Genomic DNA, 57,503 nt, shown 5'->3' with positions numbered 1-57,503 from the left:
AGCCCGCGGGTCAGCGTGGTCTTGCCCGCGCCGAGTTCTCCGCTGAGCATCACCAGGTCGCCCGCGCGCAGCAGCTTGGCCAGCCGGCGGCCCAGCTCCCGCATCTGCTCGGGCGAGGTGATCGTCAGCCGCGTCTCAGCGGCGTCGTGCGGTGCTGCCGGTGCTGCTGGTCGTTCCATAGCCACTTACGGTAGCCCCTGCGGGCACGGCGCCCGCACGGGTGAGCAGGTCGGCGAGGCGGTCGGTGACCACTTCCGGATGCTCCAGCATCACCAGGTGCCCGGCGTCCGGCACGAGCACCAGCTCGGCGTCCGGGAGCAGATCGGCGATGGCCTCGCTGTGCTCGCTGGGCGTGACCAGGTCCCGCACCCCGGCCAGCACGAGCACGGGCATGTCGTGGAAGCGGCCCAGCGCCTCGGTCTTGTCGTGGTCGGTGAAGGCCGGGTAGAACTCGGCGACCACGTCGATCGGCGTGGACTCGATCATCCGCTCCGCGAACCGCTCGACGGCCGGGTCGACGTCCCGCCCCGCGAACGAGTACCGCTTGATGATCCCGGCGAACAGGTCGGCGGTGGCCCTGCGCCCCTTCTCCACCAGCTCCGCCTGCTGCCCGAGCGCCTTCAGCACACCGGGGAGGATGCGGCGCACCGCGTTGACGCCGGCCACCGGGAGCCCGAAGTTGACCTCGCCGAGCCGCCCGGACGAGGTCCCCACGAAGGCGGTGGCCACGACCCGGTCCCGGATCAGCTCCGGGTACTGGGCGGCGAGGGCCATCATGGTCATGCCGCCCATGGAATGACCGACCAGCACCACCGGACCGTCCGGTACGGCGGCGTCCAGGACCGCCTTCAGATCGCGGCCGAGCTGGTCGATGGTGAGGGGCACCCGGTCCCGGGTCTGGGCCACGCCCCGCCCCGACCGCCCGTGGCTGCGCTGGTCCCAGTGCACCGTACGGACGACCCCGCGCAGGGCGGCACGCTGGAAGTGCCAGGAGTCCTGGCTGAGGCAGTAGCCGTGGCAGAAGACGACGGTGACCGGGGCGGGCGCCTTGCGTCCGAAGAGCCGGCGCCGGCGCGGGGAGACGTGCGGGCCCGGATCGGGCTCGGCCTCGTCGACCTCGTAGTACAGCTCGGTGCCGTCGTCGGCGTACGCCTTGCCCGGGGTGCCGCGCAGGGTGCCGTAGGGGCCGGCCGAGTCCAGCGCCAGCCGGGCCTTGCGCCGCATCCCGCGCCCCACCGTCATCCGCTCGATGGCGACGCCGGCCGCCGCGCCCGCGGCGAGCACGCCTATCGCGGCACCGGCGATACCGGTCGCCCGGCGCCAGCTCGCGGCCGCCTCCGCGGCGGAGGCGGCGGCCGCCGAGGCGACGACGTCCGCCACGACCTCCGCGCTGCTCTCGCTCACGTACCGCTCCTCTTCGCCGTACTGCAGTTCGCCTGTGTGGGTGAAAACGGATGATGCCGGAGTCCGCCGGAGCGGTGCTCGGATGCCGCTGTCGTCGAGGTGACGCCGACGCCCTCCGACGGGTTACCCGAGTTCTTCCCCGTTCACATAGACGCGAGGAACCCGGGTTCCGATGCGCGTGACGATCTCGTACGCGATCGTGCCGCAGGCCTGCGCCCAGTCCTCGGCGGTGGGCTCGCCGCGGTCACCGGGCCCGAACAGCACGGCCTCGCTGCCCACCGGGGGCTCGTCCCCGCCCAGGTCGACCACGAACTGGTCCATGGCGACCCGCCCGGCGACCGTGCGCCACTTGCCGTCGACCAGCACCGGGCCGGTCCCGGAGGCGTGCCGCGGAATGCCGTCCGCGTAGCCGACCGGCACCAGGCCGAGGGTGGTGTCGCCCGGGGTGACGTAGTGGTGGCCGTAGCTGACGCCGTGCCCGCCCGGGGTGTGCTTGACCAGGGCCAGCGAGGCGCTCAGCGTCATCACCGGGCGCAGCCCGAAGTCGGCCGGGGTGCCCAGCTCCGGGCTGGGCGAGATGCCGTACATCGCGATGCCCGTGCGGACGAGGTCGAAGTGCGTCTCGGGCAGGGTGAGGGTGGCCGGCGAGTTGGCGATGTGCCGTACCTCGGGGCGCACGCCCTGGCCCTCGGCGTGGGCGAGCATCTCCCGGAACCGGTCGAGCTGGGCGGCGATCGAGGGGTGCCCGGGCTCGTCGGCGCAGGCGAGGTGGGACCACACTCCGGTGATCCGGACCAGCCCGGCGGCCTCGGCCCGCAGGGCCTCGGCGACCAGCTCGGGCCAGTCGGCGGGCTGGCACCCGTTGCGCCCGAGCCCGGTGTCGGCCTTGAGCTGCACCCGCGCGGCCCGGCCGGCCTGCCGGGCGGCGTCGACGACCTCCCGCAGGGCCCACAGCCCGCTCAGGGAGACGTCGAGGTCGGCCTCGACCGCCTGCCGCCAGGGCCCGCCCGGCACCCACAGCCAGCACAGGATGCGCCCCGGCAGTCCGGCCGCGCGCAGCGCGAGGGCCTCCTCGGGCGTGGCCGTGCCGAGCCAGGTCGCCCCCGCCGCGCGGGCCGCGCGGGCGCACGGCACCGCCCCGTGGCCGTATCCGTCGGACTTGACGACGGCCATCAGGGCCGCGCCCGGCGTACGGGCACGCAGCGCCCGCACGTTGGCGCGCAGGGCACCCAGGTCGATCTCGGCGCGGGCGCGCAGGGGGGCGGTCGGCACAGCTGCAGTCTCACTCATGGCGCCCCCAGTCTCTCAGAGGGCCGTGCGGGCCCCGGGTGCCGTGTCAGGTACCCGGCCGCCGCCCCCACACGTAGACGTGGTCGCCCTTCCTGAGCACGCCCCACAGCTTGCGCGCGTCGGCGAGCCTCAGGTTGACGCAGCCGTAGGAGCCGACGGTGGTGAGGATGCTGCCGTGGACGGCGTGGAAGGCCTGGCCCCCGTCGAAGAACTGGGCGTACGGCATGGGCTGGTCGTACAGGGTGGACACGTGGTTCTTGTGCCGCCGGTAGACGGTGTGCCGGCCCATGCGGGTGACCATCCCCTTACGCCCGCTGCGCAGGCGCGGACGGCCTTGCAGTCCTTCGCGGACTGCTTCCCGTCCGCCTTCGGCCTCAGCCACCGCTCCACCTGCCTTTGGTACGGCCCGGCCTGCTTGCTGCACGTCACGTCAGCGACGGCGTCGGCGTCGGCGTCGGCGTCGGCGTCGGCGTCGGCGAGCGGCACGTACTCGACGAGGTCGTACGTCCCCGGCGCCGCGTCCTCGGGCTCGGCGGCGTCCTCCCGCGGGCTCGGCGTGTACACCTTCGGCGGCAGCGCCTGGTCGGGCGTGTCGATCTGCCAGGGCTGCGCGGGTCCGGGGGCCACCCCGGGCACGAGGTCGGAGCCGGGGGCGGGCGGTGCGGGGGGGTCGCCGAGGCGGCGGTCACCCAGGCGGCGGGCGGGGTGGCCGCGGCGGTCCCGGCGGCCGGCAGAGCCGTCGCGGCGGCGAGCAGCGCCGCGGCACCTAGGTACGCGAATCGTCTGCTGATCATGCGATCAGCCAACGCGGGGTCCTGCCGGACCGGCGATGCCGCGCGGCCGCAGTCACCCGAGGGGTGGACCCGGTACCCGGCCGGCCGCCCGAGCGTCGGGGCCGCTCGCGCGGTTCCCGCGCGCCTTTGCAGGGGTGGTGGCGCCGTCGGCGCGGGAGTGCCCCGGCCGACTCAGCCGCTGACGTCCCGCCACGCCTCGGCGATCCGGTCGGCCACGTCATGCGCCCCGACCGGCGCGCCCTGCGCCGCGAACCGCCCGGCGAGCCCGTGCAGATACGCCGCCACGCTCCCCGCGTCCCCCGCCGCCAGCCCCGCCGCCAGCAACGACCCGGCGAGGCCCGACAGCACGTCCCCGCTCCCCGCCGTGGCCAGCCAGGACGTGCCCGTCGCGTTGACCCGCACGGCCCCGCCCCCGAAGTCGGCCACCAGCGTGGTCGAGCCCTTCAGCAGCACGGTCGCCCGGTACACCGCCGCCAGCTCCCGTGCCGCGGCCAGCCGTGCCCCCTCGACCTCCTCCCGGCGCAGCCCCAGCAGCGCGGCGGCCTCCCCGGCGTGAGGGGTCATCAGGGTCGGCGCCGTACGCCCCCGTACCGCGTCCCGCTCGGCCAGCCGCAGCCCGTCCGCGTCGATCAGCACGGGTACCTCCGCCGCCAGCACCTCCGCCACGGTCGCCGCGTCGTCCCCCGCTCCCGGCCCGACCACCCAGGCCTGCACGCGCCCGGCCCTGGAGGGCCCGTCATCGGACACCAGCGTCTCCGGGAAGCGCGCGAGGACCGCCTCCCCGGCGGGCCCGACGTAGCGCACGGCTCCCGCCCCGCCCCGCAGCGCCCCGGAGACGGCGAGCACGGCGGCGCCCGGATACCGCGCCGATCCGGCGGCGATCCCGACGACCCCCCGCCGGTACTTGTCGCTCTCGGTCCCCGGTACCGGCAGCAGCCGCGCCACGTCCGCGTGCTGCAAGGCCTCCAGCTCGGCCGGGGCGGGCAGTTCCAGTCCGATGTCGACGAGCCGCACGACCCCGGCGTACTCCCGCGCGGGATCGACCAGCAACCCGGGCTTGTACGTGCCGAAGGTGACGGTGAGGTCCGCCCGGACCGCGGCGCCGCGCACCTCTCCGGTACCGGCCTCGACCCCGCTGGGCAGATCCACCGCCACCACGGCGGCCCCGGACCGCTCCACCACCGCCAGGAGCCGCTCGGCGGCGGGCCGCAGCCCGCCCTTGCCCCCGATCCCGACGATCCCGTCGACCACGAGGTCGGCCCGCCGGATCAGTTCCTCGGCGGCCTCGTCCGCGGCGACGGAGCCGCCGGCCCGGCGCAGGGCCCCGAGCCCCCCGGCATGGGCCCGCTCGGGCGAGAGCAGTACGGCCGTGACCCCGGCCCCCCGCCGCGCCAGCCGCGCGCCCGCGTACAGCGCGTCCCCGCCGTTGTCCCCGCTGCCGACGAGCAGCACCACCCGGCTGCCGTACACCCGCCCGAGCAACTCCGCGCAGGCGGCGGCCAGCCCGGCGGCCGCCCGCTGCATCAGCGCGCCCTCCGGCAGCCGTGCCATCAGCGCCCGTTCGGCCGCCCTTACCGTCTCCACGCTGTACGCAGTACGCATGGCACCGAGTCTGCCCCGCAACCGCGGTCCCCCACACCCGGGCACTCAGCCTTCGGCGACCACCACGGCCGAGGCCACCCCCGCGTCATGGCTCAAGGACACGTGCCAGGACCGCACTCCCAGCTCCGCCGCCCGCGCGGCGACGGTGCCCTGCACCCGCAACCGGGGCTGTCCGCTGTCCTCGACGTACACCTCGGCGTCGGTCCAGTGCAGCCCCGGCGGCGCCCCCAGGGCCTTCGCCAGCGCCTCCTTGGCGGCGAACCGGACGGCGAGCGAGGCGATCCCCCGCCGCTCCCCGCTGGGCAGCAGCAGCTCCCGCTCCACGAACAACCGGTCCGCCAGCCCTGGCGTCCGCTCCAACGACGCCCGGAACCGATCGATCTCGGCGACGTCGATCCCGACTCCGATGATGCTCATGGACCGCAGCCTACGGTCGCCGGGCGGCGGGGCGGCTCATGCCGCCGTCTACGCTCCGGACATGACATCGAAGGCCTATCTCTCGAACCTGTTCTCGCTGGAGGGCCGCGTCGCCCTCGTGACCGGGGGGAGTTCCGGCATCGGGCGGGCCATCGCCGGTGCGCTGGCGCGAGCCGGGGCGAGCGTGGTGATCGTGGCCCGCAACGAGCGGCAACTGCGGGAGGCGGCCGGGGAACTGACGGCCGACGGGTGCCGGGCGGCCTGGGTGAGCGGGGACCTGAGCACCCGTGAGGGGGTGCGCACGGTGGCCGAGGAGGCGGCCGGTGTGTTCGGGGAGCCCGACATCCTCGTCAACTGCGCCGGGGTCAACCTCAGGCCGCCGATGAGCGAGCTGGGCGAGGACGTGTGGGACGCCACCATGGCGGTGAACCTGCAGGCCCCGTTCCTGCTGGGGCAGCGGTTCGGGCCGGGGATGGCCGAGCGCGGTCACGGCCGGATCATCCACGTCACCTCCCAGCAGGCGCACCGGGCGTTCGTGCAGAGCGGCGCCTACGGCGTCTCCAAGGGGGCGCTCGAGTCGCTGGCCCGCTCCCAGGCCGAGGCGTGGTCGCAGTACGGCGTCACCTGCAACACCCTCGTGCCGGGCTTCGTGATGACACCGCTGAACGCACGCCTGTCGTCCGATCCCGAGCGGGTGGCGGCGCTGGCCGCGCGGACGATGACCAAACGCAACGGGCTCGCCGAGGACTTCGAGGGGGCCGCGGTGTTCCTCGCCGGCCCGGCGTCCGCGTACGTCACCGGCCAGTCGATCTTCGTCGACGGCGGTTTCTCGGTCCACTGAGCCGGCTCGTCCGCCCCGCGGCGCCGATCGCGCCCTGCCGGGAAGAGGATTGCGCGGGGACCGCCGCACCCCCGTTTCCGGGGGGCGGGACGACGGCGGTCCCCGCGTGGGACGCGGGCCGGGTCAGGGCCGGGCTTGCGCGTCCGTGGCGTCCTTGGAGGTCCGGGAGCCGCTCCGGAGGTCCTTGGCGCCGTTCGGCGCCGGCCGGGCGGGGAGCCTCTCCCCGGCGCTTCACGCCTGGGAGGTACTCCAACGCCCTGCCGACACCCACCAATGTGCCGGACCCGTGTTAAGCGGGTGCTGCGCGCACGTGACGCGCTCGTACCACTTCTGCGAACCCCGTCCCACCGCAAGTTCGCCGCGTACACGGGCACTTCACCGGCGGTTGGCTACTTGTTGCCGCCCTTGGCCAGGAACGCCAGCAGGTCCTGACGGCTGACCACACCGGTCGGCTTGCCCTCGACCAGGACGATCGCCGCGTCCGCCGAACCCAGTACCGACATCAGGTCGCCGACCGGCTCACCGGAGCCGACCTGGGGCAGCGGGGCGCACATGTGCTTCTCCAGCGGGTCCTCGAGGGACGCGCGCTTGCTGAACAGGGCGTCCAGCAGCTCCCGTTCCACCACCGAGCCGACGACCTCGGCGGCCATGACGTCCGGGTGACCGGCGCCCGGCTTGACGACGGGCATCTGCGAGACGCCGTACTCGCGCAGCACCTCGATGGCCTCGCCGACGGTCTCGTCCGGGTGCATGTGCACCAGGGACGGGATGGAGCCGGCCACCTTGTCGTTGAGGACGTCGGCGACGCGGGCGCTGGGGCCCTCGTCCTCCAGGAAACCGTAGTCGGCCATCCACTCGTCGTTGAAGATCTTGCTGAGGTAGCCGCGGCCGCTGTCCGGGAGCAGGACGACCACGACGTCGTCGGGCCCGAGCCGCTCGGCGACCCGCAGCGCCGCCACGACGGCCATCCCGCAGGAGCCGCCCACCAGCAGGCCCTCCTCCTTGGCCAGGCGGCGGGTCATCTGGAAGGAGTCCTTGTCGGAGACCGGGACGATCTCGTCGGCGACGGTGCGGTCGTAGGCGGTCGGCCAGAAGTCCTCACCGACGCCCTCGACCAGGTACGGCCGCCCGGATCCGCCGGAGTACACCGAGCCCTCGGGGTCGGCGCCGATGACCTGGACCTTGCCGTCGCTGGCGTCCTTCAGGTAGCGGCCGGTGCCGGAGATGGTGCCGCCGGTGCCGACGCCCGCCACGAAGTGGGTGATCTTACCCTCGGTCTGCTCCCACAGCTCGGGGCCGGTCGAGTGATAGTGCGAGAGCGGGTTGTTGGGGTTGGAGTACTGGTCGGGCTTCCAGGCGCCGGGGGTCTCCCGCACCAGCCGGTCGGAGACGTTGTAGTAGGAGTCCGGGTGCTCGGGGTCGACGGCGGTCGGGCAGACGACGACCTCGGCGCCGTACGCGCGCAGCACGTTGATCTTGTCGGTGCTCACCTTGTCGGGGCACACGAAGATGCACTTGTACCCCTTCTGCTGAGCGACGATGGCCAGACCCACACCGGTGTTCCCACTGGTCGGCTCGACGATCGTGCCGCCCGGCTTCAGTTCCCCGCTCTGCTCGGCGGCCTCGATCATGCGCAGGGCGATGCGGTCCTTCACGGAGCCGCCGGGGTTGAAGTACTCCACCTTGGCCAGGACGGTCGCCTGGATGCCCTTGGTCACGTTGTTGAGCCTCACCAGCGGGGTGTTGCCGACGAGGCTGATCATCGAGTCGTGGAAGTGCACCGTTGTCTCCGGTTGCTTGCAAAAAACAGTGGTCGTAGTGGTTCCGCCAGCCTACGGCCCCCGGGTGACGGGTGACGGTCGTTCACTCCCCGTCGAGATTGGCGAACGGTCTGTACGGGGCAAGGAGTGGATACGGCTACGAGGAGGTGGCGGCGACGCATGACGAGCATGTCGAGGGCGCGAGTGGCCCGGCGCATCGCGGCCGGGGCGGCGTACGGCGGTGGCGGGGTCGGGCTGGTCGGCGCGGCGGCCGTCGGGCTGCTGCTCGCGGAGGTGCGGCTGGCCCGGCGCCATGTGGGCAACGGCAGCGGTGGCCGGGTGCCGGTGGCGGAGGGTCTGTACGGCCACGCGTACGACGTCCCCGGTGAGCCGCCCGTCCGGCTGACCATGCTGGGCGACTCCACGGCGGCGGGGCAGGGCGTGCACCGGGCGGGCCAGACGCCGGGGGCGCTGCTGGCGTCGGGGCTGGCGGCGGTGGCGGAACGCCCGGTGGAGCTGCGCAACGTCGCTCTGCCCGGAGCCCAGTCGGACGATCTGGACCGGCAGGTGGCGCTGGTGCTGTCCGCGCCGGCTCCGGTCCCGGACATCTGCGTGATCATGGTCGGCGCGAACGACGTGACGCACCGGATGCCGCCGACGCGCTCGGTACGGCACCTGTCGGCGGCGGTCCGGCGGCTGCGGACGGCCGGCGCGGAGGTGGTGGTCGGCACGTGTCCCGATCTCGGCACCATCGAGCCGGTGCAGCAGCCGCTGCGCTGGCTGGCGCGACGGGCCTCACGGCAGCTGGCGGCGGCCCAGACCATCGGCGCGGTCGAGCAGGGCGGGCGCACGGTGTCCCTGGGCGATCTGCTGGGCCCCGAGTTCGAGGCGAATCCGCGGGAGCTGTTCGGGCCGGACAACTACCACCCTTCGGCGGAGGGTTACGCGACGGCCGCGATGGCCCTCCTGCCGACGGTGTGCGCGGCGCTGGGGCTGTGGCCGGCGGAGGAGGAGCGGCCGGACGTGTCGCGTCGCGAGGGCTTCCTGCCGGTGGCGCGGGCGGCGGCCGAGGCCGCGTCGGAGGCCGGTACGGAGGTCGCGGCGGCGATGCCGACGGGGCCTCGGGGGCCGTGGGCGCTGCTCAAGCGGAGGCGTCGGCGCCGGGTGTCCGAGGCCGAGCCCGCGCGTCCGTCGGCGTGACGGCGCCGGCGCATCCTAGCCAAGCAAGCGCTTAGTAAATTGCGGTCAGTGTCACACCGCAACACCGGTGACCTGGGCCATACGTACGGGTAACTTCCCAAGCGGTCCTGCCCGAAGAATTCCGTCCACTGGAGCCGTGATGCCCGAAGCCGTCATCGTCTCGACCGCCCGCTCCCCCATCGGCCGCGCCTTCAAGGGCTCCCTCAAGGACCTGCGCCCGGACGACCTGACCGCGACAATCATCCAGGCGGCCCTCGCCAAGGTCCCCGAGCTGGACCCGAGGGACATCGACGACCTGATGCTCGGCTGCGGCCTGCCGGGCGGCGAGCAGGGACACAACCTCGGCCGGATCGTCGCCGTACAGATGGGCATGGACCACCTGCCGGGCTGCACGATCACCCGTTACTGCTCCTCCTCCCTCCAGACCAGCCGCATGGCACTGCACGCCATCAAGGCCGGCGAGGGCGACGTCTTCATCTCGGCCGGTGTCGAGATGGTCTCCCGGTCCGTCAAGGGCAACTCCGACAGCCTCCCGGACACGAAGAACCCCTTCTTCGCCGAGGCCGAGGCCCGCACCGCCGCCGTCGCGGCGCAGGAGGGCACCACCTGGCACGACCCGCGCGAGGACGGCCTGGTCCCCGACGCCTACATCGCCATGGGCCAGACCGCGGAGAACCTGGCCCGCTCCAAGGGCGTCACCCGCCAGGACATGGACGAGTTCGGCGTCCGCTCGCAGAACCTCGCCGAGGAAGCCATCAAGAACGGCTTCTGGGAGCGCGAGATCACGCCGGTTACCCTCCCCGACGGCACGGTCGTCAGCAAGGACGACGGCCCGCGCGCCGGCGTCACCCTGGAGGCCGTCCAGGGCCTCAAGCCGGTCTTCCGCCCGGACGGGCTCGTCACCGCCGGCAACTGCTGCCCGCTCAACGACGGCGCCGCCGCACTCGTCATCATGAGCGACACCAAGGCCCGTGAGCTGGGCCTGACCCCGCTCGCCCGCATCGTGTCCACCGGCGTCTCCGGACTGTCCCCCGAGATCATGGGTCTCGGCCCGGTCGAGGCGAGCAAGCAGGCGCTGCGGCGCGCCGGCCTGACCATCGACGACATCGACCTCGTCGAGATCAACGAGGCCTTCGCCGCCCAGGTGATCCCCTCCTACCGGGACCTCGGCATCGACCTCGACAAGCTGAACGTCAACGGCGGCGCCATCGCCGTCGGCCACCCCTTCGGCATGACGGGCGCCCGCATCACCGGCACGCTCATCAACTCGCTGCAGTGGCACGACAAGCAGTTCGGCCTGGAGACCATGTGCGTCGGCGGCGGCCAGGGCATGGCGATGGTCATCGAGCGCCTCAGCTGACCCACCGTCCGTAGCGGCTTGGGCACGTTGCGTCAGAGTAAGGCCCGGAACCCGGGAAACCACCGGGTACCGGGCCTTTCTGTGATCCAATCTCCCCCAGGATGTGACCTATCTCCCTCGCCAGAGACATCCATGCAGGTCAGTGCCGTTCCGCCCGAAACCCCGCGACCGAAGTCCTGCCCGTTTCGTGACGTTACGCACTGACAGCTGGGTAGTCCGCCCTTCAAGCTGATGTAGGAAGTCGGGGGTCGACTTTGAACCGGGAGTACGTCAGTGAGCGCCATGCCGATCGCCCTGCTGCTCACCACGGCCGCCACCGGCGCCGTGGGCGTCGCCGTCCTGCGCACCGTCCTGAAGCTGCGCCGCCAGATCGCGGAGCTGCACGCGCAGCTCGCCCAGAGCAACGCCGCCGCGACGCACGCGCTGCTGCCGCACGCCCGCGGCGCCGCGGACGCCGAGCAGATACGCGCGGCCGTGGCCGAGGCGCTGGCGGAGGAGCGGGAGCGGGAGCTGGCCGAGGCGCGTGCCTTCTGGGCCGCGCAGGAGGCCCGTGACGCCTCCGACGCACCCTCCCTGCTCGGGCTGCCGGACGCCGAGGTGTTCCTGCCCCGGCAGACCGATTTCGTGGGCCTGGAGCCGGTGTCCGAGCCGACCGCCGACGCCGACGAGTTCTCCGGGGAGTCCCCGGAGCTGGCCGCGGCCCGTCGCCGCCACCCCTCCCACCCGGACTTCGTCCCGGTGCAGTCGCCCGCCGTGCAGGACCACGAGCGCACGGCGACCACGCTGGAGCAGCTGGCCGCCGGACGTGTCGAACTCGCCGACGTCCGTCCGGGCCCGCTCGGCACCCTCGACGTCTACGTCTTCGCCGACGGCACCACCCTGTGCATGACGCCGGGTCACCGCGAGACGGCGGAGCGCCTGGCGGCGGCCCTGGCCGCGGGCGAGGTGCCGTACCTGCTCGGCGGCTCGGGCATCTCCGGCGCCTACACCCTCACCTTCGCGTGCGGCGGGGACACGGTCTACGTCCTGGCCGACCGGGTCATCGCGTCTCTCTGATTCACACCCCCGCGCGCCGCCGCGCCTCCTCCACGTACCGCACCGCCTCGGCGACCTCGTCGTCGCTGCGCAGCACCAGCGCCAAGTCGTGCGCGGCGACGAGGATTTGGTCGGCGGCCGCGAACATCCCCGCGTCCGGCATCTCCCGGGGCTCGGTCCCCGGCTCCTCCACCCGCTGCACCCAGCGGGCGAACTGCCGGGCCAGCGCCAGCGCCTCGGCCGCCGCGCTGCGTTGCAGCCGGCTCTGCGGTGCCGCCCGCAACCGGTCGGCGAAGTGATCCACTGCTCGGGTCAAGGGCGTCGTATCAAGCACGCGCCGAGCGTAACGCGCCGCACTGTTGCCAATACGCGAACGCTCAGGCACGGTGACGTGAAGGACCGGCTTACATCCCCTTTGCGTTCGGAGGCGCCGATGTCCCAAGTCTTCTCCGAGGAGACCCACCGCAATCTGCTCGCCCGCATCCCGCACTGCACCGGTCGTGAAGTCTCCGACTGGCTGCGCACCGTCGAAGAAGGCCCGTCCCTGTTCCGCTTCGAGGAGAAGGTCAGCTGGCTCCGGCACGAGTACGACCTGGCGTACGGCCACGCGAAGGCGCTCGTGCACGAGTACGACCTGAGGAGGGCAGCGCGCAAGCTGCTCTGAACGGCGTAGGGCCCCGGGCGGATCGCCCGGGGCCCTGCCTACGACCGGCGGAGGCGCTAGTCGCTGCTGCTGAAGATCGCCACCAGGCGCAGCATCTCCACGTAGATCCACACCAGGGTCATGGTGAGGCCGAACGCGGCGAGCCAGGACTCGTTGCGCGGGGCGCCGTAGGCGATGCCGTCCTCGATCTGCTTGAAGTCGAGGGTCAGGAAGAAGGCGCCGAGCAGGATCGCGATGATGCCGACGACCGCGCCGAGCGGGCCGAAGCTGCGCAGCCCGCCGTTCTCGGCGACGCCGAAGGCGACCAGCAGCAGGTTCACCGCCATGACCAGCACGAAGGCGATGGCGATGGCCATGCCGATGCGGGCGTAGCGCGCGGTGACGCGGATCCAGCCGGCCTTGTAGATGAGCAGGGTCGCCGCCGAGACCGCCATGGTGCCGAGCACCGCCTGGAACGGCGCGCCGCTCCACCGGCTGTTGTACATCTCGCTGAAGACGCCGAGGAAGACGCCCTCGAAGGCGGCGTACCCGAGGATCAGCGCGGGCGACGGGGTGCGCTTGAAGCTCTGGACCATGGCCAGGACGAACGCGATCAGCGCCGAGCCGACGGCCAGGCCGTAGCTGGTCGTCGAGACCGGCAGCAGCGCCCAGGCGAGGACGGCGCCGACGGCGACCGTGCCGAGCGTGATGGCCGAGCGGACGACGACGTCGTCCATGGTCATCCGGTCGGTGGTGACCGGAGCCTGCGGCGGGGCGCCGTACTGAACGCCCTGCTGGGCGTAAGGGTTCTGCGCGTACGGGTTCTGCGCGTACGGGTTGCCCTGCGCGTACCCGGCCTGCGGTGCGGTGTTGAAGCCGGCGTAGCCGTTGTCGCGGCTGAACCCCCGTCGCGAGAAGACCGGGTTACTGCTCCTCATTTCACTCCTCCATGGCCACCCTGCGTGGCCTTGGCCTCAAGGGTAATGGATTGGCAAAGGATCGTCCGTAATACCTGGGGAGGATCTTTCCCTCGCCGTGCTCCGCAACACGCTACGCGGACTGGTGATTCCCGGCCATGGGTGATCTCGTTCCCTGACGAATCCGCTACCTAGCCGAGAGGAAACCCGGTGTAGGCCTCGGCGAGGTCGGTCTCGGCCGCTCGGGAGGAGGCGATGCGTTCCAGCCGGGCCTGCTGCAGACGGGTGTCGAAGGAGGTGGCGTCCGGGGCGGGGTGCAGCAGGGTCGTCATGTCGTAGGAGAACCGCTCGGCCTGCCAGATCCGGCGCAGGCAGGTCGCGGAGTAGCCGTCGAGCAGCTCCGGGGAGCCGGTCTCCTTCTCGTGAACCAGGGCCCGGGCGAGGGTGACGACGTCTCCGACGGCGAGATTCAGCCCTTTGGCGCCCGTGGGCGGCACGATGTGGGCGGCGTCGCCGGCGAGGAAGAGCCGACCGTGCCGCATCGGCTCGTGCACGAAGGAGCGCATGGGGGTGACCGACTTCTGGGTGACGGGGCCGCGGCGCAGGGTCCAGTCGTCGTCGGTCTCGAAGCGGCGCTCCAACTCGTCCCAGATCTCCCCGTCGCTCCAGTCCCCGGCGTCCGTCCCGGCGGGCACCTGGAGGTAGAGCCGGGAGACGGACGGGGAGCGCATGGAGAGGAGGGCGAAGCCGCGGTCGTGGCGGGCGTAGACCAGCTCGTCGTGGGAGGGTGCCACGTCCGCGAGGACGCCGAGCCAGGCATAGGGGTACGACCGCTCGAACACGCGGGAGAGTTCCGCCGGGAAGGCCCCCCGGGCCACGCCCCAGAAGCCGTCGCAGCCGACGACGTAGTCGCACTCCAGTACCTCTTCACGGCCCTGGTGCCGGAACGGGACGCGCGGCCGGTCGCCCTCGGCGTCCTCGACCGCCAGCGCCTCCGCCTCGAACAGCAGCGGTCCGCCCTCCTCGAGCCGGAGGGCGATGAGGTCCTTGCAGACCTCCGTCTGGGCGTAGACGGTCACGGACCGGCCGCCGGTGAGCGCGGGGAAGTCGACACGGTGCCGGCGCCGGTCGAAGCGCAGCTCGATGCCGTCGTGCCGCAGCCCCTCCCGGTCCATCCGCTCCCCGGCCCCGACGGCTCGCAGCACGTCGGCCGTGCCCTGCTCCAGGATCCCGGCACGCTGGCGCTGTTCGACGTAGGCGCGGTCGCGGCTCTCCAGGACGACCGACTCGATGCCGGCGCGGTGCAGCAACCGTGCGAGCAGCAGCCCGGCGGGCCCCGCTCCGATGATCCCGACGGTGGTGCGCATCGGTCGTTCCCTTCCTCGGACCCGCTTCACGTTCGCCTGGTGAAACTTCCTTCACTTGATTCGGGCACTGAGTCTCGGGCCGCACCCGCATCGCTGTCAACGGTCGGGGGAAGGACGGGAAGGTCGGGAACGGGTCGCTCTCGGGGGTGGCCGGCGGCCCGTGCGACAGGTGTGGGAAGTGCCCGGAGCCGGACTTGAACCGGCACGCCCGCGAAGGGGCAGCGAGGTTTAAGCTCGCCGTGTCTGCATTCCACCATCCGGGCAGGCCATGGGCTCCGCTTCGAGGTTCGAGCCTATCGGGAGGCATCCCCCGAACAGCGGACGGGCGGACCGATGTTGTCTTATTTTATTGACGTCTGAGGGTGCATCAGCCCACGGAACAGGCCATCCGCACTTGCCAGACAGCGTGACGTGACACGGGTGCGGCCGCACTCGGAATGACGGAATTTCACCTACCGAACGAGGGCGCTCCACCTGTTCTCGCCATCGTCGGTGTCAGGGGCGCCCGTCCTCCCCAGGTATGACACGGGCCCGCTCCGTCCGACCGAAGTCGCCCCCGGGAACGGGAACAGCGACTGACTACACGGGCTCCCGCGGCCGGGACGATGAATCAGTCCCCACGAACGCACGTCGTCCCGACAGGAGCACCCTCCCGTGACCACCACACCCACCGCCGGCCGGACCACCGCCGTGGCCGCACGCGCCACGGAGCTGTCGAAGATCTACGGGCAGGGTGAGACCCGGGTGGTCGCCCTGGACCGGGTCTCCGTCGACTTCCGGCAGGCCGAGTTCACCGCCATCATGGGCCCCTCCGGCTCCGGCAAGTCCACGCTGATGCACTGCGTGGCCGGCCTCGACACCTTCTCCTCCGGATCCGTGCGCATCGGCGACACCGAGCTGGGATCGCTGAAGGACAAGCAGCTCACCAGGTTGCGCCGGGACAAGATCGGCTTCATCTTCCAGGCCTTCAACCTGCTGCCGACGCTGACCGCGCTGGAGAACATCACCCTGCCCATGGACATCGCCGGGCGGAAGCCGGACAAGGCATGGCTGGACCAGGTCATCCAGATGGTGGGGCTGTCCGGGCGGCTGAGCCACCGGCCGTCGCAGCTCTCCGGCGGCCAGCAGCAGCGTGTGGCGGTCGCCCGCGCCCTCGCCTCCAGGCCCGAGATCATCTTCGGTGACGAGCCGACCGGGAACCTCGACTCGCGCTCCGGTGCCGAGGTGCTGGGCTTCCTGCGCAACTCGGTGCGCGAGCTGGGCCAGACGGTGGTCATGGTGACCCACGACCCGGTGGCGGCGGCCTACGCCGACCGTGTCGTCTTCCTCGCCGACGGGCGGATCGTGGACGAGATGTACGCCCCGACGGCCGACAACGTCCTCGACCTGATGAAGCAGTTCGACGCGAAGGGCCGTACCAGCTGATGTTCCGCACCGCCCTGCGCAACGTCCTCGCGCACAAGGCCCGCCTTCTGATGACCGTGCTCGCCGTCATGCTCGGCGTGGCCTTCGTCTCCGGGACGCTGGTCTTCACCAACACCATCTCCGACGCCTACCAGAAGAGTTCCGCCAAGGGCTTCGACCAGGTCGACGTCGCCGTACGGCCCGAGTACCAGGACTCGAAGGGCAACAAGGTCGGCCGGACCCCCGAGCTGACCCGGGCGCTGCTCGACAAGGCCGCGAAGGTCCCGGGCGCCGCCTCCGCGACCGGCGTCGTCACCGGCTTCACCGCCGTCGCCGACAAGGACGGCAAGCTGGTCGGCGGCGACTGGCAGTCCGCGGGCGGCAACTACTGGGGCCCCAAGGACGCCCGGTACCCGCTGGTCAGCGGTCACGCCCCGCACGGCAAGGACGAGGTGCTCCTCGACTCCAGGACCGCCGAGCGCGCCGGCTACGAGGTCGGCGACACCGTGCGCATGTCCGTCGACGGCCCGGTCCTCACCCCGACCGTCGCCGGCATCTTCACCACCGACGACGGCAACGTGGCCGCGGGCGGCAGCCTCGCCCTGTTCGACACGCCGACCGCGCAGGCGCTGTTCGGCAAGAAGGGCACGTACGACGAGATCGACGTGCGGGCCGCCGCCGGAACCGGTCAGTCGGCGCTCAAGGCCGAGCTGGACAAGGCCCTGCCGTCCCGCCTGGTGGAGACGACCACCGGCGAGCAGCTCGCCGACGACCAGGCGCAGGCCATCTCCGCCTCGATGAGCGGGCTGCGGCAGACCCTGCTGGTGTTCGCCGGTATCGCCCTGTTCGTCGGCACGTTCATCATCGCCAACACCTTCACCATGCTGGTCGCCCAGCGCACCAGGGAACTGGCCCTGATGCGGGCGGTCGGCGCCTCCCGCCGCCAGGTCACCCGCTCGGTGCTCGTCGAGGCGTTCGCGGTCGGCACGGTCGCCGGCGTGACCGGGCTGGCCGCCGGCATCGGCATCGGCGCGGGCCTGCGCTCCCTGCTGGGCTCCTTCGGCGCGAGCGTGCCCGACGGGCCCCTGGTGATCAGCCCCGGCACCGTGGTGACCGCCCTCGCGGTCGGCATCCTCATCACCATGCTGGCCGCCTGGCTGCCCGGCCGCCGGGCCGCGAAGATCCCGCCGGTGGCGGCGATGAGCAGCGTGCACGCCAAGGCCACCACCAAGTCGCTGGTGCTGCGCAACACGCTCGGCGCGCTGTTCTCGGCGGCCGGTGTCGCGGTGGTCCTCGCGGCCACCACCATGAAGTCCGACGCCCAGGGACCGATGGGGCTGGGTGCCGTCCTGCTGATCATCGGCGTGTTCGTCCTGACCCCGCTGCTGTCCCGCCCGCTGATCGCGGCCGCCGCCCCGGTGCTGCGCGTCTTCGGTGTCTCGGGCAAGCTGGCCCGTCAGAACTCGGTGCGCAACCCGCGCCGTACGGCGGCCACCGCCTCCGCGCTGATGATCGGTCTGACCCTGATCACCGGCATGACGGTGATGGCGGGCAGCCTGCAGACGTCGATCGACAGGATGGCCAGCTCTGCGATCCGCGCGGACTACGTCGTCTCGATGGCCAACCGCGGCCCGCTCTCCCCGGACGTGGCGAGGAAGGTCGCCGCCACCGAGGGCGTCGTCGCCAGCAGCCCGCTGCGCAACGGCGAGTCCCGGATCGACGGCGAGACCGAGTACCTCACGGGCGTCGACGGTGCCGCGATCGGCAAGCTGACGGACCTTAAGGTGCGGGACGGCTCCTTCACGATGGGCGGCACGCGGGCCGTCGTCGACGAGGACCGGGCCGAGGAGTACGGCTGGAAGGCCGGTTCCGAGTTCACCGTGCACTTCGAGGACGGCACGGCGCGCAAGCTGACGGTCGCCGGGGTCTACGAGGGCAACGACATGATCAACGGGATCATGCTCGACGACAAGGTCCTCACCCCCCACCTGACCGACCCGGCCGACATGCAGGTCATGGTCAAGACCGCGGACGGCGCCTCCGGTGCGGCCAAGGACAGGCTGGAGAAGGCCCTCGGTACCAACCCGGCGATCAAGGTCCAGGACAAGCAGGACATCTCCAACGAGATCGCGAAGATGTTCACGCTGATGCTGAACATGGTCTACGGCCTGCTCGGCATGGCGGTGATCGTCGCGGTCCTCGGCGTCATCAACACCCTGGCGATGTCGGTCTTCGAGCGCTCCCAGGAGATCGGCATGCTCCGGGCGATCGGCCTGGACCGCAAGGCGGTCAAGCGGATGGTCCGTCTGGAGTCCCTGGTGATCTCCCTGTTCGGCGGCGTGCTCGGCATCGGCCTCGGCGTGTTCTTCGGCTGGGCGGCCGGTGAGCTGCTGAGCACGAAGATGCCGACGTACGAACTGGTCCTGCCCTGGGGCCGGATGACGGTCTTCCTGCTGCTGGCGGGCACGGTCGGCATGCTGGCCGCCCTCTGGCCGGCCCGGCGCGCGGCCCGGCTGAACATGCTGGCGGCGATCAAGGCCGAGTAGCCGCGAGCCGGTACGGGGACGGGCCCCGCCCTGCGAGAAGCAGGGCGGGGCCCGCTTCGTGTCAGCCCTGCCAGACGCGGGTGCGCGGCGGCAGGCCGGACACGCCGGACTGCTGGGTGCGGATCGCCAGGACCTGGTTGACGCCGATGCGGTTGCGTTCGAAGGCGAGCGCGGAGGCGGCCATGTACAGGCGCCAGACGCGGGCACGGCCGGGGCCGGCGAGCCGGACCGCGCGGCCCCAGTCGGCCTCCAGGTTGGTGACCCACTGGCGCAGGGTGCGGGCGTAGTGCTCGCGGAGGGACTCCACGTCCCGCACCTCGAAGCCGGCCCGCTCCAGCTGGGTGACGGTGGTGCCGATCGGGGCGAGTTCGCCGTCGGGGAAGACGTAGGCGTCGATGAACCGGTCCACCTCGTACGCCGATTCGTCCCGCTGGGGGCGGCGGGCGATCTGGTGGTTGAGCAGCCGCCCGCCGGGCTCGAGGAGGTCGTACAGCTGGTGCGCGTACTCCAGGTAGCGGTCGGCGCCGACGTGTTCGGCCATCCCGATGGAGGAGATCGCGTCGAAGGGGCCGTCCGTGACGTCCCGGTAGTCCTGGACGCGGATCTCCACCTTGTCGGTGAGGCCCTCGTCGGCGACGCGCTTACGGGCGTAGGCGGCCTGTTCCTGGGAGAGGGTGATGCCCAGGACGCTCACGCCGTGCTCGCGGGCCGCGTGGATGGCCATGGAGCCCCAGCCGCAGCCGACGTCCAGCAGCCGCCGGCCGGGCGTCAGGCCCAGCTTGGCGCAGACGAGGCCGAGCTTGTCGCGCTGGGCCGACTCCAGAGTGCCGCCGTCCTCCCAGTAGGCGCAGGAGTACACCATGGAGGGGCCGAGGACGATCTCGTAGAAGTCGTTGCCGACGTCGTAGTGGTGGCTGATGGCCCGCCTGTCGGTGCGCCGGGTGTGCAGGTGCCTGCGGGGTCTGCGGATCTCCTCGCGGGGCGGGGCCGGCGGGAGGAGGGGTCCGGCGAGCCTCAGCAGGTCGCGGGCGGCGGCGCGTACGTCCGGATCGCGTACCGCCTGGACCAGGGTGCGGGCGTCCTCGCCGCGCTCCCACACCAGGCCCGACATCACCTCCAGCGTGGTGTAGAGGTCGCCCTCGACCTCCAGGTCACCGGCCACCCAGGCGCGGGCGAGACCCAGTTCCCCCGGTTTGAACAGCATGCGGCGCAGGGCGCGGCGGTTGCGGATCACGAGCGCCGGAGCGTCCGGCGGTCCGGCCTGGGACCCGTCCCACGCCCGCACCCGCAGGGGCAGCGGCTCTCCCAGCATCTGCTCGGCAAGACTCCTCAGCCGCGACGCGGCGTCGGCCATGGCGCACACCTCCAAGACGACGATCCCGGATGTCCGTTCACCACGTAAACACCGTGCGGCGCTCGGCGCAGTCCCGCAAAGGAGTTACAACTGGGCAAAACAGCTGTAGAGAGCATGCACTTTGGTCCCCGTACAACGCCGAAGGACCTCCCGCACCACGGATGGCAGGAGGTCCTTCGGGTGGTTCACCGGCGGCGGGCCGGTGGCCGCTGTCGAGGCGTCAGGAGGCCTTGGCCTTCTCCTCGGTCTTCGCGGCGGCGACCGGGGCGGGCTTGGCGGCCTCGTAGAACTCCTCGCGCGGGTTCTCCATGGCGCCCAGGGAGACGACCTCGCGCTTGAGGAACATGCCGAGGGTCCAGTCGGCGAAGACGCGGATCTTGCGGTTGAAGGTCGGCATCGCCATGCCGTGGTAGCCACGGTGCATGTACCAGGCGAGACGGCCCTTGAGCTTGATCTTCATCTTGCCCATGACGATCATCGCCACGCCCTTGTGCAGGCCGAGACCGGCCACCGCACCCTTGTTGGCGTGCTCGTAGTCCTTCTGCGGGAAGCCCCGCATACCGGAGATCACGTTGTCGCCGAGGACCTTGGCCTGGCGCAGCGCGTGCTGGGCGTTCGGCGGGCACCAGGCGTTCTCGTTGCCCGCCTTGCGGCCGACGAGGTCCGGGACCTGTGCGTTGTCACCGGCGGCCCAGATGTAGTCCGTGCCCTTGACCTGGAGGGTCGGCTCGCAGTCGACGTGGCCGCGCGGGCCGAGGGGCAGACCGAAGCGGGCGAGAGCCGGGTTCGGCTTGACACCGGCGGTCCACACGATGGTGTTGGAGTCGACCTCGAGGCCGTTCTTCAGCACCACGTGGCCGTCCACACAGGAGTCCATCGAGGTGGAGAGGTAGATCTCCACGCCCCGGCTCTCCAGGTGCTCCTTGCCGTACTGGCCGAGCTTGGGGCCGACCTCGGGAAGGATCTTGTCGGCGGCGTCGACGAGGACGAAGCGCATGTCCTCGCGGGAGACGTTCTTGTAGTACTTGGCCGCGTCGCGGGCCATGTCCTCGACCTCGCCGATGGTCTCCGCGCCCGCGAAGCCGCCGCCGATGAAGACGAAGGTGAGCGCCTTGCGGCGGATCTCCTCGTCGGTCGTGGAGTCGGCCTTGTCGAGCTGCTCCAGGACGTGGTTGCGCAGGCCGATGGACTCCTCGATGCCCTTCATGCCGATGCCCTGCTCGGCGAGGCCGGGGATCGGGAAGGTGCGGGAGACCGCGCCCATCGCGATGACCAGGTAGTCGAAGGGCAGCTCGTACGCCTCGCCCACCAGCGGGGCGATCGTGGCGACCTTGCGGTCCTGGTCGATGGTGGTGACCCGGCCGGTGAGGACCTCCGCCTTCGGCAGCACGCGTCGCAGCGGGACGACGACGTGCCGAGGGGAGATGCTGCCGGCGGCGGCTTCGGGGAGGAAGGGCTGGTAGGTCATGTACGACCGGGGGTCGACGACCGTGACGGTCGCCTCTCCGTAGCGCATCTTCTTGAGGATGCGCCGAGCTGCGTACAGGCCTACGTACCCACCGCCTACTACGAGGATCCTGGGACGCTCCGTGGTGCTCATGCCATCGAGTATCCACCCGCCTCGGGGGGGCTGCTCGTGCGCCCCTTCACAAGCTCCGACAGGGCCTGTGTTAAACTCCGCGGCTCGCGTGACGCAGGTCATGTCACGCAAGAGGAACCACGGGGCGGTTCGACCCGTTGTCAAGGGCGCGTGAGCTGCCTCTCTCTTCGGAGAGGGCCACCGTGAGGGCCTCGAAACACCCCCGGAAATCGCCTCCGCCGATCCCCCTTCCGCCTGCCGTCTGAACATGTTCAAACGGCCTGCGCTCCCCCGGAAGGGCCACTCGGCCCCGTTTCTGGGTTCTGTCGGGCGGAATTCCTTGTGAAGAACTTCACGAAGTTTTCCGACCGGCCGTCACCGAGGGGCCCCCGAGGGCCCCACGGGGTCGCTCAGACGTTATCCGACCTGCTCAGCCGACGACTACCGACGGGTAACAAAAGAGAGCTATGCCACCGACCACGCGATGCCGTCGAGGATGTCGTGCTCGCTCACCACGACCTCCTCGGCGCCGATCCGCTCCATGATCGCGAGGAGGACGAGGGCGCCCGCGCCGATGACGTCGACCCGGCCCGGGTGCATGGACGGCACCGCGGCGCGCTCGGCGTGCGTGGAGCGCAGCAGCCACTCGGTGATCTCGCGGACCCGGTCGTGGGAGATGCGGGAGTGGTGGATGCGCGCGGAGTCGTACTCGGGCAGGTCCTGGGCGATCGCGGACACGGTGGTGACCGAGCCCGCCAGGCCCACCAGGGTGCGCGCCTCGCGCAGCGGGACCGTCCGCTCGGCGAGGTCGAGGGCGGCCTCGATGTCGGCCCTCATGGCGGCGATCCGCTCCCCGGCGGGCGGGTCGCTCACCTCGCCGCCGTGCACCAGGTGCCGTTCCGTCATCCGCACACAGCCGACGTCCACCGAGCGCGCGGCCCGTACGTGGTCCTCGCCGACGACGAACTCGGTGGAGCCGCCGCCGATGTCCACGACCAGGTAGGGCTTGGTGAGGTCGTCGCGGCCCGTGAGTTCCCTGGTCGCCCCCGTGAAGGAGAACTCCGCCTCCTGGTCACCGGTGATGACCTCCGGCTCGACCCCGAGGATCTCGAGCACGCCCCGCACGAAGTCGTCCCGGTTCTCGGCGTCGCGGGAGGCGGAGGTGGCGACGAAGCGGAGCTTCTCGGCGCCGTGCTCCTTGATGATCCCGGCGTACTCACGGCAGGCGGCGAAGGTCCGCTCCAGCGCCTCGGGGGCGAGCCGGCCGGTGCGGTCCACACCCTGGCCGAGCCGGACGATCGTCATCCGCCGGTCCAGCTCGACGAGTTCACCCGTCTCCGGGTCCGCGTCCGCGACCAGCAGACGGATGGAGTTCGTACCGCAGTCGATGGCGGCGACACGCGTCACTTCTCGTCCTCCTCGATGGGCCCGGCGGCGAAGTGACCGGTGCCGTCCTCCGTCGTCTCCACCTGCCACCGCTCTCCGGCCGGAGGCTGAGCCGGTGTCACACACGGCCCCTTGGCCCACCACTGCGGCAGCATCGCGATCGCCTCGTCGCCGAGCGGGTTCACACCCGGCCCCGCGGCCAGCGAGTGGGCCACCAGGACGTGCAGGCACTTCACCCGGTCCGGCATGCCGCCCGCGCTCGGGAAGCCCGCCAGGACCTCGATCTCGTCGCGGCGCCGGATGTAGTCCTCGTGTGCGGCCCGGTAGGCGGCGGCCAGCTCCGGGTCGGTCCCCAGCCGCTCCGTCATCTCCTTCATGACGCCGTTCGCCTCCAGCGTGCCGATCGCCGAGGCGGCGCGCGGGCACGTCAGGTAGTACGTCGTCGGGAAGGGCGTGCCGTCGGGCAGCCGGGGGGCCGTCTCCACGACGTCCGGCTGGCCGCACGGGCAGCGGTGCGCGATGGCCCTCAGGCCCCGCGGCGGGCGGCCGAGCTGCTGCTTGAAGGCCTCGACGTCCGCGTCGGTGGGCTCGGTGTGCGGAGTGGGCGGCGGAGGCGTTTCCATGACTGCTTTCCGGGTGGCTTTCTGTCGGTCACCGGCCGGAGGCCGGCTTACTGGTCGGAGGCGTCGGACTTGTCGACCCCGTCCCAGACGTTCGCGTACCAGGGCCGGTGGGCGGCCCTGAGGTCGGCGCGGGACTGCTTGGCGGCGCCCGGGTCGATGACGACGTATCCGGTCTCACCGGGCATCACGTAGTGCAGCCGGCGCCGGATCTGCTGTTCGGCGTAGGCGTCGTCCCGCCAGCGCGCCTTGAGGTCGCGCAGTTGCTCGACGCGTTGGCGGGCCTGCTGCTGCTGCCGCTGGAGGTCGGCGATCTCGGCACGCTGGGAGACGTACTGCCGCATGGGGTACGCCAACGCGACGATCATCGTGCACAGCACCAGCGCGAGGAGCGCCGCACGGCCGGTGAGCCGGGAGCGGCGGGCCTGCCGTTTGGTCTGGGAGCGGTAGACCCGGGCCGCCGTCTGCTCGCCGAGCAGCCGCAGCCTGGTCGCGGTGGAGAACCGGTCACGGTCCTTCACGGCCATCTTCCCCGCCTCCCGTTCACACACGCGCGTACGTCCCCGGACACGGTACGGGACCGGGTACGGGGACGTACGTACGACTGGCTAGGGCTTAGCCCGGGATGGCTCAGCCCTTGAAGCGCGGGAAGGCGCTGCGGCCGGCGTACACCGCGGCGTCGTCGAGGATCTCCTCGATGCGCAGCAGCTGGTTGTACTTGGCGACGCGCTCGGAGCGGGCCGGGGCGCCGGTCTTGATCTGACCGCAGTTGGTGGCGACGGCCAGGTCGGCGATGGTGACGTCCTCGGTCTCGCCGGAGCGGTGGGACATCATGCACTTGAAGCCGTTGCGCTGGGCCAGCTCGACGGCGTCCAGGGTCTCGGTCAGCGAGCCGATCTGGTTGACCTTGACCAGCAGGGCGTTGGCGGTGCCCTCCTCGATGCCGCGGGCGAGGCGCTCGGGGTTGGTGACGAACAGGTCGTCGCCGACCAGCTGGACCTTGTCGCCGAGACGGTCGGTGATGACCTTCCAGCCGGCCCAGTCGTCCTCGAACAGCGGGTCCTCGATGGAGACGAGGGGGTAGGCCGCGACCAGCTCCTCGTAGTACTCCGTCATCTCGGCGGCGGAGCGCTCCTTGCCCTCGAAGAGGTACTTGCCGTCCTTGTAGAACTCGGAGGCGGCGACGTCGAGCGCGAGGGCGATCTGCTCGCCGGGCGCGTAGCCGGCTTCCTTGATCGCTTCGAGGATGAGGTCGAGGGCCTCGCGGTTGGAGCCGAGGTTCGGGGCGAAGCCGCCCTCGTCACCGAGGCCGGTGGACAGGCCCTTGCTCTTCAGGACCTTCTTCAGCGTGTGGTAGACCTCGGTGCCCCAGCGCAGCGCCTCGGAGAAGGACTCCGCGCCGATCGGGGCGATCATGAACTCCTGGATGTCCACGTTGGAGTCGGCGTGCGAGCCGCCGTTCAGGATGTTCATCATCGGCACCGGCAGCAGGTGCGCGTTCGGGCCGCCCAGGTAGCGGAAGAGCGGCAGGTCGGACGCCTCGGAGGCGGCGTGCGCGACGGCCAGGGAGACGCCGAGGATGGCGTTGGCGCCGAGGGAGCCCTTGTTGTCGGTGGCGTCCAGGTCGAACATCGCCTGGTCGATCAGGCGCTGCTCGGTGGCGTCGTAGCCGACCAGCTCCGGGCCGATCTGCTCGATGACGGCGAGGACGGCCTTCTCGACGCCCTTGCCCTGGTAGCGGTTGGGGTCACCGTCGCGCAGCTCGATGGCCTCGAAGGCGCCGGTGGAGGCGCCGGACGGGACGGCGGCACGACCCGTGCTGCCGTCGTCGAGGCCGACCTCGACCTCGACCGTGGGGTTGCCTCGGGAGTCCAGGATTTCCCGGGCTACGACGACGTCGATGGACGGCACGAGCATCTCCTTCTTGGATGTGACGCTGGAAGTGCGGGGCGGCTGCCTTACGGCTGTGCCTTGCGACTAGAGCCTAACCGTCCCCGGAGCATCGGCCACCGACCGACCGACCCGTGGACGGTGACGGACACGCAGACGGTACCCATTGTTCATGCCCGGAACAAAGGGGGGTGGGGATGAGGCCCAGCTGAAGAGCGGGAAAACAAAGAACCCCGCCCCGGTGCGTACGGGGGAACACGCACCGGGGCGGGGAGCCCGTGGGGACGGGGGCCGGCCCTCACGCGGCCTTCGGCGGAAGGGCCGGGGAGGTGAGGGCGCGGTGGTTCGAACGGGGGCCGGGCGTCACTTCAGGTGCAGCTGCTGACCCGGGTAGATGAGGTCGGCGTCCTCGACGACGTCCTTGTTCAGCTCGAACAGCTTCTCCCAGCCGCCCTTGACGCCCTGCTTCTCGGCGATGGAGCTGAGGGTGTCGCCCGTGACGACCTTGTACTCGCCGTCGCCCTTCTTGACCTTCTTGCCGGTCGGGGTGGTGACGGTCTTGCTCGCGGACTTGCTCGCGGACGGGGCCGGACGCTCGGCGGAGCGGGAGGCGGCCTGCCCGTCGGTGGAGCGGGTGGTGGTGCTGCCGCTCGACGAGGTGGTCGTCGGGGCGGAGCCGTTGTAGGGGGTGCTCGACAGGCCCGTGCCGCAGACCGGCCAGGCGCCCTTGCCCTGGGCGGCGAGGACCTTCTCGGCGACGGTGATCTGCTGCGCCTTGGTGGCCTGGTTGGCCTGCGCGGCGTACTGCGTGCCGCCGTACGCGGCCCAGGTGGAGGCGGAGAACTGCAGACCGCCGTAGTAGCCGTTGCCGGTGTTGATGGACCAGTTGCCGCCGGACTCGCACTGGGCGACCTTGTCCCACTCGGAGGCGGTGGCGGCGGAGGCGTTGCCGGCCGCCATCAGCGGGGCGGCGACGGCGGCGGAGGCGACACCGGCCAGCGCGACGGCGCGGACGGCCTTGGACGGACGACGGTGCTTGCCCTTGCCGGAAAACAGCATGGATCGATCCCCTCACCGACGCCTGCGAGGTGAGCTGTCGGGTTCGGGCCGGTTGAGTTGCCCGGCCGCACTCCCGCTTGCGCGAAGTGCGGCTCCACCCCTAGCCGGTGCCAGCTCAACTGCTGGTTCCGGCACTTACCTTGGGTCCCCCGCTCCTGCCTGCGGCGCTTGACGCGACGACTGTTCCCGGGCAACCGCTGGCAGGATTCGGCGTTGCGACTGCCGGGGCTCGTGGTGACGAGCGGTCCTGACCGTAGGCAGGCGATCGACGGAATTTCAAAGACGATCAGGGCTTCTGAGACTCATCCCACACTTTCGCCAAAACGGACATCAGCCGCGAATCAGGGCGCCAACTACCGCTACTTTTCGCCCGTTTCGGTAGCGACTTCCAGGGCCTGACCGGCGGAGATGTGGTTCGGGTCGGAGCCGATGGCCTCCTTGTTCTCGGCGTAGAGCGCGCGCCATCCGCCGTCGACCTCAAGGGAGTCGGCGATGGAGGCGAGCGAGTCGCCCTCGCGGACGGTGTAGGCACCCGGTTCACGGGAGGCGTGACGGCCGGACACCGTGTCGCTCTGACCGTTTGTCACGGTTTCGTCCGCACTCTCGCCCCGATGGCGTCCGCCACTGGTGAGGGCACCGGTGTCGACGAGGCTCCAGGAGGCGGCACTCTGCTGGGAATTGTCCGAGTTGGGGACAGTGGGAGTGCCGGTGGGCGCACTGTCGCTTCCCTGCGGGTTTCCGGTGTCGGGAGCGACGGACTTGTCGGACTTGGGAGTGTTGGTACCACTGGAGCCGGAGTCCGCGCCGGAGTCCGCATCGGGGTCGGCGGCCTCGTCCTCGCCCTGGCCGTGGTTCGGCGTGCCGGCCGAACCGTCGGAGGAGTCGGAGCCGGCGTGGGAGTCGGAGGGGGAGCCGGGGTCGGCGGACGACGAGGAATCCGGCGAACCAGACGAGTGGGAATTGTCGGTCGATCCGGACGAGTCGCCCGAACCGTCGGTGTCACCGGAGCCGTCGACTCCCGTGTCGACGTCCACGGAGCCGGAGTTCGACGTCAGGCCGGACAGCAGGGCGCAGGTGGCCCAGGGGGTGGTGCCCCGGTCGGCGAGGATCTTCTCGGCGACCGCGATCTGCTGCGAACGGCTCGCCTGGTCGGCGCTCTCGGCGTACTGGCCGCCGCCGTAGGTGTCCCAGTCGTCCTGCGAGATCTGCAGGCCGCCGTAGTACCCGTTGCCGGGGTTCGCGCTCCAGGAGCCGCCGCTCTCGCATTCGGCCACCTTGTCCCACGTGGTGCCGTCGGCCGCGTTGGCGCTCGCGGCGCCGAACAGCGGGATGGCGATGGCGGAGCCGGTCACTCCGGCCGCGACGAGGAGAGCCGGAGCCTGACGGGGGCGACGGTGACGACCGTTCCCGGAGAGCATGCGGGAGCCTTTCGTGCGACAGCAGTACCGGCACGGCGGATGAAGCCTGTCGCCGCGCTGATGGGTGAACGTATCGGCAGACGATCACTTGTCACAAGTTAATGCCGCGCAGATCACGTGAAGATCACAGAGTTGAACGCCTGTCATGTTTACTGTTCACGGTCCGTCGGGTACGGGAGTGAACTCCACGGGCAGAGTGCGCAGGCCGCGCATGATGAGTCCGCCGCGCCAGCGCAGCTCCGCCGGATCCGCGCCGAGCCGCAGGTCGGGCAGGCGGGTGAGCAGGGTGGCGAGCGCGGCCTGCCCCTCCAGCCGGGCGAGCGGCGCGCCGAGGCAGTAGTGGATGCCGTGGCCGTAGCCGAGGTGCTGATTGTCACGGCGGGCGAGGTCCAGCACGTCCGGGTCGGCGAACCGCTCCGGGTCCCGGTCGGCGGCGGCGAGCACGACGAGCACCGGGTCGCCCGCCGCGATGTCCTGCCCGCCGATGGTGAGCGGCCGGGTGGCGAACCGCCAGGTCGCCAGCTCCACCGGCCCGTCGAACCGGAGCAGTTCCTCCACGCCGGTCTCCAGCAGGTCCCGCTCCCCCTTCGCCAGGGACTCCTGCAGCCGGTGGCGCTGCTCGGGGTGGGTGAGCAGGGCGTAGGTGCCGTTGCCGATGAGGTTGACGGTCGTCTCGAAGCCGGCGAACAGGAGGATGAAGGCCATGGCGGCGGCCTCGTTCTCGGTGAGGTGCTCGCCGTGGTCGGAGGCGCGGATGAGGGCGGAGATGAGGTCCTCGCCGGGCGCGGGTTCGGCGGGCAGCGCCTCGCGCTTCTTGTGGATCAGCTCGGCCAGGTAGCCGCGCATCTTCTTCACCGACCGGGCGACCCCGCCCCGGGGCCCTCCGCCGTGCCGGATCATCATGCCCGCCCAGTCCCGGAAGTCGTCCTGGTCCTCGCGGGGGACGCCGAGCATGTCGCAGATCGCGTAGATGGGCAGCGGGAAGGCGAACTCGTGGATGAGGTCGGCGGAACCCCGTTGCGCGAACTGGTCGATGAGGTGGTCGGTCAGCTCCTGCACGCGGGGCGCGAACTCGGCGACGCGACGGGGGGTGAACGCCTTGCTGACGAGTCTGCGCAGCCGGGTGTGGTCCGGCGGATCGATGTTGAGCAGATGCGTCATCAGCTCGGCCTTGCGCTCGCCCGGGATGCCGGTCTTGCCCCTGGCGTGCGCGGGCTCGTCGTGATGCGCCGGGTTCTTGCTCAGCCGCTGGTCGGCCAGGGCTTGCTTGGCATCGGCGTACCGGGTGACCAGCCAGGCCTCCACCCCGCTGGGCAACCGTGTCCGGCGCACGGGCGCGTGCTCGCGCAGCCAGGCGTAGGCGGGGTAGGGGTCGGCCGCGAACTCCCAGGTGAAGAGGTCGGGCGCGGAGTCCGGAACGGTCGAACGACGGGGCTGCTCGGTCACCCCCCGACGGTATCCGGCGCCACCCTGTGCGGCTTTGGCGGGCACGGCCGGAACCGGGGCCGGGGCGTGGGCCGGTGCCTGGGCCGGCCGGGCCGGGCGGGCGCGGCCGACGGCCGGGGCGGGCGGTGGGCGGGCGGGGCGGGCACGGGCGCGGTCGGCGGCCGGAGCCTCCGAGGGCGGGGGCTGCCGGGCGCGGTCGGCGGGCGGAGCCTCCGAGGGCGGGGGCTGCCGGGCGGAGCCTCCGAGGGCGGGGGCTGCCGGGCGCGGTCGGCGGCCTGGGCTTCCGGGAGCGGGGGGCGGGCGGGTTATGCCTCGTTCTGTTCCGGTGTCGTCCCCTCTGTCGTCCGTATGGCGTCCCGGTATACGCGTGCCGCTGCCCGCAGTGCCGCTTCCGGGTCGACGCCGGCCGCCTCGGCGCGGACGGCCAGGGCGAGCAGTTCGTAGCCGACGCCCTCCCCCTGCGGGAGCGGCACGTCCAGGCCGGCCGTGCGGGCACGGGAGGCGAGCTTGGCGGCGAGGGCGAGGCCGGGCTGGCCGAGGGGGACGCCCTGCGTGACCGAGGTGCGCCGCTTCTCCTCGGCCTTGGTGCGCAGCCAGTGCGCCTTGACGTCCTCCGGGGTCTCGGCCTTCTCGTCGCCGAACACGTGCGGGTGGCGGTGGATGAGCTTGGCGACGATGCCGCCGGCCACGTCGTCGATGGAGAACGGCGTGTCCGGGTCCTCCTCGGCGATGCGGGAGTGGAAGACGACCTGGAGGAGGACGTCGCCCAGCTCCTCGCGCAGTTCCTCGCGGTCACCGGCCTCGATCGCCTCGACCAGTTCGTACGCCTCCTCGATGCCGTACTTGGCCAGGCCCTGGTGGGTCTGCCGGGAGGACCACGGGCATTCGGCGCGGATGCGGTCCATGACCTGGACGAGGTCCAGGAGGCGGGCGCCAGGCAGGTCGTAGGAGGCGGGCAGCAGCTCCAGCTCCGGCATGGCGACCCGCCCGGAACCGGCCAGCCGGGCCAGGCCGTCGGTGAGGGCGGGCTCGCCCTCACCCGTCGCCACGACCACCACCGTCCGGCCGCCGGCGCAGGCGTCGACCAGTTCCTGCGCGGTGGGGGACGCCTCCTCGACCGCTGTCCCGGCCTCCCGCAGATACGGCAGCTGCGGGTGCGCGCCGTCCGCGCACAGCACGGCGTCGGCGGTGCGCAGGGCCTGCCAGGCGGGCCAGGACAGCAGGCCGGGGGCGACGCGGTGGCTGGTGGTGAGCAGGACGATGCGGCCGGGGGCGGCGGCTTCGGGACTGGATGCGTTCACGGTCCGAACGTAACCCACGCCGTGAGCGAGCGGATTCCTTTGTCCACAGGGCCGAGGGGTTCGTGTGATCGTATGGCCGGGCTAGGTCGTCACCGGCTGGTCGCCCGCTGTCGTGACCTCCCGCACCCACGGCGTCCTGGCGTCCACCCGGCTGCTCTTCTGCACGTCCCAGGAGCCGTAGCGCGGGTTGAGGTCCACGTCGAGTTCCTCGGAGGCCTTGGACAGGGCCTTCCAGAAGGCGGGCTGGGTGGTGTCGGTGCCGAGCTTGGCCGCGAGCTTCTGCGCCTCCAGCTGGAGGCGGAGGTTGTCGTCGAGGCGTGCCGGGGCGATGCCGTACTTCTGCAGCCAGGCCGTCTCCAGCCCTTTGGCGCCGCCGGCCTGCTGCTCCAGCTCCCCGCGCATCCCCTGGATCTCCTTGCGGGTCACCGAGATGCCCTCGTCCTGCGCGGCACGGTGCAGCACCCGGTCGAGGACCATGTTGTGCAGGGTGTCCCGCGTGAGGCTGCCGGTGGAGGCGACCACCTGCTGGTACTGGGACTCGTCCGGCACCGCGGCCCGCTGGGCCTTGCGGACCTCGTTGACCCGGCTCTCCAGCTGGGAGACGGTGATCCGCTGCCCTCCGACGACGGCCGCCGCGCCCGGATGCGCATCGTTTCCGCAGGCGGTGAGGACGGGTGCCGCGGCGGCGATCGCGGCGGTGAGGACGAGCGCGGTGCGACGGCGGCGGTGCAAGGAAACCTCCCGAGGAGATTGTGCGACGGTGCACAAAGTCTTGCGATGATCGATGGTAGGCAGTGGGCAGGCTGCGGCCAACCCATTCGACCAACGATTCGCGCGCGCTTCGGGCACCGCCGCGCCCCGCCGGAGGGCGATCCGGGTCAGCCGGTGATGGCCACCGGGGCGTCCCAGGCGTCACGGTCGACGGTGAGCGTGACGCCGCCGTGCGTCTCCTTGCTGTTGACCATGTACTGGTGAGCGCGGCTGTGGCCGGTGAACTGGGTGGAGCCCCACGGCCAGTCCGCGGTGGTGGTGTTCTGCTTGTCCCACAGCGCGTACCAGAGGTTGCCCGGCAGGTCCGTCTTGTCCTTGGCGGTGGCGACGGCCTTGGCGCTGGAGCTGCTGAAGCCGTAGTAGCCGGCCCGGTACGTCTTGGCGCGCAGTCCCTTGTCGAAGGCGCGTACATACGTCAGCACGGCGTCGTTGCACGCCTTGTTCGTGATGTCGTACGCCTCCATGTCCAGGTAGATCGGGCTGCCCGCCTTCATCCCCAGCGCGGACGCCTTGGCGACGGCGTCGGCGGCGTCCTTCGCCCCCAGGGAGGCGGCGGTGGAGGCGGTCAGCTTCTCCGGGCTGGAGCCGGACTGGCAGGGCGGCTGGGCGCCGACGTAGATCGGTACGAGCTTCCAGCCCAGGGAGCTGACCGACTTGACCCAGGAGGCGGTGAGGTTGGGCTGGGCGCAGCCGCGGTTCTTGCCGCCCACGTAGACGGCGGCCGCGCCGTAGAAGCCCGTGTGCCAGGCCTTCATCGCTGCCAGGGAGGGCGCGGTGCAGGTGTCGAACGCGCGGCCCGTGAACGTCTTCTGGGCGGGCCAGGTGGTGGCGGCCATGGAGGTCTGCGCGGCGATGCCGGCCCCGGCGAGGACGGACGCACCGGCCACCGCCCACGTGATGTATCTGCGCTTCTTCGACTGCCGATGCCCGGCCATGACCCCACCCCTGTTCGTGCACGGCGATCCACGCGCGTGCGTACCCGGCGAAACGAAGCGCAAGGTATCCGGCTCCGGTTCCGCCCTCGGAAAACGTAAGCCCCCGCAGTTCTCAAGAGTCTGCCGGGGAGCAGCAAAATCTAGCCGCGCACCTGCCCGAGCCACTGCAGGGTGCGGCGGATCTCCACGGCCATCGGGTGGCCTGGACCGTGCACCCGCTCCACGTCCATCACCAGCCGGGCCAGCGTGTCGTGCGCGGCCGACCGGTCGCCGAGGGCGAGCAGCAGGTGGCCGATGCGCCGGCGGACCTCGTGGGCGAGCTGCGGGTCGCCGGAGACGTACTGGTTCTCGTAGTACGGCAGCAGCGTGCGGTACTCGGCGAGCGCCGCCGCCGGCTCGCCGAGCTGCTCCAGGCACTGCGCGGCCTCGTAGCGGAAGCGCAGGGACTGCGGGTCGGCCTGGCCGGCCTCGGCGGCGCGTTCGTCGGCGAGGCGGCGCAGCTCGGGCAGTGCGCGCCGGTACTGGCCGTCGTCCATGAGCGTGGCGGCGTACTGCTTGCGCAGAGTGCGCACCACCGGGGAGTGCTCGCCGTGCTGTTCGGCTGCGGCGGGCAGGATCGTGCCGAGGATGTCGACGGCCTGGGTGATGCGGCCCTCCCCCAGCAGGCGCTTGACCTCGTCCACGGCCGCGGCGACATCGGGTCTGTCGGCGACCGGCGGCGCGGGCGCGACGGGGGCGGGCTGGGGCGCGGGAGTCCGGGCGCGGTCCGGCCAGGGGGCGTGGGGGCGCAGGAAGGGGCGCGTGGGGTCCAGGGGAGCCCCTGTGGGCATCCCGCGGGCGGGCAGGAGCAGTGCCAGGTCCTCGTAGACCTCCTGCGCGGACGCCGGCCGGTGCTGCGGGTCCTTGGCGAGCAGCCTCAGCACGAGGGTCTCGAGCGCCTCGGGGACCTCGGGACGGATACGGCGCACGGGCAGCGGCGGCTCGTACAGGTGCCGGTGCAGCACCCCGAGCGCCGTGGAACCCGCGAAGGGCACGTCCCCGCTGAGCAGTTCGTGCAGCAGCACGCCCAGCGCGTACAGGTCGGTGTACGGGCCGACCGCGCCGCCCATCGCCTGCTCGGGCGCCATGTAGGCGGGAGAGCCGATCGGTGAGCCGGTGTGGGTGAGGCGGGTGGTGTCGGTGTCGATGACCGAGGCCACGCCCAGGTCGAGGACGGTGACCGTGCCGTCCTGCTTCACCATCACGTTCCGCGGCTTGAGGTCGCGGTGGACGATCGGCACCGCGTGCACGGCGCTCAGCACCGCGCACAGCTGCGCGGCCACCGCGACCGCCCATTGCCACGGGTACGGGGTGTGTTCGGCGAGGTGGTCGGAGAGGTCGGCGCCGTCCACGTACTGCATGACGAGGAACAGCTCCTCGCCCTCGCTGCCCGCGTCGTGCACCGTGACCAGCCCCGGGTGGTCGACCTGCGCGGTCACCCGGCACTCGCGCACGAACCGGCGGCGCAGCTCGTCCGCCTCCTGGCCCGCCACCTTGTCGGGGCGCAGCAGCTTCACCGCCACACGCCGGTCCAGCCGCTGGTCGTAGGCCGTCCAGACCTGGCCCATGCCGCCCTGCCCGATGAGCGTGGACAGTTCGTACCGGTCGGCGACGACACGCCCTGTCGCCACGGTCACCTGCCGTCCTCGTGGTTGCCGTCCTGCCGGCGCAGGTAGTCGCTCAGCTCGTCGAGTTCGGCGCGGACCTGGTCGATGCGGGCGGGCGCGGGGCGCTGCGACGGCGGGGCCGGTACGGGGCTCTGCGGCGGACGTGCCTGAGGCACCGGTGTCTGGTGCATCGGCGGCTGAGGCACCGGTGTCTGGTGCAATGGCGGCTGCGGCACCGGCGTCTGGTGCATGGGCGGCTGGGGCAGGTACGGCTGGGGCGCGGGCTGGGTGACCGCGTACGGGGACGCCGCATGCGGATGGCCGTACGCGGTACCCGGCACGGTCTGCGCTCCGGGCGCGTGACCGGCGTACCGCTGCCGCTGGTCGACCAGCCGTATGTCCATGACCAGGAAGTACACACTGGCCACGGCACCCAGCAGCAGCACCACGGCGAGGGCGATGTCGCCCCGGTGGTCGCTCTCCTTCACGGAGCCGACCACCGCGAAGCACGTGATGGACAGCGGCAGGCTCACCCAGGCCGCCGTCCAGTCGAACCACCGGCCGCGCAGGAAGGCCACCCGGAACAGCGGCGCGCACGCGAGCAGTCCGCACGAGAGGAAGCCGACGGCGGCGAACAGCACGCGCAGGGTGATGACGGTACTCGCGCTGCGGGTGGGCGACGGCGCGCCGTTGCCGTACATGACTGCTCCTGGACCGGTGATGCCGATGGGGACGGACGTGCGAGCGATGGGTTCGGTGTCGGAGTTCGAGCGTATAGGCCGACACGGACAAGCGGTCACGGGTTGCACCGAACCGTTGTCGTACTGATCACTTCGCACGCCCGCCGGTCCGCCCTCAGTCCGGCGCCACCGTCCCGTCGGTGAGGCCGTCGTACATCCCGCGCACGAGCTGGTCCCCGAGCCGGCTCGCGTGGCGCAGCGCCCGCTCGAACTCGTCCAGTGCACGGAAGCGGGCGCCGTAGCGCCGCTGTTCCTCCAGCGGGAGCCGGGGCAGCTGCAGCCGGCGCACGTCCAGGCGGGTCGCGGTGGAGGCGTAGCTGCTGGCCTGGCGGTTGTTGGCGGTGCCGCGCAGGAACCCGGCGAGGAACCAGGGGTCGAGCGCCGTGCGATCGGTGCGCAGCAGCACCAGGTTGCGGCCCAGGGCGGCACCCCCCGTCGCGTCGTCGATCACCCGCGCCATCGAGCCACCGCCGAGCACCGGTACGACGACATCGCCCGGCTCGGTCAGTACGGCCTCCTCCCCGCTCTCGGGAAGCGTGCCGGAGGGTGCCGTGCCGGCGAGGACGTCGTGGTCGGTGAGAACGGGCACGCGCGCGTGGCCGCCGTTTCCGCCGGTGCGCATCACCAGCGCGCCCCCGCGCGCGAGTTCGCCGATGGTGGTGAGCGGCCAGCGAGCGGGCGGCGCCGGGTCGGCGGGGGGCGGCGTGAGGTCGGCGGTCAGGCGCAGGGTGGCGCCGAGGCGCTCGCGCACCGCCGTGAGCTGCTCCGCGCCGTCGGCCACCGCCGGCGGCAGATGGCGGGCGGGGGCCAGGTCCACGTCGTCGTCGAGGAGTTCGATGACGGGCACGGAACGGGCGAGCCCCGGCCGCTCCTCCAGCCGCCCCTCGCGCGCGAAGGCGCGCCAGGCGTCCAGGACGGCGTCCCGTACCGCCGCCCAGTCCGGGCCGCCGCGCCCCTCCCCGGCGAACCTCCCGGTGTCCACGAGCAGCACCTCGGGCGACGCCGGCGTCCGGTCGGGCCGGCGCAGCACCCACACGTGCAGCGGGATGTTGTACGGCGGTGCCGCCCCGACCGGCAGCGCGACCACGGCCCGGAGCGCGCCCCGGCGCAGCAGGTCGGCGCGGATACGGCGCCCGGAACGGCGGGAGGCCGCGGCCGGCGGCATGAGCAGCACGGCGGTGCCGCCGTCGGTCAGCCGGGCCAGCGCGTGCTGCACCCAGGCCAGCTCGGACTCGGTGCGCGCCGGGAAGCCGTACTCCCAGCGGGGGTCGTAGGCCAGTTCGTCATGGCCCCAGTTGCGCTCGTTGAACGGCGGGTGGCACAGGACCGCGTCCGCGCGCAGCTCCGGGTGGGCGTCGGCGCGCAGGGTGTCGCCCGCGGCGGCGCGCACGGCGGCCCGGGAGTGCAGCGCCAGCCGCAGTGCGGCGAGGGCGGCGAGGTCGGAGGCGCTGTCCTGGGCGTACAGCTCCTGGCCGGGGCGGGTGTCGACGGCGCGCAGCAGGGCGCCGGTGCCGCAGGCCGGGTCGAGGACGCTGCGGGCGGGGCCGGCGAGGTCGGCCATGAGACCGGCGAGTTCGGCCGGGGTGAGCGTGTACTGGCGGGGGTTGGCGTCCAGGTGCCGGCCCAGCAGGAATTCGAACGCCTGCCGCGCCCCCACCTCGGCGGCCAACTCGGCGGCGCCGCGCAGGAGGGGAGCGGAGGGGAGGAGCTGGGGGCCGGTGGGGGTGGGGACGGCCGGGGTGCTGGAGGGGGCCGGGCCGCCCGGAGCGCTGGGGGTGTCGTGGCCGGCGGGAGCGCTGTGCGCGGCGGGCGTGCTGTGAACAGCTGAGGGCGTGTTCACGGCGTGCGGTGCCGGTGGGGCGTTCACAGCGTCCGGTGCCGGTGACGGGTTCACGCCCGGGGCGGCGGGTGCCGCGTTCACAGCAGAGCCGGTCGGTGCGGTGTTCACACCCTGCGCGTCCCGGGAGGTGTTCACAGCCGCCGCCGCCGTGCCCGCGGGTCGGCCGCCGTGGACCGCGCGGCCGGGCGTGCCGCCGAAGCGCGGGGTCAGCACCTGCTCCAGGGCGCCGGGGAGCATCGCGGCCAGCCGCGTGTCGGAGCCGGCGCTCGCGTCGAGCCAGACGGTGGGGCGTTCATGGATCAGCAGCAGCACGCAGCCGGCGTGCACCAGGGCTGTCAGCGGGCCCTCGGGATGGCCGGCGAGCTGCTGCCAGACGCGTTCACGCAGCGGGACCTCGGCGAGTTTGCCCTGCTTGCGGAGCCACGCTTCGACCTCGGCGAGCGCGAAGGACGGACTGGTCTCGGTGCCGCCGACCGGCTTGGGGAAATCGGCGTGCCGGCGGCGCCAGTTGCTGACGGCGGCTCGGCCCACTCCGGCGAGCCGCGCGATACCGGCCGCGGTCACCTCTGTCGCGTTGTCCTGCACCGGCCCCGCTCCCCTCGTCCCGTGTGTGCATCGAGCATACCGGCGCACACGACATCCGGGGATTCACGACCGTGTACACACTCATCCCTGTGAACCGTGTTGACTCGGTTCACAGCCTCTGGTCTTATTGACCCAGCGAACGAGCGGCCACCGCAGGGGGCGGCCGCCGCTTTGGGGAGGGATTCGCCATGGGCATGAAGGCCAAGGTCGCGCTCGGTGCCGTCGTCGGGATCGTCGTCATCGGTGCCGTGTCCGCGAACGCCGGCAGCGACGACAAGGACAGCGGTTCCGGGGGGAGCGGCAAGGGCTCTTCGGCCTCCGCCGAGCACCGGTCCGGCGGCAAGAAGGACTCCGGGGGCGCCCAGGCCGCCGAGAAGAAGAAGGCCGCCATCGCCGGCGACGGCGAGTACCAGGTCGGCTCCGACGTGAAGCCGGGCACGTACCGCACGACCGGCAACACCGACGACATGTGCTACTGGGAGCGCGCCAAGGACGCCAAGGGCGAGATGGACTCGCTGCTGGCCAACGACAACGTCACCGGCACGAGTTACGTGACCATCAAGGCCACCGACAAGCTGTTCAAGTCCAGCGGATGCGAGGACTGGGAGGCCGTCGACCCGAAGGCGAAGGGCAAGCCCGCCTCCTCGATGGCCGGCGACGGCGGTATGTTCAAGGTCGGCACGGACATCGCCCCGGGCACGTACAGGTCCACCGGGAACGCCGACGACTCCTGCTACTGGGAGCGCACCAAGGACGCCGAACAGGGCCTGAACTCGATCATCGCCAACAACAACGTGACGGGCAGCGCCGTCGTCACCATCAGCCCGACGGACGCCTACTTCAAGACGACCGGCTGCGGCGACTGGAAGAAGGCCTGACCCCTCGGAACGCCGCCGGGGCGGGGCGCGACACCCCGGCCCGGCGGCGTGCGGCTCGCCGCACACACCCCCCGGCCCTGGACACCCCTGGCCGTATGCCTCCGGCCGTAGGCACCCTCCGGCCGTGCACATCCCCCGTTTCACCCATCGTTTGAAGGAACGTCATGCGTCTCTCGTCCCGTGCCGTCACGCTGCTCGCCGTCGCGGCACTCCCGCTGGCCCTGTCCGCCTGTTCCAGCGGTTCCTCCGACTCCTCCGCCGAGTCCGGCGCGAGCGCCGAGCCGGCCAAGGCGAAGGACCCCAACGCCGGTCTGCTCACCGGTACGCAGCTCAAGCAGGTGCTGGCGCCCGCGTCGGCCTTCCCGGCCGGGTTCACCCGTGAGGCCGACGGCGTCGCGGACAGCGGGGACCAGTTCCTCTCCCCGTCCGGCAGGAACACCGCGAAGCCGGACTGCACCAGGCTGGAGGGCACCTCCTGGATCCAGGTGACCGGGTACAAGGGAGGCGTGTCCTTCGCGCAGGACGACTTCGTGAACCACGACAAGACCGAGGAGGTGGCCGAGGAGATCGACGCGTTCCAGGGCACCACGGCGCAGACGGTCATGAAGGAGCTGCGGTCCGTCGCCACCGAGTGCGCCACCTTCACGGACACGGACGTGCACGCCAAGGTGAAGGTCACGGGCAAGTCCACGGACGGGCTCGGCGAGGAGGCGTACACGATGACGCTGACGAGCGGTGCCTGGGAGAACGGCACCACCCTGGTCGCGGCCCGCTCGGGCAGCACCGTGGTCACCGTGCTGTCCACGGCGGGCAACGACGACGGTGCCGCGACCGCGAAGAAGGTGACGGCCGAGGTCCTTCAGTCCCTGAAGGGCAGGTCGGCCGCGTGATCCCGCGGCGAGGCGGATCCGCCTGATCGCTGTGACCTGACGCCGGGCCGGGGCCGGCCTCGGGTCACAGCCGGTGGCGCATCCATACGTTGGGCTCGACGTAGACGGCGTAGCCGCGCTCCGGTTCGCAGCGGACCGGGACCAGGGCGCCGGGCACCTCGACGTCGCCGGCGGTGTCGAAGGGCAGCCCGGTCCAGCCGCGCCACTCCTCCAGCGACGCGCCCACGGTCATGGAGGCCGGGGCGATCGAGTCGATGGTGGCGCCGGCCCGGGCGTGGACGCGCAGCCACGGGTCCTCGGGCAGCCCGTCGGGGCGCACCCGGTGGGCGTACTCGGTGATCGGGGTGTGCGGTTCGCGGTGCTTGGCGTTGGGCCGGACGGGGGCGACGACCTCCCGGAAGCCGCGGGCGCGGGCGTTGTCCCGCATCGCCGAGAGCAGGAGGGCGGACAGGCCGTGGCCCTGGGCGTGCGGGGCGATGGTGACGGAGACGGCGCTCACCGTGTCCGGGCGGGTGCCGCGGCGCAGATCGGCGAAGGCCCACAGCAGGATCTGGTCCCAGCCGCGCGCGGGCAGGGTGCGCCGGCCGTCGAGGTCGAGGGCGAAGGGCACGCTGTAGGCGTGGGCGACGATGTCACCGTTGTCGTCCTCGGCGAACAGCGCGTATTCCGGCAGTTCCAGGGGGATGCGGCCGTAGTGGGCGTTGCCCACGGGGTCGTTGGTCACGAACTCGGGCCACGTGTCGGCCATCTCCCACAGCGCGGGCAGCCGGTCGGGCCGCTCGGCGATGCTGCTCACCTCGACGTTCATGCGGGTCACGGTAGGTGGCGCGCGCCGCTCATGGGTAGGTGTTTTCAGTGCGCCCGGAAGCGTTCCGGTGCCCTGGTCGGGTTGCCGCCCGAGGGGAGTTTCTGGTCCGGGCAGGTGGCGAGGACCTTTTTCATGGCGGTCTTCTCGGCGGTGGTGACCCACAGGCCGTACTTCTTCTTGACCGCCACCTGCGCGGCGACATAGGCGCAGCGGTAGCCCTTGCGGGGCGGGAGCCAGGTGGCCGCGTCGCCGTCTCCCTTGCCGCGGTTGGTGCTCGCGTCGACGGCGATGAGGTTGAGGGGGTCGTTGGCGAGGGCTATGCGCTTGCTGGGGTCCCAGTACTTGGCGCCCTTCTGCCAGGCGTCCGAGAGGGCGACGACATGGTCGATGTCGACCTGGCTGCGGCCGCGCCGGTAGGTGATGTCCTTGCCGGAGTACGGGTCCGGGTCGAGCAGGCCGTAGGAGACCTTGCAGGTGCCGCCGGTGAACCGCACCTCCCGCAGATCGCGCTGGAGGATGTCGTCGCGGGTGTCGCAGGAGTTGGAGTCGGTGTCCGCCCAGGCGGTCCCGAACCGGGCGCGGGAGTAACCGGTCTTGGGGGCACGGCCCTTGACGGTCAGTGAGCCGGCGGCGGTCAGGGCCGCGCCGCCGGTCCCGGTCTCCTCGGGTCCGGCGGCTGCGCCGGTCTGCTCGGACTTGCAGCCGGCCACGGCGACCAGTACGGCCACGGCGGTGACCGCCCCGCCCTTCAGACGCGTCACGCTGCGTCCCCCTCGCTCGCCCTGGTCCGCCCCCGGGTGCGGGCGGATCGTTCCGCCTCCACGGTAACCGCCCTTCGGCTCCCACCGAATGGGAGCCGAAGGGGTGATACAGGGGCAAGCGGGATACGACTCGGGTCACTTGACGCCGTGCACGGGAGCGCGGCCGGCGGGTGCGTGCGCCCGCTCACACCTTGCCGATGCCGAGGGTGGATTCCGCGGGCAGCAGTCCGGTGGACAGGACGGCGACCCAGTACGCGCCGAGCAGACCGGCGAGGCGGTCGGTGGCGGCCGGGCCGAGGGCCCGCCAGGGGGCGGCGGCGATGCGGTCGGTGTGCTCCTCCACGCTCCGGCGCAGGGCGTGGCCCGCCTCCGTGGCCGTACCGTCCGGCGCGAGCAGGCCCCGGGCGGACAGGCGGGCCGCGGCGGCCGACCACTGTCCGGGACTCCAGCCGCGGCCGGCGAAGCGCTCGATCGAGGCGGCGCCCACGGCGGCGAAGGAGACGAGCGATTCGACGGGGTCGAGGTCCGCGAGGAGCAGGGCGGCGAGATGGCCGTCACCGCGGTGTTCGCGCAGGATCGTGGCCGCGTGCCACAGCTGCAGATGCGGGGCCTCGGGCCAGGGCAGTTCGGCGTTGGCCGCGGCGAGCGGGCGGCCCGCCGTGCCGGCCGCCTCGGCCGCGCGCCGGGCGAGGGCGGCCGCCTCGGCCAGTTCGGGGCTGTCGACACCGTCGCCCAGGACGGCGCGGTACGCCCGGTCGATGCCCCGCAGGCGTGCGGCCAGCACCTGGTGCGGGCTCGCGACGGTCCAGGCGGGATCGATGTGCTCGGCGACCATGCGGGGCGCGAAGCTGTAGAAGGCGGAGGTCACCCGCCCGGATCCGGCGGCGCCCAGCGGCGCCGCCCGCAGCGGGAAGTAGCTCGGCCAGCGGTCGGCCGTGTCGTAGCCGAGCGCGGCCGACTCCTCGAAGACCTCGGGCGCGTAGTACAGCATCGCGTGCAGCGGCTCCAGCAGATGCCAGAGCCGGCGCACGCGGGCGGGCTCCACCGGCTCCCCGTCCGCCGCCTGCTCCGCCACGGTCTCGCCGACGTACTCGGACATGACGTGCCCCTCCCCCTCGGTCCGGCCCCGTGCGCGGCCGTCCACCACCTGACACCGGCCAGCCTGCCCGAACCGGTGCCGCCGCGCGGGCGGTTGCGGGCGAAACGCGTCCCCGGCGCGGGACTTGACCTTGTCACTGGCGTCAGGGTCCGACGATCCCGGCATGAGCGAGACCCCGCGCACCCAGAACCCCCGTACCGTCGTCGTCACCGGAGCCGGCACCGGCATCGGCCGCGCCACCGCGCGCGCGTTCGCCGCAGAAGGCGCCCAGGTCGTCGCCGTGGGCCGCCGGACGGCGCCGCTGGCCGAGACCGCCGACGGACATCCCGGCATCACGCCGCTGTCCGCCGACATCACCGCCGAGGACGGTCCCGAGGCCGTCGTGGGCGCCGCGGTGGAGCGGTACGGCCGGATCGACGTGCTCGTCCACAACGCGGCGGTCGTCAGCACCGAGTCCCTGCGTACGTACACCCGCGCCTCCGTGCGGCCGCTGCTGGAGACGAACCTCCTCGCGCCCGTCCTGCTCACCCAGGCCGCGCTTCCGGCGCTGCGGGAGAGCCGTGGTGTCGTGGTGAACGTGACGACGTCGGTGGGCCAGCGGGGCTGGCCCGGCAACTCCCTGTACGCGGCGGGCAAGGCGGCCCTGGAGGTACTGACCCGCAGCTGGGCGGTGGAGTTGGCGCCGGACGGCATCCGGGTGGTCGCCGTGGCCCCGGGGGCCATCGAGACACCGATCGCCGACCACTCCGGCTACACCCCCGAGCAGCGCGCCGCGATCCGCGAGTGGCAGCTCGAGCACACCCCGCTCGGCCGGATCGGCCGCCCCGAGGAGGTCGCGTGGGCCATCACCCGGCTCGCCTCCCCGCAGGCGTCGTTCGTGACGGGGGTGGTGCTGCCGGTGGACGGCGGTGCGGTCGTCGCCTGAACCGGGCGGCTCAGGGAGCCTTGGCCGACCCGGCCGGTCCGGGGGACCCGGACCGGCCGGCATGTTCGCGGGACCCGGCGGGACCGGCCGGTTCGCGGGACCCGGCCCCCGCCGCCCGCAACGCCGCCGCCAGCCGGTCCCGTACCGCGGTCTGCGCCGCGATCCGCGCGTCCAGCACCGCGAGCCGGTCCCGGGCGACCTCGAGGCCCCTGGCGGAGGCGGGGCCGGCGGTGACGTCGCCGTCCAGGCAGGGGAGGAACACCCGTACGTCGTCCAGGGTGAGGCCCGCCTCCAGCAGCCGCCGGATGTTGCGGACGCGGACGGCCGTGACGGCGTCGTACGCGCGGTAGCCGTTGGCGGCGCGTACGGAGGTGATCAGCCCCGCCTGCTCGTAGTGGCGCAGGGCGCGCGGTGTCGCCCCGGTCGCCCTGGCCAGTTCACCGATCCGCACGCACGCCCCCGTCCCCGTACCGGACGGCCTACGAACCCAGGATCGAGGCGAGGAACTCCCCCACCCAGCCGAGCAGTTCGCGGCCGACCAGCGGCTTGCCGCCGACCTTCGCGGTCTTCGGACGCGGGACCAGCACCTGGTGCGCGGCCGGCTTGATGATCGTGCCCGGGTACAGCCGCTTCACCCGCAGTTCCTGCGACTCGCGCAACTCCACCGGCGCGAAGCGGACGTTGGTGCCCTGCAGCACGATCTCACCGACGCCGCACGCGCGCGCGAGCATCCGGAGCCCGGCCACCAGCAGCAGGTTCTCCACCGGCTCGGGCAGCCTGCCGTAGCGGTCGGTGAGTTCCTCGCGGACGGCCTTGACGTCCTCCTCGGAGGTGGCGGAGGCGATGGCCCGGTAGGCCTGCAGACGCAGCCGCTCGCCGGGCGCGTAGTCGTGCGGGACGTGCGCGTCGACGGGCAGCTCGATCTTGACCTCGAGCGGCTGCTCCTCCTCGGCCTCGCCGGTCTCCAGCTGTCGCCGGTAGTCGGCGACGGCCTCGCCGACCATACGGACGTACAGGTCGAAACCGACGCCCGCGATGTGGCCGGACTGCTCGCCGCCGAGGAGGTTTCCGGCGCCGCGGATCTCCAGGTCCTTCATCGCCACGTACATGCCCGCGCCCATCTCCGTGTGCTGGGCGATGGTCGCCAGGCGCTCGTGGGCGGTCTCGGTGAGCGGCTTCTCCGGCGGGTAGAGGAAGTAGGCGTAGCCCCGCTCCCTGCCCCGGCCGACGCGGCCGCGCAGCTGGTGCAGCTGGGACAGGCCGAAGTTGTCGCCTCGCTCCACGATCAGCGTGTTGGCGTTGGAGATGTCGATGCCGGACTCGACGATCGTGGTGGACACCAGAACGTCGAACTTCTTCTCCCAGAAGTCGACGACGACCTGCTCCAGTGCCGACTCCGACATCTGGCCGTGGGCGGTGGCGATGCGCGCCTCGGGGACGATCTCGCGCAGTCGCGCCGCCGCCCGGTCGATGGACTCGACCCGGTTGTGGATGTAGAAGACCTGGCCCTCGCGCAGCAGCTCGCGCCGGATGGCGGCGCCGATCTGCTTCTCCTCGTACGGCCCGACGAAGGTGAGCACCGGGTGCCGCTCCTCCGGGGGCGTGGTGATCGTGGACATCTCACGGATGCCGGTGACCGCCATCTCCAGCGTGCGCGGGATCGGGGTCGCGGACATGGTCAGCACGTCCACGTTGGCGCGGAGCTTCTTCAGCTGCTCCTTGTGCTCGACGCCGAAGCGCTGCTCCTCGTCGACGATGACCAGGCCCAGGTCCTTGAACTTGGTCTCGGAGGAGAACAGGCGGTGGGTGCCGATGACGACGTCGACCGCGCCCTCCTTCAGACCCTCCAGGACGGCCTTGGCCTCGGTGTCGGTCTGGAAGCGGGAGAGCGCCTTCACGCTCACGGGGAACTGCCCGTACCGCTCGGAGAAGGTGCCGAAGTGCTGCTGCACCAGCAGGGTCGTGGGGACGAGGACGGCGACCTGCTTGCCGTCCTGTACGGCCTTGAAGGCGGCCCGTACGGCGATCTCGGTCTTGCCGTAGCCGACGTCGCCGCAGATCAGGCGGTCCATGGGGACCGACTTCTCCATGTCCTCCTTGACCTCGGCGATGGTGGTGAGCTGGTCGGGGGTCTCCGCGTACGGGAAGGCGTCCTCCAGCTCGCGCTGCCAGGGCGTGTCGCCGCCGAAGGCGTGGCCGGGGGCGGCCATGCGCGCGCTGTAGAGCTTGATCAGGTCGGCGGCGATCTCCTTGACGGCCTTCTTCGCGCGGGCCTTGGTCTTCGTCCAGTCGGCGCCGCCGAGGCGGTGCAGGGTGGGTGCCTCGCCGCCGACGTACTTGGTGATCTGCTCCAGCTGGTCGGTCGGGATGTACAGCCGGTCGCCGGGCTGGCCGCGCTTGGCGGGCGCGTACTCCACGACCAGGTACTCGCGGGTGGCGCCCTGCACGGTGCGCTGCACCATCTCGATGTAGCGGCCGACACCGTGCTGCTCGTGGACGATGTAGTCGCCCGCCTCCAGGGTGAGCGGGTCGATGGTCTTGCGGCGGCGGGCCGGCATCCGTGCGCCGTCGCGGCCGGCGGTGCGCTGGCCGGACAGGTCGGTCTCCGTGAGCACGGCGAGGCCGAGCGCCGGGTCCACGAAGCCGTACTCGATCGAGCCGCAGGAGACGTGCACCACGGAGGGGCTCAGCTCGCCGAGGTCGCCGTCCAGGCGGGCCGCGATGCCCTCGCCGCCGAGCACCTCCACGGTGCGGGAGGCCGGGCCGTGGCCCTCGGTGACGAACACCGCGCGCCAGCCGTCGGCCAGCCAGCCCTTGGTGTCGGCGAGGGCCCGCGCGGTGTCGCCGCGGTAGGTCTCGGGGGCGTGCATGCCGAGCTTGAGGGTGTCGCCCGCCGCGTCGGCGGCCCCTTCGTCCGTCAGTTCGAGGTCCGCCGCGAACGGCGAGACCGACCACCACATCATGTCCAGCTCGCGCGCGCGGTCGCGGACGTCGGCGATGGACCACAGGGAGGCCGCGCCCACGTCGATGGGGGCCTCGCCGCCGCCCGCCGTGGCGGCCCAGGAGGCCTGGAGGAACTCCTGGCTCGTGGCCACGAGGTCGGCGGCGCGGGTGCGCACGCGCTCCGGGTCGCAGACGACGGCCATGGCGCCCTTGGGCAGCACGTCGAGCAGCAGCTCCATGTCGTCCACCAGGACCGGCGCCAGGGACTCCATGCCCTCCACGGCGATGCCCTCGGCGATCCTGCCGAGCAGTTCGCCCAGCTCGGGGTGTTCCTCGGCGAGGGCACGCGCGCGAGCGCGTACGTCGTCGGTGAGCAGCAGCTCGCGGCACGGCGGCGCCCACAGACCGTGCTCGGCGACTTCGAGGGAGCGCTGGTCGGCGACCTTGAAGTAGCGGATCTCCTCGACGTCGTCGCCCCAGAACTCGATGCGCAGAGGGTGTTCCTCGGTGGGCGGGAACACGTCCAGGATGCCGCCGCGTACGGCGAACTCGCCGCGCTTCTCGACCAGCTCCACGCGCGCGTAGGCGGCGGCCGCGAGGGCTTCGACGACCTCGTTCAGGTCGGCGCTGCGGCCGGTCTTCAGGGACACGGGCTCCAGGTCGCCGAGGCCTTTGACCTGGGGCTGGAGCACGGAGCGCACGGGTGCGACGACGACGGAGACCGGGCCGGTCTCGGGGTCGTCGGGGCGGGGGTGGGCGAGGCGCCGCAGGACGGCGAGGCGGCGGCCGACGGTGTCGCTGCGGGGGCTGAGCCGCTCGTGCGGGAGGGTCTCCCAGGAGGGGTACTCCACGACGCTCTGCGGGGGCAGCAGCGAGCGCAGGGCCGCCGCGAGGTCCTCGGCCTCACGGCCGGTCGCGGTCACCGCGAGCACCGGGCGGCCGGCCTCCCGGGCCAGGGCGGCGACCGCGAAGGGGCGGGCCGCCGGGGGGCCGACGAGGTCGACGTGCATGCGGTTGCCGTCCGCGGCCGCCGTGATCGCTTCCGCGAGGGCGGTGTCCTTGACGACGGCGTCGAGCAGACCGTGCAGGCTCATGTGGGCTTTTTCCGTCCAGGGGTGGGCAACGCAAGCAGCCCGGTGCGGGTGGCGTCCGGGGTTGTCCAGCGTACGACGCTGCCGCCGTGGGCGTCGGGGGCTGTGGACAACTCCGGTCGGCGTCCCGGCGGGCCGCGCCCCCTGGAAACGGCGGGAAGCCCGGTGCCGGGGAGTCTCTCGAGACTCCCCGGCACCGGGTTCTCCCCCGCAACCCCCGTGTGCGGTGGTCGTCGGACCGGCCTGCGCGGCTAGTCCGTCGCGATGGCGTTCAGGACGTTCATCCGGCCCGCCCGGAACGCCGGGACCAGCGCGGCGAACAGGCCCACGAAGGCCGAGCCGACGAAGACGGCGATGATCGTCGGCCAGGGGATGTCCAGGACCTTCAGACCCTCCAGCGCGAGGAGCTTCTGGGCGGTCGCGCCCCAGCCCATCCCGAGGCCGAGGCCCAGCAGGGCGCCGAAGACGGCGATCACCACGGACTCCAGGCGGATCATGCGGCGCAGCTGGCGGCGGGAGAGGCCGATGGCCCGCATCAGGCCGATCTCCCGGGTCCGCTCGACCACGGACAGCGCCAGGGTGTTCACCACACCGAGGACCGCGACGATGATCGCGAGCGCCAGCAGGCCGTAGATCATGTTCAGCAGCTGACCGATCTGGTCCTTCAGCGCCTTCTTGTAGTCGGTCTGGTCGCGCACGGTCAGTTCCGGGAAGTCGTGCAGCGTCGACTTGAGCGCCTTGTAGGCGGCCGCCTGCCGTCCGTCCGCGGCGGAGGCGAAGACCAGCTGGTCGAGCGGCATCCGGTCGGCGGGCACGTACCGGGCCGCGGTCGCGATGGAGGCGTACATCGCGCCCTTGTCGATGACGACGTCGTCGCTGGTGATGGCGCGGACGGTCAGCTTCGCCGTCCTGCCGTCCTCGAAGCCGACCGCGACGGTGGAGCCGAGCTTGATGCCGTGGTCCTCGGCGAAGCCCTCGAAGACGGACATCGAGTCGGGCTTGTAGGCGTCGGCGAGGCTGCCCGCGACCGTCTCGGTCCGCAGGTCCTTCGCGTAGGACGGGTCGGCCGCGTTGATCGTCTCGCCCTTGGAGACGTGGCCGTCCGGGGTGGTCAGGGTCGCGTCCAGGAGCTTGTACTCGGTGACCCGCTCCAGACCCGGCGTGTCCTTGATCGCGTGGACCGCCCGCGGGTTGATCTCCTTGCCGTTGTCGTCCTGGATGATGAAGTCCGTACCCACGGACTTGTCGAGCTGGTCGGTAGCGGAGGCCACCATGGAGGAGCCGACCACCGACAGGCAGGCCACGAGGGCCAGGCCGATCATCAGGGCCGCGCCGGTGGCGCCGGTGCGGCGCGGGTTGCGCAGCGCGTTGCGCTCGGCCATCCGGCCCACGGGTCCGAAGATCCGCAGGATGACCGCGCCGAGGACACGGACCAGACCGCCGGCGAGCAGCGGGCCGATGACGACGAAGCCGATGAGGGTGAGCACCACGCCCAGGCCCAGCCAGCCGGAGCCCGTCTTGGCCTTGTCGGCGGTGGCGGCGACGTACAGGCTCCAGCCGCCGGCGGCGGTGAGCAGCAGGCCGATGACGGCCCGGAGGGCACCGGCCCTGGCGTCGGCCGGGGCGCCCGCCTCGCGCAGGGCGGCCATGGGGGAGACCTTGCCGGCGCGCCGGGCGGGCAGGTAGGCGGCGAGGACGGTGACGACCACGCCGAGGAGCACACCGAGGGTGGGGGTGGTCCAGGCCACGGTCAGGTCGTCGGTGGACAGGTGCATGCCCATCAGGCCCATGAGCTTCATCAGGCCGATCGCGATGCCGACGCCGGCGCCCACGCCGAGCGCGGAGCCGATCACGCCGAGCAGCAGCGCCTCGATCAACACCGACCGGTTGATCTGCTTGCGGGAGGAGCCGATGGCGCGCATCAGGCCGATCTCGCGGGTGCGCTGGGCGACCAGCATGGAGAAGGTGTTGATGATGAGGAAGATGCCGACCAGGAAGGCGATCCCGGCGAAGCCGAGCAGCGCGTACTTCATGACGTTCAAAGTGCCCTGGAGCTGCTTCTGGTTGGCGTCGGCGACCTCCTTGGCGGTCTGCACCTTGTAGCCGTGCCCGAGGGCGGCTGTGACGTTCTTCTTCAGCTGCGCGTCGGTCACGCCCTGGGCGGCGGTGACGTTGACGTTGGTGTACACACCGGTCCGGCCGACGAGGGTCTGCTGGGCGGTCTTCGTGTCCAGGTAGAAGATCGCCGCGCCGGGGTTGGTGACCTTGAAGGCGGCGATGCCGGACACGCGCGCGTGGTGCGTGTCGACGGCCGTGATCACGCCGATCTCGTCGCCGAGCTTCAGGTGGTGCTTGTCGGCGGTGTCGGCGTCGACCATCACCTGGTCCGGGCCCTTGGGCGCCTTGCCGGAGGTGATCTCCATGGTGCGGGCGTCGTTGCCGTTCCAGCTGCCGACGATGGTGGGCGCGCCGCTGCTGGGCGACAGCTTGTCCTTGTCGCCGTCGACGACGGTCACCGAGGTGGAGAACACCGTCCCCTCGGCGGACCGCACGCCCTCGGCCTTGCGGACCGCACCGAGAATCGAGGCCGGCACGACCGGCGGCTTGCCGGTGTGGGAGGTGGTCTCGCCGGTGTCGGAGGCGTCCTTGGAGCTGACCGTCACGTCCGAGGCCGTCGCCTGGAACAGCTTCTCGAAGGTGGTGTTCATCGTGTCGGTGAACACCAGGGTGCCGCAGACGAACGCCACCGACAGCAGCACCGCGACCGCCGACAGCGCCATGCGGCCCTTGTGCGCGAAGAAGTTGCGCATCGAGGTCTTCAGGACGGTCATGACGTACGCCCCCGGGCGTCGAAGTCCTTCATGCGGTCCAGGACCTGATCGGCCGTCGGCTGGTACATCTCGTCGACGATCCGGCCGTCGGCGAGGTACAGCACACGGTCGGCGTAGGAGGCGGCCACGGGGTCGTGGGTGACCATCACGATGGTCTGGCCGAGTTCGTCCACCGAGCGGCGCAGGAAGCCCAGGACCTCCGCTCCGGCGCGCGAGTCGAGGTTTCCGGTGGGCTCGTCCCCGAAGATGATCTCCGGGCGGGCGGCGAGGGCGCGGGCCACGGCGACGCGCTGCTGCTGGCCGCCGGACAGCTGGGTCGGCCGGTGCTTGAGGCGTCCGGCGAGCCCGACGGTCTCCACCACCCGGTCCAGCCAGGCGCGGTCCGGCTTGCGGCCGGCGATGTCCATGGGCAGCGTGATGTTCTCGAGCGCGTTCAGCGTCGGCAGCAGGTTGAACGCCTGGAAGATGAACCCGATGCGGTCCCGGCGCAGCTGGGTGAGCTTCTTGTCCTTCAGGCCGGTGATCTCGGTCTCGTCCAGGAAGATCTGACCGCCCGTCACGGTGTCGAGCCCGGCGAGGCAGTGCATCAGGGTGGACTTGCCGGACCCCGAGGGGCCCATGATCGCGGTGAACTGGCCGCGGGCGATGTCCACGTCGACGTGGTCCAGGGCGACGACGCGGGTCTCGCCGGACCCGTACGCCTTCACGACCTGCCGCGCCCGCGCGGCAACGGCCGTACGCCCTCCAGTGCCCCCGTGCCTGGGAATGGTCACAGCCGATGTCACGGTATGTCTCCTATATCGGTTGGCAGGTGTGTGGCCGGTGCTCCGGTGTGCCGAAGCGTCGTCCTGGGTACGTCGATGAGTCTCGCGGTCGGCGGAGGTGCCGCGCGCTGGTGCGAAGCCCCCTCTTCCCGGGGGGAAAACCCCACCCCCGCCGGTACGGCCGGCCGCCCCCCGGCGGCGCGAAGCCGGTGGTCGGCCGCCCTCCACGGCGGCGTAAAGCCAGGTTAAGGACCGCACCCGGCCCGGCTCGTCCTCCGCCGGGACGAACCCTCCCCGACCCGTTGTACGGAGAGACCCCTAGGGGTGCTCCACCGACGGGTGGAGGGTTTCTCGGGGTCGGCTCCACCCTTGGGTGCGCGAAGCCCTGGGCGGCATGTCCGAAGCGGGTGATCAGGTTGCTCACCATCAAGCACCGCTTGGTACCGCATGGGAAGCTGTCGAACCGGAGATGGATGCAAGGGGCACGGGGCAGGTTCCGGTAGCGGTACGGGGAGGGGTTTGCGGTGGGGAGTACGACACCTGCGATACGCGGCGGCGCCGCCCGGCGCCAGGACACCGGGCGGCGAGGGGCGGTCGTCGCCGCGCTGATGCTGGCGATGGCCCTGGCGGCGCTGGACTCCACCGTCGTCGCCACGGCCGTACCGCAGATCGTCGGCGACCTCGGCGGGTTCTCCGTCTTCTCCTGGCTGTTCTCCGGCTATCTGCTCGCCGTGACGGTCTCGCTCCCCGTGTACGGAAAGCTGTCCGACACCTACGGCCGCAAGCCGGTGCTGGTGGTCGGCGCGGCGGTGTTCCTGCTCGGCTCGCTGCTGAGCGCGATGGCCTGGAACATGGGGGCGCTGATCGCCTTCCGGATCGTCCAGGGACTGGGCGGCGGGGCGTTGCAGGGCACCGTGCAGACGCTCGCCGCCGATCTGTATCCGCTGGCGGAGCGCCCGAAGATCCAGTCCAAGCTGTCCACGGTGTGGGCGGTGTCGGCGGTCGCCGGACCGGGGCTCGGCGGGGTGCTCGCCACGTACGCCGACTGGCGCTGGATCTTCCTGATCAACCTGCCGATCGGCGCCGCCGCGCTGTGGCTGATCGTCCGTCATCTGCACGAGCCGGAGCGGGAGACCGCCGCCCACGCGCGCGTGGACTGGCCCGGCGCGCTCGCGGTGTTCGCGTGCGGCGGGGTGCTGCTGACCGCGCTGGTGCAGGGCGGGGTGGCATGGCCGTGGCTGTCCGCGCCGTCGCTGGCGCTGTTCGCCGCGGGCCTGGCGCTGGCCGCCGTCGTGGTGGGGGTGGAACGGCGGGCGGCCGAGCCGATCATCCCGGGGTGGGTGTGGCGGCGCCGGACGATCGCGGCCGTCAATCTGGCGCTCGGCGCACTGGGGCTGCTGATGGTGGCACCGGCGGTGTTCCTGCCGACGTACGCGCAGTCGGTGCTCGGGCTCGCCCCCGTGTCCGCCGGGTTCGTGCTGTCGGTGTGGACGATCAGCTGGCCGCTGTCGGCGGCGCTCAGCCAGCACGTCTACCGGCGCATCGGCTTCCGGGACACCGCACTGCTCGGCATCGGCCTGGCGGCGCTGATCCTGTGTGCGTTCCCGTTCCTGCCGTATCCCGGGTCCTGGTGGCAGCCGACGCTGCTGATGCTGCTGCTGGGCGGGGCGCTGGGACTGTTCCAGCTGCCGCTGATCGTCGGGGTGCAGTCCACCGTCGGCTGGTCGGAGCGGGGCACCACGACCGCCTCCGTCCTCTTCTGCCGGCAGACCGGGCAGACCATGGGCGCGTCCCTGTTCGGCGCCGTCGCCAACGGGGTGCTGGCCGCGCGGCTGGGCGGGGCCGGCGATCTGGACGCCGTCACGCGCGCGCTGGACGCCGGTACGGCTCCGGAGGCGACGCGGCGGGCCATCGCCGGGGCGGTGCACGGGGTCTACTTCGGCGCGGCCGCGGCGGCGGCACTGGCGTTCCTGGTGCTGCTGCTGGTGGCTCCGCGCAGATTCCCCGTGCGCGACGAGTGAGCACCCGTCCGGAAATCCGTCCGGTATGCGCCGGTTGACGCGGGTAACGGCACGGCCGGCACGCGTCTGCGCCCAGTAAGCGCATACCGACCGGCCAGTTCGGTGAAAACGCCGCGCGGGCCGGACCTCGCGAGTAGCGTGCGTGGCTCCGCTCCCCACCTCCCTGCGGTCCACCGCCACGGACCCGAGCCGCGCAAGGAGCCCCGGGATGTCCTACGACCCGCCGCGCCCGTCGTACACCTACCCCTGGCAGCCCACCCCGCCCGAACCGCCCCGCCCCGCCCACCGGCCGCCCCGCGAACCCCTCGGCCACCACAGCGACCTGCGCGTACTGCGCAGCGCCTACCGCTGGCAACGGCGTACCGCCACGCTCACCGCGCTCGGCTACTTCACGCTGTTCCTGGTCCTGTCCGCGTGCGCGCCCGGCGTCATGACGAGCACGGTCGCCGACGGCATCCCCGCCGGCCTGCTGCTCGCCCTCCTCCAACTGCCCGTCACCTGGCTCGCGATCGCCCTGTACGAGCACACCGCGCGCCGGCACGTCGATCCACTCGCGGACCGCATCCGCAAGGAGGCCGAACTGAACGCACGGCGAGGAGCGATGCGATGACCACCGCCGCGGGCAACCCCGCCGGCCCCGGCTTCACCGGTTTCAGCGACTCCGCCCAGGCCATGTCCCTGGTGGCCTTCTCCACCGTCGCCACGGTGACCCTTCTGCTGTGCGTCATGACCGGCCCCGACCGCGACGACCTCGACGAGTTCTACACCGGCTACGGCTCCCTGTCCCCCCTGCGCAACGGCCTCGCCATCGCCGGCGACTACATCTCCGCGGCCACCGTCCTCGGCACCGGCGGAGTGATCGCCCTGTGCGGCTACGACGGGGTCGTCCTCGCCCTCAGTACGGCGCTGTCGCTGATGCTGCTGATGTTCCTGCTGGCCGAACCGCTGCGCAACGCGGGCCGGTTCACCATGGGCGACGCGCTGGCCCGCCGGCTGCCCGGCCGCGGTGTGCGCATCACGGCGTGCGCGGTGACGATCGCCGCGCTGCTGCCGCTGATGCTGGTCCAACTGGCCGGGACCGGCCAGCTGATGGCGTTCATCCTGGGCTTCACCAACGAGTCCCTGAAGACCGGATGCGTCGTGGGGGTCGGCACACTGATGATCGCCTACGCGGCGATCGGCGGCATGAAAGGCACCGCGCTCATCCAGATCCTGAAGATCGTGATGCTGCTCGGTTCGGGCGCCGTCGTCGCCCTGCTGATCCTGCGCCGCTTCGACTGGGACCCGGGCGCCCTGTTCACCGCGGCGTCCCGGCAGAGCGGGGCCGGGCCCGCGTTCCTGCGCTCCGGGCTGGAGTTCGGCACCGGAACCAGGTCCCGCGTCGACATGATCGCCTCGGAGCTGTCCGTGGTGCTCGGCGGTGCCTGCCTGCCCCACATCACCATGCGCATGCACACCGCCTCCAGCGCCCGCCAGGTGCGCCGCTCGATGTCCTGGGCGGTGTCGATCGTGGCCCTGTTCGTGCTGGTCATCACGGTGGTGGGGTTCGGCGCCACGGCACTGGTCGGCCGTACGGTGATCTCCGCGGCCGACCCGCAGGGCAACACGGCGTACCTGCTGGGCTCACGGGCGGCGTTCGGAGCCGACGTGTCGACGGCGGACACCTTCCTGTTCACCATGGTCACCACCGCGATCTTCCTGACCCTGCTCGCCTCGGTGGCCGGGATGATCCTCGCCTGCGCCAACTCCCTGGCCCATGACGTCTTCGCGGCCCGCATGCAGGAGATGCCGGCCCGCCGCGAGATGGCCCTGGCCCGCCTCTCGGCGCTCGCCATAGGGGTCCCGACCATCCTGCTGGCCACCCTGGTACAGCACCACAGCCTGCAGCCCCTGGTGACGCTCTCCTTCTGCCTGGGCGCCTCCGCCCTCGCCCCGGCCCTGGTCTACGGCCTGTTCTGGCGCCGCTACACCCGCACCGGCCTGATGGGCACGCTGATCGGCGGATCGCTGACCGTGCTGCTGCTCATGCCGGGCACCAACCTCGTCTCCGGCTCACCGATCTCGGCCTTCCCGCACGCCGACTTCAACTGGTTCCCGTTCACCACCACCGGCATCGTCTCCATCCCGGCCGGCTTCTTCTTCGGCTGGCTGGGCACGGTGGCATCCGGCCGCGCGAAGGCGGAGCAGCAACGGCGCCAGTACGAAGCGGTGGAGGGGTGGATCCTGGCCGGAGCGGTGCGCAGGTGACGGCCGCTATTCCAGGGCGGCCCGGCCCGTCAGCGTGATCAGGCTGCTGCGCACGCTGTCCATCTGCGCCCGTACGTCGTCCCAGGTCTCGCTGTGCTCGCTCAGCACCTGTTCCGTCTCCTGGGCGATGCTCTCCTCGCGCACGCGCGCGTCGGCGAGGATGCCGGCGGCACGCGCGCGTGCCTCCTCCGGGGAGCACCGCGCGACCTCCTCGGCCTCGCCGAACGCCCGCTGCGCCTCGGACAGCGCGCGCTCGGCCCGGCCGGCCCGCTCCGCGAGCCGGGCGTCGAGCGCGGCCACCTTCTCGGCCTCCTCACGCTCGGCCCGCGCCCAGCGCTCGGCGTGCTCCCGGGACTGCTCGGCGAGCATGCCGGTGGTGCGCTGCCGTACCTCGCGCAGCGCGGAAAGGGCCTCTCCGCGCCCCTCCTTCACGTCCCGGCGCGCGCCGACGCGGAAGTCGTCGGCCTCGGCACGCGCGGCGAGGAGCGACTGGCGGGCGCGTTCGTCGGCTTCCGCGCACAGCGCGTCCGCCGCTTCCCGCGCCTCCCGGCGCATGTTCTCGGCATCCGCCTCGGCCTGCGCGACGTGGTCGTGAGCCGCACGCCGGGTGCGCTCCCTGATGTCCGCCACCTCGTCCAGCGCGAGCTGGTACAGGCGCCGCGCACCCTCGCCGAGCGTCTCGTACGTCTGCGGCGCCAGCCGGGAGACGGTCTCGCGCAGCCGCGCGGCCTCCGCCTCCATGTTCTTGGCGAGCACCGTCAGGCGCGCGGCACGCTCCCAAGCGGCGTCCCGGTCCCGCGACAGTGCCTCCATGTACGCGTCGACCTGGCCGGGGCGGTAGCCGCGCCCCCGGACCGTCACGAAGTCGTGCGGCGGCATCGATGCGCTGCTCACCCTGGAAACCCCTCTCCACCGGACGTACACGACAGGATGATTTCGCGCACATCTTGATGGATCGGACATAGGTGTTCACAACGCGACACTCCGCAGCCGCGTCACGGTCGAAATGTCGCACTTCGCGGTCGGCGCGGCGGGCCGGGGCGTCCGAAGCGCATCCTCCTGACGGGTGACGCGCACACCCCGGCCCCCGTTCGCCTACGAGGAGGGCGTCACAGCAGCCCGTCCCACATCTGCTCCAGCAGCACCGACCACCAGCTCTCCGGAGAGCCGAGCGCCGCCGGGTCCAGGGAAGCCAGCTGCGCCTGGAAGTCGACGGTCCAGCGGCCTCCCTGCTCCTGGTTCAGCCCGTACCGCAGGCGCCACATCCGGCCCAGCAGCGCCAGGCAGCGCGCGAACTCCGGCAGCCCGCTGTTCACGAACTGCGGCGGCACCGGAGCACCGCCCGGCCCCGCCTCCACCGGCACGGCCACGATGTTCGCCGTGCCGTACTGCACACAGATCGCCTTGCCGAAGTCGGTGCCCATGACGAGGTACGACCCCGCGTCCGCCGCCGGCTGCACCCCACGCTCGGCCGCCAGCTCCGCCAGCGTCGGCACCGGACGGCCCGGCTGCGCCTGCGCCCAGAAGAACGGGCCCATGTCCAGCGGCAACCCGGCCACGACCAGCATGTGCGCCACGATCGGCGGCACACCCTGCCGCGACACCGCCTGCTGCTCGAACCGGAAGACCCCCGGCCCGAACGCCGCCGCCATCTCCTGCGCGATCCCCTCCGGCGGCAGGGCCGGCGCGGCCTGCACCGGCGGCAGCGGCGCCCGCACCGGCGCCGGCCGCGCGGGACCGTCGGCCACCTGGTGCAGCTCACCCTGGTGCGCCAGCAACTGCTGCATGCCCTGCTGCCGGCTCGCGTGGTCCGTGCCGTACGGCGCGATGCTCGCGATCCGCGCCTGCGGCCACTGCTCCCGGATCATCCGCGCGCAGTAGGCACCCGGCAGCTCGCACGACTCCAGCTCGGTGTGCAGCTCCAGCACCTGGTCCGGCGGCACGTTCATCGCGCGCAGCTCGTGGAAGATCTGCCACTCCGGGTGCGGCGTGCCCGGCGCCGAACGCCGGATCAGCTGCTGCTCCGAACCGTCCTGCGCGCGATAACGCAGCACCGCCTGGTAGCCGGGGCCGACCGTCGGCTGCCCCTGCTGCGGATACCCGTACGCCGGAGGCTGCCCCGGCACCGGCGCGCCCGGCGGCGGCACCGCACCCGGCGGCATCGGCTGCGGAGCGCCCGGCATGCCGAGTGCGCCGGGGGCGGGCGGCGGCGGAGGCGCGCCCGGGCCGGCCACGGGAGGCGCGGACAGCACGGTCTCGGCATGGTGCACGGCACCGGGAGCACCACCGGGAGCACCCGGGACGCCAGGCGGCTGCGGCGCCCCGGGCACGGGAGGCGCAATCGGAGCGTTCGGGACGCCCGGAGCACCGGGCGGGTTCGGCATGCCCGGAGCCGGAACGCCCGGAGCACCGGGCGGGTTCGGCATGCCCGGAGCCGGGACGCCCGCAGCGGCCGGCATACCCGGGGCGCCCGGAGGCTGCGGTACGCCGCCGCCCAGCTGGCTGGGGTCGGCCAGCACCGTGGCCGCGTGATGCACGTTGCCCGCAGGAGTGCCGCCCGGAGCACTCGAAGGCGCGGCCGGGGGGTTGGGGGCACCCGGCACGTTCGGCACGCCCGGCGCCTGTGCCCCGTCCGCGCCACCCGGACCCGCCGGCGCACCCGGACCCGCCGGGCTCTGAGGCCCCTCGGGCCCGAGCGCCGACACGAGCTGCGTCGGCACATACCCACCCGCGGGCGCACCCGGCGCGGGCGAAGCCGGCGCGCTCCCCGAACGTGCTCCCGGCGTACCCGGGGCACCCGGCGGGGGAGGCGGCGCACCCACTGCGCCGCGCGCCTTCTTCGGCGGCGGCGCCGCCTTGCTCGTCGCGGCGTCCGCGATGTCACCGGCGTTGGGCGCGAGATGCCGCGCAGCCGCACCCGGCCCCGCCGGAGGCTGCGGCGCGCCGGGGGCACCGCCCGGCCCCTGCGGGTAGCCGTACCCCGGAGCACCCGGGCCCTGCGGGTGGCCGTACTGCGGCGCACCCGGAGCCGGCGCAGGCGTACCGCCCTGCGGAACACCCGGCGCGGCGGGAGCCGCAGGCGGCGCGCCGTGCGT

General features: G+C 72.3%; 47 protein-coding genes, 1 tRNA gene and 1 riboswitch (1 of these 49 only partly in view). Of the genes, 13 read left to right on the top strand and 35 right to left on the bottom strand.

The window, feature by feature from the left end; translation table 11 throughout:
- The 6 genes from tsaE to ACZ5CW_RS02400 form a co-directional block, all read right to left on the bottom strand.
- Positions 1–179 carry the 5' end (the start) of a tRNA (adenosine(37)-N6)-threonylcarbamoyltransferase complex ATPase subunit type 1 TsaE gene (tsaE, locus tag ACZ5CW_RS02425; RefSeq protein ID WP_468597621.1) on the bottom strand. The gene continues 343 nt to the left of window position 1, outside the view, so 179 of the gene's 522 nt are visible here — the first part of the coding sequence; its start codon is at positions 177–179; its stop codon lies off the left edge, out of view.
- A complete protein-coding gene (locus ACZ5CW_RS02420; RefSeq protein ID WP_468597620.1) occupies positions 136–1,404 on the bottom strand; it encodes an alpha/beta fold hydrolase in 1,269 nt (422 codons plus the stop codon). The genes tsaE and ACZ5CW_RS02420 overlap by 44 nt, the downstream gene beginning before the upstream one ends.
- 123 nt (positions 1,405–1,527) lie before the next feature.
- Positions 1,528–2,694, bottom strand: coding sequence for an alanine racemase (alr, locus tag ACZ5CW_RS02415; RefSeq protein WP_468597618.1), 1,167 nt, complete (start codon positions 2,692–2,694; stop codon positions 1,528–1,530).
- A gap of 46 nt (positions 2,695–2,740) precedes the next feature.
- The gene (locus tag ACZ5CW_RS02410; RefSeq protein ID WP_468597616.1) at positions 2,741–3,076 is read right to left on the bottom strand and encodes a L,D-transpeptidase; all 336 of its coding nucleotides are present in this window, start codon (positions 3,074–3,076) and stop codon (positions 2,741–2,743) included.
- Positions 3,077–3,659: 583 nt separating this feature from the next.
- On the bottom strand, positions 3,660–5,090 hold the full coding sequence (locus tag ACZ5CW_RS02405; protein WP_468597615.1) for an NAD(P)H-hydrate dehydratase: 1,431 nt from the start codon (positions 5,088–5,090) through the stop codon (positions 3,660–3,662).
- A 45-nt stretch (positions 5,091–5,135) separates the two neighbouring features.
- Positions 5,136–5,507 carry a holo-ACP synthase gene (locus ACZ5CW_RS02400; RefSeq protein ID WP_468597614.1) on the bottom strand — a complete coding sequence of 124 codons (372 nt, stop codon included), beginning with the start codon at positions 5,505–5,507 and terminating at the stop codon, positions 5,136–5,138.
- Between the two features lie 61 nt (positions 5,508–5,568).
- Here ACZ5CW_RS02400 and ACZ5CW_RS02395 point away from each other — a divergent pair, with 61 nt between their 5' ends.
- Positions 5,569–6,348, top strand: a complete 780-nt coding sequence (locus tag ACZ5CW_RS02395; protein ID WP_468597612.1) for an SDR family NAD(P)-dependent oxidoreductase — start codon at positions 5,569–5,571, stop codon at positions 6,346–6,348.
- A 389-nt stretch (positions 6,349–6,737) separates the two neighbouring features.
- Here ACZ5CW_RS02395 and ACZ5CW_RS02390 read toward each other — a convergent pair whose 3' ends face one another.
- Complete coding sequence (locus ACZ5CW_RS02390; RefSeq protein ID WP_468597611.1) at positions 6,738–8,129, bottom strand: cystathionine beta-synthase; 1,392 nt, start codon at positions 8,127–8,129, stop codon at positions 6,738–6,740.
- Positions 8,130–8,288: 159 nt separating this feature from the next.
- Between ACZ5CW_RS02390 and ACZ5CW_RS02385 the strand changes: the two genes are divergently transcribed.
- The 3 genes from ACZ5CW_RS02385 (at position 8,289) to ACZ5CW_RS02375 (ending at position 11,724) form a co-directional block, all read left to right on the top strand.
- The gene (locus tag ACZ5CW_RS02385; RefSeq protein WP_468597609.1) at positions 8,289–9,308 is read left to right on the top strand and encodes an SGNH/GDSL hydrolase family protein; all 1,020 of its coding nucleotides are present in this window, start codon (positions 8,289–8,291) and stop codon (positions 9,306–9,308) included.
- A gap of 139 nt (positions 9,309–9,447) precedes the next feature.
- Complete coding sequence (locus ACZ5CW_RS02380) at positions 9,448–10,668, top strand: acetyl-CoA C-acetyltransferase (RefSeq protein ID WP_468597608.1); 1,221 nt, start codon at positions 9,448–9,450, stop codon at positions 10,666–10,668.
- Between the two features lie 273 nt (positions 10,669–10,941).
- Positions 10,942–11,724 carry a hypothetical protein gene (locus tag ACZ5CW_RS02375; protein WP_468597607.1) on the top strand — a complete coding sequence of 261 codons (783 nt, stop codon included), beginning with the start codon at positions 10,942–10,944 and terminating at the stop codon, positions 11,722–11,724.
- Between the two features lies 1 nt (position 11,725).
- On the opposite strand, the gene ACZ5CW_RS02370 is transcribed toward ACZ5CW_RS02375, so the two are convergent.
- Complete coding sequence (locus tag ACZ5CW_RS02370; protein ID WP_468597606.1) at positions 11,726–12,037, bottom strand: hypothetical protein; 312 nt, start codon at positions 12,035–12,037, stop codon at positions 11,726–11,728.
- 99 nt (positions 12,038–12,136) lie between these two features.
- Between ACZ5CW_RS02370 and ACZ5CW_RS02365 the strand changes: the two genes are divergently transcribed.
- Positions 12,137–12,367 carry a DUF4287 domain-containing protein gene (locus ACZ5CW_RS02365; RefSeq protein WP_468597604.1) on the top strand — a complete coding sequence of 77 codons (231 nt, stop codon included), beginning with the start codon at positions 12,137–12,139 and terminating at the stop codon, positions 12,365–12,367.
- A 56-nt stretch (positions 12,368–12,423) separates the two neighbouring features.
- Here the strand turns inward: ACZ5CW_RS02365 and ACZ5CW_RS02360 are convergent, their stop codons facing one another.
- The 3 genes from ACZ5CW_RS02360 to ACZ5CW_RS02350 form a co-directional block, all read right to left on the bottom strand.
- Positions 12,424–13,284 carry a Bax inhibitor-1/YccA family protein gene (locus tag ACZ5CW_RS02360; protein ID WP_468597601.1) on the bottom strand — a complete coding sequence of 287 codons (861 nt, stop codon included), beginning with the start codon at positions 13,282–13,284 and terminating at the stop codon, positions 12,424–12,426.
- Positions 13,285–13,454: 170 nt separating this feature from the next.
- Positions 13,455–14,630 carry a 4-hydroxybenzoate 3-monooxygenase gene (locus ACZ5CW_RS02355; RefSeq protein ID WP_468597600.1) on the bottom strand — a complete coding sequence of 392 codons (1,176 nt, stop codon included), beginning with the start codon at positions 14,628–14,630 and terminating at the stop codon, positions 13,455–13,457.
- A gap of 179 nt (positions 14,631–14,809) precedes the next feature.
- Positions 14,810–14,893: transfer RNA gene (locus ACZ5CW_RS02350), tRNA-Leu, on the bottom strand.
- Positions 14,894–15,284: 391 nt separating this feature from the next.
- Between ACZ5CW_RS02350 and ACZ5CW_RS02345 the strand changes: the two genes are divergently transcribed.
- Both ACZ5CW_RS02345 and ACZ5CW_RS02340 read left to right on the top strand, forming a co-directional pair.
- Positions 15,285–16,055, top strand: a complete 771-nt coding sequence (locus ACZ5CW_RS02345) for an ABC transporter ATP-binding protein (protein WP_468597598.1) — start codon at positions 15,285–15,287, stop codon at positions 16,053–16,055.
- Positions 16,055–18,580, top strand: a complete 2,526-nt coding sequence (locus tag ACZ5CW_RS02340; protein ID WP_468597596.1) for an ABC transporter permease — start codon at positions 16,055–16,057, stop codon at positions 18,578–18,580. Before ACZ5CW_RS02345 ends, ACZ5CW_RS02340 begins: the two co-directional genes overlap by 1 nt.
- Positions 18,581–18,641: 61 nt before the next feature.
- Here the strand turns inward: ACZ5CW_RS02340 and ACZ5CW_RS02335 are convergent, their stop codons facing one another.
- The 15 genes from ACZ5CW_RS02335 to ACZ5CW_RS02265 all read right to left on the bottom strand — a co-directional run bounded on the left by ACZ5CW_RS02335 (position 18,642) and on the right by ACZ5CW_RS02265 (position 37,150).
- Positions 18,642–19,934, bottom strand: coding sequence for a class I SAM-dependent methyltransferase (locus tag ACZ5CW_RS02335; protein WP_468597594.1), 1,293 nt, complete (start codon positions 19,932–19,934; stop codon positions 18,642–18,644).
- 220 nt (positions 19,935–20,154) lie between these two features.
- A complete protein-coding gene (locus ACZ5CW_RS02330; RefSeq protein ID WP_468597593.1) occupies positions 20,155–21,534 on the bottom strand; it encodes an NAD(P)/FAD-dependent oxidoreductase in 1,380 nt (459 codons plus the stop codon).
- Positions 21,535–21,978: 444 nt separating this feature from the next.
- Positions 21,979–22,920 (bottom strand): Ppx/GppA phosphatase family protein, encoded by a 942-nt coding sequence (locus tag ACZ5CW_RS02325; RefSeq protein ID WP_468597591.1) that lies wholly within the window; start codon positions 22,918–22,920, stop codon positions 21,979–21,981.
- Entirely contained in the window at positions 22,917–23,522 is a 606-nt protein-coding gene (locus tag ACZ5CW_RS02320; RefSeq protein WP_468597590.1) for a DUF501 domain-containing protein, read from the bottom strand. The genes ACZ5CW_RS02325 and ACZ5CW_RS02320 overlap by 4 nt, the downstream gene beginning before the upstream one ends.
- A 47-nt stretch (positions 23,523–23,569) precedes the next feature.
- Positions 23,570–24,046, bottom strand: coding sequence for an FtsB family cell division protein (locus ACZ5CW_RS02315; protein WP_468597588.1), 477 nt, complete (start codon positions 24,044–24,046; stop codon positions 23,570–23,572).
- Positions 24,047–24,149: 103 nt separating this feature from the next.
- Entirely contained in the window at positions 24,150–25,436 is a 1,287-nt protein-coding gene (gene eno, locus ACZ5CW_RS02310; protein ID WP_468597586.1) for a phosphopyruvate hydratase, read from the bottom strand.
- 336 nt (positions 25,437–25,772) lie between these two features.
- Positions 25,773–26,468, bottom strand: a complete 696-nt coding sequence (locus ACZ5CW_RS02305) for a transglycosylase family protein (protein WP_468597585.1) — start codon at positions 26,466–26,468, stop codon at positions 25,773–25,775.
- Between the two features lie 4 nt (positions 26,469–26,472).
- Positions 26,473–26,645, bottom strand: a riboswitch (cyclic di-AMP (ydaO/yuaA leader).
- 182 nt (positions 26,646–26,827) lie between these two features.
- Entirely contained in the window at positions 26,828–27,886 is a 1,059-nt protein-coding gene (locus ACZ5CW_RS02300; RefSeq protein WP_468597583.1) for a transglycosylase family protein, read from the bottom strand.
- 156 nt (positions 27,887–28,042) lie between these two features.
- Positions 28,043–29,332, bottom strand: a complete 1,290-nt coding sequence (locus ACZ5CW_RS02295; protein WP_468597581.1) for a cytochrome P450 family protein — start codon at positions 29,330–29,332, stop codon at positions 28,043–28,045.
- Positions 29,333–29,637: 305 nt separating this feature from the next.
- Positions 29,638–30,633, bottom strand: a complete 996-nt coding sequence (locus ACZ5CW_RS02290) for a nucleoside triphosphate pyrophosphohydrolase (RefSeq protein ID WP_468597579.1) — start codon at positions 30,631–30,633, stop codon at positions 29,638–29,640.
- Positions 30,634–30,714: 81 nt separating this feature from the next.
- The gene (locus ACZ5CW_RS02285) at positions 30,715–31,365 is read right to left on the bottom strand and encodes a SurA N-terminal domain-containing protein (protein WP_468597578.1); all 651 of its coding nucleotides are present in this window, start codon (positions 31,363–31,365) and stop codon (positions 30,715–30,717) included.
- A 146-nt stretch (positions 31,366–31,511) separates the two neighbouring features.
- Positions 31,512–32,339, bottom strand: coding sequence for a glycoside hydrolase domain-containing protein (locus ACZ5CW_RS02280; RefSeq protein WP_468597576.1), 828 nt, complete (start codon positions 32,337–32,339; stop codon positions 31,512–31,514).
- A gap of 140 nt (positions 32,340–32,479) precedes the next feature.
- Positions 32,480–33,973 (bottom strand): protein kinase domain-containing protein, encoded by a 1,494-nt coding sequence (locus ACZ5CW_RS02275; RefSeq protein ID WP_468597761.1) that lies wholly within the window; start codon positions 33,971–33,973, stop codon positions 32,480–32,482.
- A gap of 38 nt (positions 33,974–34,011) precedes the next feature.
- The gene (locus ACZ5CW_RS02270) at positions 34,012–34,686 is read right to left on the bottom strand and encodes a hypothetical protein (RefSeq protein ID WP_468597575.1); all 675 of its coding nucleotides are present in this window, start codon (positions 34,684–34,686) and stop codon (positions 34,012–34,014) included.
- Positions 34,687–34,840: 154 nt separating this feature from the next.
- On the bottom strand, positions 34,841–37,150 hold the full coding sequence (locus ACZ5CW_RS02265) for an N-6 DNA methylase (RefSeq protein WP_468597574.1): 2,310 nt from the start codon (positions 37,148–37,150) through the stop codon (positions 34,841–34,843).
- Positions 37,151–37,338: 188 nt separating this feature from the next.
- On the opposite strand from ACZ5CW_RS02265, the gene ACZ5CW_RS02260 reads away from it, so the two are divergent.
- Together ACZ5CW_RS02260 and ACZ5CW_RS02255 are read left to right on the top strand one after the other, a co-directional pair.
- Entirely contained in the window at positions 37,339–38,028 is a 690-nt protein-coding gene (locus ACZ5CW_RS02260; protein WP_468597572.1) for a hypothetical protein, read from the top strand.
- Between the two features lie 164 nt (positions 38,029–38,192).
- Positions 38,193–38,918, top strand: coding sequence for a hypothetical protein (locus tag ACZ5CW_RS02255; RefSeq protein ID WP_468597571.1), 726 nt, complete (start codon positions 38,193–38,195; stop codon positions 38,916–38,918).
- A gap of 64 nt (positions 38,919–38,982) precedes the next feature.
- On the opposite strand, the gene ACZ5CW_RS02250 is transcribed toward ACZ5CW_RS02255, so the two are convergent.
- The 3 genes from ACZ5CW_RS02250 to ACZ5CW_RS02240 all read right to left on the bottom strand — a co-directional run bounded on the left by ACZ5CW_RS02250 (position 38,983) and on the right by ACZ5CW_RS02240 (position 41,586).
- Positions 38,983–39,726 carry a GNAT family N-acetyltransferase gene (locus ACZ5CW_RS02250; protein ID WP_468597569.1) on the bottom strand — a complete coding sequence of 248 codons (744 nt, stop codon included), beginning with the start codon at positions 39,724–39,726 and terminating at the stop codon, positions 38,983–38,985.
- A gap of 44 nt (positions 39,727–39,770) precedes the next feature.
- Positions 39,771–40,487, bottom strand: coding sequence for an HNH endonuclease family protein (locus tag ACZ5CW_RS02245; protein ID WP_468597567.1), 717 nt, complete (start codon positions 40,485–40,487; stop codon positions 39,771–39,773).
- A gap of 184 nt (positions 40,488–40,671) precedes the next feature.
- Entirely contained in the window at positions 40,672–41,586 is a 915-nt protein-coding gene (locus ACZ5CW_RS02240; protein WP_468597566.1) for an SCO6745 family protein, read from the bottom strand.
- Positions 41,587–41,749: 163 nt separating this feature from the next.
- Between ACZ5CW_RS02240 and ACZ5CW_RS02235 the strand changes: the two genes are divergently transcribed.
- Positions 41,750–42,511 carry an SDR family NAD(P)-dependent oxidoreductase gene (locus tag ACZ5CW_RS02235; RefSeq protein WP_468597564.1) on the top strand — a complete coding sequence of 254 codons (762 nt, stop codon included), beginning with the start codon at positions 41,750–41,752 and terminating at the stop codon, positions 42,509–42,511.
- 10 nt (positions 42,512–42,521) lie between these two features.
- Here ACZ5CW_RS02235 and ACZ5CW_RS02230 read toward each other — a convergent pair whose 3' ends face one another.
- The 4 genes from ACZ5CW_RS02230 to ACZ5CW_RS02215 form a co-directional block, all read right to left on the bottom strand.
- Entirely contained in the window at positions 42,522–42,962 is a 441-nt protein-coding gene (locus tag ACZ5CW_RS02230) for a MerR family transcriptional regulator (RefSeq protein WP_468597562.1), read from the bottom strand.
- A gap of 28 nt (positions 42,963–42,990) precedes the next feature.
- Positions 42,991–46,548 (bottom strand): transcription-repair coupling factor, encoded by a 3,558-nt coding sequence (gene mfd, locus ACZ5CW_RS02225; RefSeq protein ID WP_468597560.1) that lies wholly within the window; start codon positions 46,546–46,548, stop codon positions 42,991–42,993.
- 248 nt (positions 46,549–46,796) lie between these two features.
- Positions 46,797–49,376 carry an ABC transporter permease gene (locus tag ACZ5CW_RS02220; protein ID WP_468597559.1) on the bottom strand — a complete coding sequence of 860 codons (2,580 nt, stop codon included), beginning with the start codon at positions 49,374–49,376 and terminating at the stop codon, positions 46,797–46,799.
- Positions 49,373–50,161: an ABC transporter ATP-binding protein gene (locus ACZ5CW_RS02215; RefSeq protein ID WP_468597557.1), complete on the bottom strand. Its 789-nt coding sequence runs from the start codon at positions 50,159–50,161 to the stop codon at positions 49,373–49,375. Before ACZ5CW_RS02215 ends, ACZ5CW_RS02220 begins: the two co-directional genes overlap by 4 nt.
- A 503-nt stretch (positions 50,162–50,664) precedes the next feature.
- Between ACZ5CW_RS02215 and ACZ5CW_RS02210 the strand changes: the two genes are divergently transcribed.
- The 3 genes from ACZ5CW_RS02210 to ACZ5CW_RS02200 all read left to right on the top strand — a co-directional run bounded on the left by ACZ5CW_RS02210 (position 50,665) and on the right by ACZ5CW_RS02200 (position 54,408).
- Positions 50,665–52,161: an MFS transporter gene (locus tag ACZ5CW_RS02210; protein ID WP_468597556.1), complete on the top strand. Its 1,497-nt coding sequence runs from the start codon at positions 50,665–50,667 to the stop codon at positions 52,159–52,161.
- Positions 52,162–52,369: 208 nt separating this feature from the next.
- Positions 52,370–52,771 carry a DUF485 domain-containing protein gene (locus tag ACZ5CW_RS02205; RefSeq protein ID WP_468597555.1) on the top strand — a complete coding sequence of 134 codons (402 nt, stop codon included), beginning with the start codon at positions 52,370–52,372 and terminating at the stop codon, positions 52,769–52,771.
- Positions 52,768–54,408: a sodium/solute symporter gene (locus ACZ5CW_RS02200; RefSeq protein WP_468597554.1), complete on the top strand. Its 1,641-nt coding sequence runs from the start codon at positions 52,768–52,770 to the stop codon at positions 54,406–54,408. The genes ACZ5CW_RS02205 and ACZ5CW_RS02200 overlap by 4 nt, the downstream gene beginning before the upstream one ends.
- A 6-nt stretch (positions 54,409–54,414) precedes the next feature.
- On the opposite strand, the gene ACZ5CW_RS02195 is transcribed toward ACZ5CW_RS02200, so the two are convergent.
- Together ACZ5CW_RS02195 and ACZ5CW_RS02190 are read right to left on the bottom strand one after the other, a co-directional pair.
- Positions 54,415–55,302, bottom strand: coding sequence for a cellulose-binding protein (locus ACZ5CW_RS02195; protein ID WP_468597552.1), 888 nt, complete (start codon positions 55,300–55,302; stop codon positions 54,415–54,417).
- A 215-nt stretch (positions 55,303–55,517) separates the two neighbouring features.
- A partial coding sequence (locus tag ACZ5CW_RS02190; RefSeq protein ID WP_468597550.1) for an SUKH-4 family immunity protein occupies positions 55,518–57,503 on the bottom strand: 1,986 nt, incomplete at its 5' end.

The organism is Streptomyces sp. NPDC031379, from assembly GCF_055569615.1.
The sequence above is the reverse complement of the archived record's forward strand: the minus strand, read 5'-3'. Positions and strand labels throughout refer to the sequence as shown.

Bases quoted from the DNA above. Each gene is read 5' to 3' on its own strand.
- alr (WP_468597618.1), bottom strand. From the start codon at position 2,694: ATGAGTGAGACTGCAGCTGTGCCGACCGCCCCCCTGCGCGCCCGCGCC.
- ACZ5CW_RS02405 (WP_468597615.1), bottom strand. From the start codon at position 5,090: ATGCGTACTGCGTACAGCGTGGAGACGGTAAGGGCGGCCGAACGGGCG.
- ACZ5CW_RS02400 (WP_468597614.1), bottom strand. From the start codon at position 5,507: ATGAGCATCATCGGAGTCGGGATCGACGTCGCCGAGATCGATCGGTTC.
- ACZ5CW_RS02395 (WP_468597612.1), top strand. From the start codon at position 5,569: ATGACATCGAAGGCCTATCTCTCGAACCTGTTCTCGCTGGAGGGCCGC.
- ACZ5CW_RS02385 (WP_468597609.1), top strand. From the start codon at position 8,289: ATGACGAGCATGTCGAGGGCGCGAGTGGCCCGGCGCATCGCGGCCGGG.
- ACZ5CW_RS02380 (WP_468597608.1), top strand. From the start codon at position 9,448: ATGCCCGAAGCCGTCATCGTCTCGACCGCCCGCTCCCCCATCGGCCGC.
- ACZ5CW_RS02365 (WP_468597604.1), top strand. From the start codon at position 12,137: ATGTCCCAAGTCTTCTCCGAGGAGACCCACCGCAATCTGCTCGCCCGC.
- ACZ5CW_RS02360 (WP_468597601.1), bottom strand. From the start codon at position 13,284: ATGAGGAGCAGTAACCCGGTCTTCTCGCGACGGGGGTTCAGCCGCGAC.
- ACZ5CW_RS02355 (WP_468597600.1), bottom strand. From the start codon at position 14,630: ATGCGCACCACCGTCGGGATCATCGGAGCGGGGCCCGCCGGGCTGCTG.
- ACZ5CW_RS02340 (WP_468597596.1), top strand. From the start codon at position 16,055: ATGTTCCGCACCGCCCTGCGCAACGTCCTCGCGCACAAGGCCCGCCTT.
- ACZ5CW_RS02335 (WP_468597594.1), bottom strand. From the start codon at position 19,934: ATGGCCGACGCCGCGTCGCGGCTGAGGAGTCTTGCCGAGCAGATGCTG.
- ACZ5CW_RS02330 (WP_468597593.1), bottom strand. From the start codon at position 21,534: ATGAGCACCACGGAGCGTCCCAGGATCCTCGTAGTAGGCGGTGGGTAC.
- ACZ5CW_RS02320 (WP_468597590.1), bottom strand. From the start codon at position 23,522: ATGGAAACGCCTCCGCCGCCCACTCCGCACACCGAGCCCACCGACGCG.
- ACZ5CW_RS02315 (WP_468597588.1), bottom strand. From the start codon at position 24,046: ATGGCCGTGAAGGACCGTGACCGGTTCTCCACCGCGACCAGGCTGCGG.
- eno (WP_468597586.1), bottom strand. From the start codon at position 25,436: ATGCTCGTGCCGTCCATCGACGTCGTCGTAGCCCGGGAAATCCTGGAC.
- ACZ5CW_RS02305 (WP_468597585.1), bottom strand. From the start codon at position 26,468: ATGCTGTTTTCCGGCAAGGGCAAGCACCGTCGTCCGTCCAAGGCCGTC.
- ACZ5CW_RS02300 (WP_468597583.1), bottom strand. From the start codon at position 27,886: ATGCTCTCCGGGAACGGTCGTCACCGTCGCCCCCGTCAGGCTCCGGCT.
- ACZ5CW_RS02280 (WP_468597576.1), bottom strand. From the start codon at position 32,339: ATGGCCGGGCATCGGCAGTCGAAGAAGCGCAGATACATCACGTGGGCG.
- ACZ5CW_RS02270 (WP_468597575.1), bottom strand. From the start codon at position 34,686: ATGTACGGCAACGGCGCGCCGTCGCCCACCCGCAGCGCGAGTACCGTC.
- ACZ5CW_RS02260 (WP_468597572.1), top strand. From the start codon at position 37,339: ATGGGCATGAAGGCCAAGGTCGCGCTCGGTGCCGTCGTCGGGATCGTC.
- ACZ5CW_RS02255 (WP_468597571.1), top strand. From the start codon at position 38,193: ATGCGTCTCTCGTCCCGTGCCGTCACGCTGCTCGCCGTCGCGGCACTC.
- ACZ5CW_RS02250 (WP_468597569.1), bottom strand. From the start codon at position 39,726: ATGAACGTCGAGGTGAGCAGCATCGCCGAGCGGCCCGACCGGCTGCCC.
- ACZ5CW_RS02240 (WP_468597566.1), bottom strand. From the start codon at position 41,586: ATGTCCGAGTACGTCGGCGAGACCGTGGCGGAGCAGGCGGCGGACGGG.
- ACZ5CW_RS02235 (WP_468597564.1), top strand. From the start codon at position 41,750: ATGAGCGAGACCCCGCGCACCCAGAACCCCCGTACCGTCGTCGTCACC.
- mfd (WP_468597560.1), bottom strand. From the start codon at position 46,548: ATGAGCCTGCACGGTCTGCTCGACGCCGTCGTCAAGGACACCGCCCTC.
- ACZ5CW_RS02220 (WP_468597559.1), bottom strand. From the start codon at position 49,376: ATGACCGTCCTGAAGACCTCGATGCGCAACTTCTTCGCGCACAAGGGC.
- ACZ5CW_RS02205 (WP_468597555.1), top strand. From the start codon at position 52,370: ATGTCCTACGACCCGCCGCGCCCGTCGTACACCTACCCCTGGCAGCCC.
- ACZ5CW_RS02200 (WP_468597554.1), top strand. From the start codon at position 52,768: ATGACCACCGCCGCGGGCAACCCCGCCGGCCCCGGCTTCACCGGTTTC.